The organism is Streptomyces sp. TSRI0281 (assembly GCF_001905125.1).
Classification (GTDB): Bacteria; Actinomycetota; Actinomycetes; order Streptomycetales; family Streptomycetaceae; genus Streptomyces.
This window is the reverse complement of record NZ_LWLE01000023.1, coordinates 403398-459204: the sequence shown is the minus strand read 5'-3', so window position 1 is coordinate 459204 and position 55807 is coordinate 403398. Positions and strand designations below refer to the sequence as shown.

At 69.8% G+C, this 55807-nt stretch carries 55 protein-coding genes, 1 tRNA gene and 1 riboswitch (1 of these 57 running past the window's edge); of the genes, 35 read left to right on the top strand and 21 right to left on the bottom strand.

Annotated elements, in window-relative coordinates:
* Window positions 1-888: the 5' portion of a PTS transporter subunit EIIC gene (locus A6A29_RS27100; protein WP_073723693.1), read on the bottom strand. It extends 372 nt beyond the left edge of the window; 888 of the gene's 1260 nt are visible here — the first part of the coding sequence; the start codon lies at window positions 886-888; its stop codon lies beyond the left edge, outside the window.
* 183 nt (window positions 889-1071) lie between these two features.
* Here A6A29_RS27100 and A6A29_RS27095 point away from each other — a divergent pair, with 183 nt between their 5' ends.
* From A6A29_RS27095 to rdgB, 4 genes are all read left to right on the top strand, one after another.
* Entirely contained in the window at window positions 1072-1344 is a 273-nt protein-coding gene (locus A6A29_RS27095) for a PTS glucose/sucrose transporter subunit IIB (protein ID WP_274535840.1), read from the top strand.
* Window positions 1345-1589: 245 nt separating this feature from the next.
* Complete coding sequence (rph, locus tag A6A29_RS27090; protein ID WP_073723689.1) at window positions 1590-2327, top strand: ribonuclease PH; 738 nt, start codon at window positions 1590-1592, stop codon at window positions 2325-2327.
* A 128-nt stretch (window positions 2328-2455) separates the two neighbouring features.
* Window positions 2456-2845, top strand: a complete 390-nt coding sequence (locus A6A29_RS27085; RefSeq protein ID WP_073723686.1) for a hypothetical protein — start codon at window positions 2456-2458, stop codon at window positions 2843-2845.
* A 50-nt stretch (window positions 2846-2895) separates the two neighbouring features.
* Window positions 2896-3498: an RdgB/HAM1 family non-canonical purine NTP pyrophosphatase gene (rdgB, locus tag A6A29_RS27080; protein WP_073723684.1), complete on the top strand. Its 603-nt coding sequence runs from the start codon at window positions 2896-2898 to the stop codon at window positions 3496-3498.
* Between the two features lie 60 nt (window positions 3499-3558).
* Here rdgB and A6A29_RS27075 read toward each other — a convergent pair.
* From A6A29_RS27075 to bcp, 3 genes are all read right to left on the bottom strand, one after another.
* Window positions 3559-3642 (bottom strand) — tRNA-Leu (locus A6A29_RS27075).
* Window positions 3643-3676: 34 nt separating this feature from the next.
* Window positions 3677-5173, bottom strand: coding sequence for a glycine betaine/L-proline transporter ProP (gene proP / locus A6A29_RS27070; RefSeq protein ID WP_073723682.1), 1497 nt, complete (start codon window positions 5171-5173; stop codon window positions 3677-3679).
* A 219-nt stretch (window positions 5174-5392) separates the two neighbouring features.
* Window positions 5393-5860 (bottom strand): thioredoxin-dependent thiol peroxidase, encoded by a 468-nt coding sequence (gene bcp, locus A6A29_RS27065; RefSeq protein ID WP_073723680.1) that lies wholly within the window; start codon window positions 5858-5860, stop codon window positions 5393-5395.
* A 128-nt stretch (window positions 5861-5988) separates the two neighbouring features.
* Here bcp and A6A29_RS27060 point away from each other — a divergent pair, with 128 nt between their 5' ends.
* The 3 genes from A6A29_RS27060 to A6A29_RS27050 all read left to right on the top strand — a co-directional run bounded on the left by A6A29_RS27060 (window position 5989) and on the right by A6A29_RS27050 (window position 7250).
* Entirely contained in the window at window positions 5989-6309 is a 321-nt protein-coding gene (locus A6A29_RS27060) for a DUF3618 domain-containing protein (RefSeq protein ID WP_073723678.1), read from the top strand.
* 54 nt (window positions 6310-6363) lie between these two features.
* On the top strand, window positions 6364-6705 hold the full coding sequence (locus tag A6A29_RS27055; protein ID WP_073723676.1) for a GroES family chaperonin: 342 nt from the start codon (window positions 6364-6366) through the stop codon (window positions 6703-6705).
* 120 nt (window positions 6706-6825) lie between these two features.
* Window positions 6826-6894: riboswitch (guanidine-III (ykkC-III) riboswitch) on the top strand.
* 35 nt (window positions 6895-6929) lie between these two features.
* Window positions 6930-7250, top strand: a complete 321-nt coding sequence (locus A6A29_RS27050) for a DMT family transporter (RefSeq protein ID WP_073723674.1) — start codon at window positions 6930-6932, stop codon at window positions 7248-7250.
* Between the two features lie 63 nt (window positions 7251-7313).
* Here A6A29_RS27050 and A6A29_RS27045 read toward each other — a convergent pair whose 3' ends face one another.
* Window positions 7314-9719, bottom strand: a complete 2406-nt coding sequence (locus A6A29_RS27045; RefSeq protein WP_073723672.1) for a transglycosylase domain-containing protein — start codon at window positions 9717-9719, stop codon at window positions 7314-7316.
* 188 nt (window positions 9720-9907) lie between these two features.
* On the opposite strand from A6A29_RS27045, the gene A6A29_RS27040 reads away from it, so the two are divergent.
* The 4 genes from A6A29_RS27040 to A6A29_RS27025 all read left to right on the top strand — a co-directional run bounded on the left by A6A29_RS27040 (window position 9908) and on the right by A6A29_RS27025 (window position 13578).
* Window positions 9908-10708, top strand: coding sequence for an ABC transporter permease (locus A6A29_RS27040; RefSeq protein ID WP_073723670.1), 801 nt, complete (start codon window positions 9908-9910; stop codon window positions 10706-10708).
* A gap of 100 nt (window positions 10709-10808) precedes the next feature.
* Window positions 10809-11657, top strand: coding sequence for an ABC transporter permease (locus A6A29_RS27035; protein WP_241838673.1), 849 nt, complete (start codon window positions 10809-10811; stop codon window positions 11655-11657).
* Between the two features lie 38 nt (window positions 11658-11695).
* Window positions 11696-12772: an ABC transporter ATP-binding protein gene (locus A6A29_RS27030; protein WP_241838664.1), complete on the top strand. Its 1077-nt coding sequence runs from the start codon at window positions 11696-11698 to the stop codon at window positions 12770-12772.
* A 107-nt stretch (window positions 12773-12879) separates the two neighbouring features.
* The gene (locus A6A29_RS27025; RefSeq protein ID WP_073723668.1) at window positions 12880-13578 is read left to right on the top strand and encodes a DUF1707 SHOCT-like domain-containing protein; all 699 of its coding nucleotides are present in this window, start codon (window positions 12880-12882) and stop codon (window positions 13576-13578) included.
* 109 nt (window positions 13579-13687) lie between these two features.
* Here the strand turns inward: A6A29_RS27025 and A6A29_RS27020 are convergent, their stop codons facing one another.
* Window positions 13688-14935 carry an SGNH/GDSL hydrolase family protein gene (locus tag A6A29_RS27020; protein WP_073723666.1) on the bottom strand — a complete coding sequence of 416 codons (1248 nt, stop codon included), beginning with the start codon at window positions 14933-14935 and terminating at the stop codon, window positions 13688-13690.
* A 97-nt stretch (window positions 14936-15032) separates the two neighbouring features.
* On the opposite strand from A6A29_RS27020, the gene A6A29_RS27015 reads away from it, so the two are divergent.
* The gene (locus tag A6A29_RS27015; RefSeq protein ID WP_107468328.1) at window positions 15033-16508 is read left to right on the top strand and encodes a DUF445 domain-containing protein; all 1476 of its coding nucleotides are present in this window, start codon (window positions 15033-15035) and stop codon (window positions 16506-16508) included.
* A 180-nt stretch (window positions 16509-16688) separates the two neighbouring features.
* Here A6A29_RS27015 and A6A29_RS27010 read toward each other — a convergent pair whose 3' ends face one another.
* The gene (locus tag A6A29_RS27010) at window positions 16689-16991 is read right to left on the bottom strand and encodes a hypothetical protein (protein WP_073723664.1); all 303 of its coding nucleotides are present in this window, start codon (window positions 16989-16991) and stop codon (window positions 16689-16691) included.
* A 261-nt stretch (window positions 16992-17252) separates the two neighbouring features.
* On the opposite strand from A6A29_RS27010, the gene A6A29_RS27005 reads away from it, so the two are divergent.
* From A6A29_RS27005 to A6A29_RS26985, 5 genes are all read left to right on the top strand, one after another.
* Window positions 17253-18734, top strand: a complete 1482-nt coding sequence (locus tag A6A29_RS27005; RefSeq protein ID WP_073723662.1) for an MFS transporter — start codon at window positions 17253-17255, stop codon at window positions 18732-18734.
* A complete protein-coding gene (locus A6A29_RS27000) occupies window positions 18731-19402 on the top strand; it encodes a TetR/AcrR family transcriptional regulator (protein ID WP_241838663.1) in 672 nt (223 codons plus the stop codon). The genes A6A29_RS27005 and A6A29_RS27000 overlap by 4 nt, the downstream gene beginning before the upstream one ends.
* Before the next feature lie 67 nt (window positions 19403-19469).
* Entirely contained in the window at window positions 19470-20483 is a 1014-nt protein-coding gene (locus tag A6A29_RS26995; RefSeq protein ID WP_073723660.1) for a phosphotransferase, read from the top strand.
* 233 nt (window positions 20484-20716) lie between these two features.
* Window positions 20717-21124 carry a hypothetical protein gene (locus tag A6A29_RS26990; protein ID WP_073723658.1) on the top strand — a complete coding sequence of 136 codons (408 nt, stop codon included), beginning with the start codon at window positions 20717-20719 and terminating at the stop codon, window positions 21122-21124.
* 369 nt (window positions 21125-21493) lie between these two features.
* On the top strand, window positions 21494-21856 hold the full coding sequence (locus A6A29_RS26985) for a hypothetical protein (protein WP_073723656.1): 363 nt from the start codon (window positions 21494-21496) through the stop codon (window positions 21854-21856).
* A 200-nt stretch (window positions 21857-22056) separates the two neighbouring features.
* Here A6A29_RS26985 and bla read toward each other — a convergent pair whose 3' ends face one another.
* On the bottom strand, window positions 22057-23013 hold the full coding sequence (bla, locus tag A6A29_RS26980; RefSeq protein WP_073723654.1) for a class A beta-lactamase: 957 nt from the start codon (window positions 23011-23013) through the stop codon (window positions 22057-22059).
* Window positions 23014-23250: 237 nt separating this feature from the next.
* On the opposite strand from bla, the gene A6A29_RS26975 reads away from it, so the two are divergent.
* Together A6A29_RS26975 and A6A29_RS26970 are read left to right on the top strand one after the other, a co-directional pair.
* On the top strand, window positions 23251-24207 hold the full coding sequence (locus tag A6A29_RS26975; protein WP_073723971.1) for a LysR family transcriptional regulator: 957 nt from the start codon (window positions 23251-23253) through the stop codon (window positions 24205-24207).
* Window positions 24204-25148, top strand: coding sequence for a serine hydrolase (locus A6A29_RS26970; protein ID WP_079183028.1), 945 nt, complete (start codon window positions 24204-24206; stop codon window positions 25146-25148). Before A6A29_RS26975 ends, A6A29_RS26970 begins: the two co-directional genes overlap by 4 nt.
* A gap of 103 nt (window positions 25149-25251) precedes the next feature.
* On the opposite strand, the gene A6A29_RS26965 is transcribed toward A6A29_RS26970, so the two are convergent.
* The 3 genes from A6A29_RS26965 to A6A29_RS26955 form a co-directional block, all read right to left on the bottom strand.
* The gene (locus tag A6A29_RS26965) at window positions 25252-25800 is read right to left on the bottom strand and encodes an NADPH-dependent FMN reductase (protein WP_073723652.1); all 549 of its coding nucleotides are present in this window, start codon (window positions 25798-25800) and stop codon (window positions 25252-25254) included.
* Window positions 25801-25866: 66 nt separating this feature from the next.
* Window positions 25867-27108: an MFS transporter gene (locus A6A29_RS26960; protein ID WP_073723650.1), complete on the bottom strand. Its 1242-nt coding sequence runs from the start codon at window positions 27106-27108 to the stop codon at window positions 25867-25869.
* A gap of 115 nt (window positions 27109-27223) precedes the next feature.
* Window positions 27224-27535 carry an ArsR/SmtB family transcription factor gene (locus A6A29_RS26955; protein WP_073723648.1) on the bottom strand — a complete coding sequence of 104 codons (312 nt, stop codon included), beginning with the start codon at window positions 27533-27535 and terminating at the stop codon, window positions 27224-27226.
* Window positions 27536-27779: 244 nt separating this feature from the next.
* On the opposite strand from A6A29_RS26955, the gene A6A29_RS26950 reads away from it, so the two are divergent.
* From A6A29_RS26950 to A6A29_RS26945, 3 genes are all read left to right on the top strand, one after another.
* Entirely contained in the window at window positions 27780-28403 is a 624-nt protein-coding gene (locus A6A29_RS26950; RefSeq protein WP_073723646.1) for an RraA family protein, read from the top strand.
* 75 nt (window positions 28404-28478) lie between these two features.
* A complete protein-coding gene (locus tag A6A29_RS45445) occupies window positions 28479-28655 on the top strand; it encodes a hypothetical protein (protein WP_158074472.1) in 177 nt (58 codons plus the stop codon).
* Window positions 28656-28807: 152 nt separating this feature from the next.
* Entirely contained in the window at window positions 28808-29908 is a 1101-nt protein-coding gene (locus tag A6A29_RS26945) for a hypothetical protein (protein WP_073723644.1), read from the top strand.
* 63 nt (window positions 29909-29971) lie between these two features.
* Here A6A29_RS26945 and A6A29_RS26940 read toward each other — a convergent pair whose 3' ends face one another.
* The 3 genes from A6A29_RS26940 to A6A29_RS47640 all read right to left on the bottom strand — a co-directional run bounded on the left by A6A29_RS26940 (window position 29972) and on the right by A6A29_RS47640 (window position 31444).
* Window positions 29972-30409, bottom strand: a complete 438-nt coding sequence (locus A6A29_RS26940; RefSeq protein WP_073723642.1) for a hypothetical protein — start codon at window positions 30407-30409, stop codon at window positions 29972-29974.
* Window positions 30409-31224 carry an aminoglycoside phosphotransferase gene (locus A6A29_RS26935; protein WP_241838672.1) on the bottom strand — a complete coding sequence of 272 codons (816 nt, stop codon included), beginning with the start codon at window positions 31222-31224 and terminating at the stop codon, window positions 30409-30411. The genes A6A29_RS26940 and A6A29_RS26935 overlap by 1 nt, the downstream gene beginning before the upstream one ends.
* 88 nt (window positions 31225-31312) lie before the next feature.
* Window positions 31313-31444 (bottom strand): hypothetical protein, encoded by a 132-nt coding sequence (locus A6A29_RS47640; protein WP_274535839.1) that lies wholly within the window; start codon window positions 31442-31444, stop codon window positions 31313-31315.
* 499 nt (window positions 31445-31943) lie between these two features.
* On the opposite strand from A6A29_RS47640, the gene A6A29_RS26925 reads away from it, so the two are divergent.
* Entirely contained in the window at window positions 31944-33284 is a 1341-nt protein-coding gene (locus A6A29_RS26925; protein ID WP_241838662.1) for a tetratricopeptide repeat protein, read from the top strand.
* 70 nt (window positions 33285-33354) lie between these two features.
* Here the strand turns inward: A6A29_RS26925 and A6A29_RS26920 are convergent, their stop codons facing one another.
* The 3 genes from A6A29_RS26920 to A6A29_RS26910 form a co-directional block, all read right to left on the bottom strand.
* A complete protein-coding gene (locus tag A6A29_RS26920; RefSeq protein WP_241838661.1) occupies window positions 33355-33903 on the bottom strand; it encodes a DUF6879 family protein in 549 nt (182 codons plus the stop codon).
* Window positions 33904-34600: 697 nt separating this feature from the next.
* On the bottom strand, window positions 34601-35245 hold the full coding sequence (locus A6A29_RS26915; protein ID WP_073723632.1) for a LuxR C-terminal-related transcriptional regulator: 645 nt from the start codon (window positions 35243-35245) through the stop codon (window positions 34601-34603).
* Window positions 35233-36387 carry a sensor histidine kinase gene (locus A6A29_RS26910; RefSeq protein ID WP_073723630.1) on the bottom strand — a complete coding sequence of 385 codons (1155 nt, stop codon included), beginning with the start codon at window positions 36385-36387 and terminating at the stop codon, window positions 35233-35235. The genes A6A29_RS26915 and A6A29_RS26910 overlap by 13 nt, the downstream gene beginning before the upstream one ends.
* Before the next feature lie 188 nt (window positions 36388-36575).
* Here A6A29_RS26910 and A6A29_RS26905 point away from each other — a divergent pair, with 188 nt between their 5' ends.
* On the top strand, window positions 36576-37733 hold the full coding sequence (locus A6A29_RS26905) for a serine hydrolase domain-containing protein (protein ID WP_241838660.1): 1158 nt from the start codon (window positions 36576-36578) through the stop codon (window positions 37731-37733).
* Between the two features lie 208 nt (window positions 37734-37941).
* Here the strand turns inward: A6A29_RS26905 and A6A29_RS26900 are convergent, their stop codons facing one another.
* Window positions 37942-38490 (bottom strand): AAA family ATPase, encoded by a 549-nt coding sequence (locus A6A29_RS26900; protein ID WP_073723628.1) that lies wholly within the window; start codon window positions 38488-38490, stop codon window positions 37942-37944.
* A 13-nt stretch (window positions 38491-38503) separates the two neighbouring features.
* Window positions 38504-38737, bottom strand: coding sequence for a DUF397 domain-containing protein (locus tag A6A29_RS26895; protein ID WP_073723626.1), 234 nt, complete (start codon window positions 38735-38737; stop codon window positions 38504-38506).
* Between the two features lie 311 nt (window positions 38738-39048).
* On the opposite strand from A6A29_RS26895, the gene A6A29_RS26885 reads away from it, so the two are divergent.
* The 3 genes from A6A29_RS26885 (at window position 39049) to A6A29_RS26875 (ending at window position 42382) form a co-directional block, all read left to right on the top strand.
* A complete protein-coding gene (locus A6A29_RS26885) occupies window positions 39049-40290 on the top strand; it encodes a helix-turn-helix domain-containing protein (protein WP_073723622.1) in 1242 nt (413 codons plus the stop codon).
* Between the two features lie 346 nt (window positions 40291-40636).
* The gene (locus A6A29_RS26880; protein ID WP_338012899.1) at window positions 40637-41242 is read left to right on the top strand and encodes an ATP-binding protein; all 606 of its coding nucleotides are present in this window, start codon (window positions 40637-40639) and stop codon (window positions 41240-41242) included.
* 165 nt (window positions 41243-41407) lie between these two features.
* Window positions 41408-42382 (top strand): YDG/SRA domain-containing protein, encoded by a 975-nt coding sequence (locus A6A29_RS26875; protein WP_073723620.1) that lies wholly within the window; start codon window positions 41408-41410, stop codon window positions 42380-42382.
* A gap of 8 nt (window positions 42383-42390) precedes the next feature.
* Here the strand turns inward: A6A29_RS26875 and A6A29_RS26870 are convergent, their stop codons facing one another.
* Entirely contained in the window at window positions 42391-45528 is a 3138-nt protein-coding gene (locus A6A29_RS26870; protein ID WP_073723963.1) for a DUF3427 domain-containing protein, read from the bottom strand.
* 197 nt (window positions 45529-45725) lie between these two features.
* Between A6A29_RS26870 and A6A29_RS26865 the strand changes: the two genes are divergently transcribed.
* From A6A29_RS26865 to A6A29_RS26855, 3 genes are read left to right on the top strand one after another with little or no spacing between them, the layout of a single operon-like run.
* Window positions 45726-46214: a hypothetical protein gene (locus A6A29_RS26865; protein WP_073723618.1), complete on the top strand. Its 489-nt coding sequence runs from the start codon at window positions 45726-45728 to the stop codon at window positions 46212-46214.
* Window positions 46215-46219: 5 nt separating this feature from the next.
* Complete coding sequence (locus A6A29_RS26860; RefSeq protein WP_073723616.1) at window positions 46220-49039, top strand: substrate-binding domain-containing protein; 2820 nt, start codon at window positions 46220-46222, stop codon at window positions 49037-49039.
* A complete protein-coding gene (locus A6A29_RS26855; RefSeq protein ID WP_241838659.1) occupies window positions 49036-50748 on the top strand; it encodes an extracellular solute-binding protein in 1713 nt (570 codons plus the stop codon). Before A6A29_RS26860 ends, A6A29_RS26855 begins: the two co-directional genes overlap by 4 nt.
* Before the next feature lie 209 nt (window positions 50749-50957).
* Here A6A29_RS26855 and A6A29_RS26850 read toward each other — a convergent pair whose 3' ends face one another.
* Window positions 50958-51965: an SEC-C domain-containing protein gene (locus A6A29_RS26850; protein ID WP_073723614.1), complete on the bottom strand. Its 1008-nt coding sequence runs from the start codon at window positions 51963-51965 to the stop codon at window positions 50958-50960.
* Between the two features lie 246 nt (window positions 51966-52211).
* On the opposite strand from A6A29_RS26850, the gene A6A29_RS26840 reads away from it, so the two are divergent.
* The 5 genes from A6A29_RS26840 to A6A29_RS46965 all read left to right on the top strand — a co-directional run.
* Window positions 52212-52946, top strand: coding sequence for a class E sortase (locus A6A29_RS26840; RefSeq protein ID WP_073723610.1), 735 nt, complete (start codon window positions 52212-52214; stop codon window positions 52944-52946).
* A 120-nt stretch (window positions 52947-53066) separates the two neighbouring features.
* Window positions 53067-53225: a DUF3311 domain-containing protein gene (locus A6A29_RS26835; protein WP_073723959.1), complete on the top strand. Its 159-nt coding sequence runs from the start codon at window positions 53067-53069 to the stop codon at window positions 53223-53225.
* Window positions 53222-54724 carry a sodium:solute symporter family protein gene (locus A6A29_RS26830; protein ID WP_073723608.1) on the top strand — a complete coding sequence of 501 codons (1503 nt, stop codon included), beginning with the start codon at window positions 53222-53224 and terminating at the stop codon, window positions 54722-54724. Before A6A29_RS26835 ends, A6A29_RS26830 begins: the two co-directional genes overlap by 4 nt.
* A 165-nt stretch (window positions 54725-54889) precedes the next feature.
* On the top strand, window positions 54890-55222 hold the full coding sequence (locus tag A6A29_RS26825) for a DUF6412 domain-containing protein (protein ID WP_073723606.1): 333 nt from the start codon (window positions 54890-54892) through the stop codon (window positions 55220-55222).
* 100 nt (window positions 55223-55322) lie between these two features.
* A partial coding sequence (locus A6A29_RS46965) for a YidC/Oxa1 family membrane protein insertase (protein ID WP_241838658.1) occupies window positions 55323-55807 on the top strand: 485 nt, incomplete at its 3' end.

Genomic DNA, 55807 nt, shown 5'->3' with positions numbered 1-55807 from the left:
CTTGCGCCGCTCCGGCCGCGCGGTGTGCGCGATGGCCAGTGCCGCCGCGGGGAGGCCGAACATCATGATCGGGAAGAAGCCGGAGGTGAACTGTCCGGCCGACGGGTCCCCGGCGAAGAAGCGGGAGATGTCGCCCTGCACCGTCGCGCCGTCCGGGCCGGTGTACTCGCCCGCCTGGAACCAGAAGAAGGTGTTCAGGAACTGGTGCATGCCGATCGGGATCAACAGGCGGTTCGCGAAGCCGAAGATGGCCGCGCCCCATGCGCCGAGGTTGATCAGCTGCTTGGAGAACGAGGTCAGCGCATCGCCGACCGGCTGCCACAACAGGCCGAACAGCACGCCCAGGATCACGCAGAGGAACGCCATCAGGATCGGCACCAGGCGGCGGCCGTTGAAGAAGCCCAGCCAGTCCACCAGCTTCGTGCGGTGGTACCGCTGCCAGACCACGGCGGTGAGCAGGCCGATGAGGATGCCGCCGAGTACGCCCGGGTTCTGCGGAGTGCCGTTGGGCAGCGCCTCGGTCACCGAGTTGTCGACGGGGAAGGCGCCGAGCACACCCCGGTAGACGAGGAAGCCGACCACGGCGGCCAGTGCCGTCGAGCCGTCCGCCTTCTTCGCGAAGCCGATGGCCACGCCGATGCAGAAGAGGAGGGGCAGGCCGGTGGTGCCGTCCAGGATGGCGTTGCCGCCGTTGAGCATGACCTTGGACGTCTTGTCCCAGAACGCGCCGTGCAGATACGAGCTGAACAGGTTACCGAGGCTGACCAGCAGACCCGCCGCCGGGAGAACGGCCACCGGCAGCTGCAGGCTCCGCCCCACCTTCTGGAGGCCCTGGATCGGTCCGTTCCACCACTTTCGCTGCGGTACCGCAGCCGCGCTCGCACTCATCGGCATCCTCCCGGAACAAGTCACGTTTGGCGGTCGTTGCAAACTGGTGTAGACCAGTTGCGTTACGGTGCGGAGCCTGCCTGGAGGGCAGGGCGCTGGTGATCGTCATCCTTTGGGATAGTTCGTTTACTCGCCCGCGAAGATGGGCCAACCGTGCGTTAACGTGACGAAGCGGACCTATTGGTGGGCGCCGCGAAGCACGCGAAAACCAGGGAGAAGGACATGGCCAGCAAGGCTGAGAAGATCGTCGCCGGGCTCGGCGGTATCGAGAACATCGACGAGATCGAAGGCTGCATCACTCGCCTTCGCACCGAGGTCCACGACCCCAGCAAGGTCGACGAGGCGGCTCTCAAGGCGGCCGGTGCGCACGGCGTCGTGAAGATGGGCACCGCGATCCAGGTCGTCATCGGGACCGACGCGGACCCGATCGCCGCCGACATCGAAGACATGATGTGACCCGCTGACCCGACGGTCGGCAGCTCGACGGCCCACGGCCCACGGCTCACGGCTCGACGGCCCACAGCACGACCGCGCGACGGCCCCACCCCTGACCACCCGGGTTCGCGGCCCGCAGGCCCCGCTCCTCCCGAGGAGCGGGGCCTGCGCCGCTCCCGCACCTGGCCCCGGCCCGGTCCGGCCCCGCCTGTGCGGGTCCTTCACACCCGAACGGAGCCCCGCCGCCAGCGGATAAAGTCGACGCCATGTCTCGCATCGACGGCCGCACCCCCGAACAGCTCCGCCCCGTCACCATCGAACGCGGCTGGAGCAAGCACGCCGAAGGCTCAGTCCTCATCTCCTTCGGCGACACCAAAGTCTTCTGCACCGCCTCCGTCACCGAAGGTGTCCCGCGCTGGCGCAAGGGCAGCGGCGAAGGCTGGGTCACCGCCGAGTACTCCATGCTGCCCCGCTCCACCAACACCCGCGGCGACCGCGAAGCGGTCCGCGGCAAGATCGGCGGACGCACCCACGAGATCAGCCGGCTCATCGGCCGCTCGCTGCGCGCCGTCATCGACTACAAGGCACTCGGCGAGAACACCATCGTCCTGGACTGCGACGTCCTCCAGGCCGACGGCGGCACCCGCACCGCCGCGATCACCGGCGCCTATGTCGCCCTCGCCGACGCCGTCGCCTGGGCCCAGGGTAAGAAGATCATCAAGCACGGCCGCAAGCCGCTCACCGACACCGTCGCCGCGGTCAGCGTCGGCATCGTCGACGGCATCCCGCTCCTCGACCTCTGTTACGAGGAGGACGTCCGCGCCGACACCGACATGAACGTCGTCTGCACCGGCGACGGCCGCTTCGTCGAGGTCCAGGGCACGGCGGAGGCCGCACCGTTCGACCGCAAGGAACTGGGCGCCCTCCTCGACCTCGCCACCGCGGGCTGCGTGGACCTCGCCGCACTCCAGAACCAGGCACTGGCCGGCACCCTCCCCGGGTAGGACCGGCCGGCACCCTCCCCGGGTAAAGAAGCAACCAAGTACGCACCACACGGCGTCGTTACGTACACGGGCGCACGGGTCGAACCGTGCGCCCGTCCACGTATCGACCCCCGGGGAGGGACCGCACCATGGCCTCGCGCCGCCACCACCGCACCGCACTAGCCGTCACCGCCGCCCTGCTGACCCTCACCACCGCGGTCGGCTGCGGCGCCGTCGACAAGGCCATCGACTGCGTCCGTACCGCCGACGCCATCGCCACCAGCGTGAACAACCTCCAGCAGGCGATCTCCAATGCCTCCGAGGACCCGACGCAGGCGTCCGAGGCGCTGGACGAGATCGACAAGGAACTGAAGAGCCTCGGCGACACCACCGACAACGCCGACCTCGGAAAGGCCGTCGACGACCTCCAGGACGGCGTCGGCAACGTCCGCGCCTCCATCGAGAAGGGCGACGCCACCCCGGACATCACCCCGGTCACCGACGCCGCCACCGAGATCGGCAAGGTCTGCACGTCGTAGCGTCCACGCCCCCGCCGGGACTCCCGGCCGCGCACGGCGATAATCGGGGCATGACCCGCCTGATCCTCGCCACCCGCAACGCCGGGAAAATCACCGAACTCCACGCGATCCTCGCCGACGCGGGCCTGGCCCACGACCTCGTCGGCGCGGACGCGTACCCCGACATCCCCGACGTCAAGGAAACCGGCGTCACCTTCGCCGAGAACGCCCTCCTGAAGGCCCACGCCCTGGCCAGGGCCACCGGCCACCCGGCCGTCGCCGACGACTCCGGCCTCTGCGTCGACGTCCTCGGCGGCGCCCCCGGCATCTTCTCGGCCCGCTGGTCCGGCACCCACGGCGACGACCGGGCCAACCTGGACCTGCTCCTGGCCCAACTCGCCGACATCGGCGGCGAACACCGCGCCGCCCACTTCGCCTGTGCCGCGGCCCTGGCCCTCCCCGACGGCACGGAACGCGTGGTCGAGGGCCGCCTCCCGGGCACCCTGCGCCACACCCCGTCGGGGACGAACGGCTTCGGCTACGACCCGATCCTCCAGCCCGAGGGCGAGACCCGTACCTGCGCGGAGCTCACCCCGGCGGAGAAGAACGCCCTCAGCCACCGGGGCAAGGCGTTCCGGGCGCTGGTGCCGGTGGTACGGGAGTTGGTGGGCTGAGCCCGCGGACACGGAAACGGCCCGCGCATCGATCCTTCGATGCGCGGGCCGTCCGTTCGGTGCGGCGGAAGGGATTCGAACCCTCAAGCCGTTTCACGGGCCACAGATCCTAAGTCTGCTGTGTCACCTCTGCACCACCGCCGCAGGCCGCCTGCCATGGTACTCGGCGCGGGGCCGATCAGAACTTGGGTTCCGGTGTCTGGGCCGCGCAGATTTCCGCGGCCTCCTCGTCCGTCTCCACCGAGGGCGGGGAGCCGGCCAGGGGCTTGTTGGCCGTTTCCTTCATGCAGGCCACGGCGATCACACCGACCAGGGCGGCCGCCATCGCGTAGTACGCGGGCATCAGGTTCGAGCCGGTCCAGCTGATCAGCGCGGTGATCACCAGGGGGGTGGTGCCGCCGAAGATCGACGCGGAGAGGTTGTAACCCACCGAGAGGGAGCCGTAGCGGACGTTGGTGGGGAAGAGCGCGGGCAGCGCGGCGGACATCGTGCCGAGCATGCAGACCAGGGACAGGCCCAGCATCAGCATGCCGATCGTGATGGCGGGGATGCCGCCCTGGCGGATCAGCAGGAACGCCGGCAGCGAGAGGAAGAGGAAGCCGAGCATGCCCGTCATCAGCAGCGGCTTGCGGCCGAAGCGGTCGGAGAGCTTGCCGACCTGGCTGATGATCAGCATCAGGAAGACCATCACGGCGAGCAGGATCAGCAGGCCGTGGGTCTCGCTGTAGCCGAGCTCGTCGGAGAGGTACGTCGGCATGTACGACAGCAGCATGTAGTCGGTGATGTTGTACGCGCCGACCAGGCAGATGCAGAGGATCAGCGTCGGCCAGTACTCCCGGAAGATCTTGGCGAGGTCGCCCTTGGCGGTGGACTCGACGCCGTCGGCGGCCTCGGTCGCGTGGGCGGTGCCGCCCTCCAGCTTCTGGAAGGCCGGGGTCTCGTCGAGGCGCAGCCGCAGGTAGAGGCCGACCAGGCCGAGGGGGCCCGCGACCAGGAACGGGATGCGCCAGCCCCAGGACTCCATCTGGCCGGTGTCCAGGACCGCGTACAGCGCGGTCACCAGACCCGCGGCGCCGACGTATCCGGCGAGGGTGCCGAACTCCAGGAAGCTGCCGAAGAAGCCGCGGCGCTTGTCGGGGGCGTACTCGGCGATGAAGGTGGACGCGCCGCCGTATTCACCGCCCGTGGAGAAGCCCTGGAGCATCCGGAAGAAGATCAGCAGGGCGGGGGCCCAGAGGCCGATCGTGCCGTGGGAGGGGATCAGGCCGATCGCGAAGGTGCCGATCGCCATCAGGATCATGGTGAGGGCGAGGACCTTTTTCCGGCCGACCTTGTCGCCCATGGGACCGAAGAACATTCCCCCGAGTGGCCGAACGAGGAAGGCCACGGCGAAGGTCGCGAACGAGGAAAGCAGCTGGGTGGTGTCGTTCCCGGACGGGAAGAAGACATGCCCGATGGTCACGGCCAGGTAGGAGTAGATACCGAAGTCGAACCACTCCATGGCGTTCCCGAGCGAGGCCGCCTTCACCGCACGCTTGACCGCGTGGTCGTCGGTGACGGTGATGTCGGTCCGGCGCAGCTTGGGATTCTGACGCTTTTTGATGGCCCGGAAGAGCGCGGGATGGCGTTTGACCGCTTCGGGATCGGCCGCCTGGTGGGGGTCGGAGGCCGCCATGGCCGGGTCCTTTCCTCGGAGAGTGTTCCAGGAAAGGCTTCTGCGCGGGCATGGCGGCTGCAAACCGAATCAGGGACCGATTGCGATGTCCCTCACATATTTTCGGCCACGGGGAGACCCGGAACGGCCACGGGGAGACCCGGAACGGCCACGGCTGCCGGTGGTCGGGCTGCCGGGGCCGTCGGTGTCCGGGCTGCCGGGCCGTCGGGGACGCGCGGTTCAGATACCGAGGTCCTTGATGATCTTGGCGACATGGCCGGTCGCCTTGACGTTGTAGAAGGCGTGCTCCACCTTGCCCTCTTCGTCGACGACGATGGTCGAACGGATGACGCCCGTCACCACTTTGCCGTAGAGCTTCTTCTCGCCGAAGGCGCCGTACGCCTCAAGCGTCTCCTTGGACGGGTCGCCGACCAGCGTGACCTTCAGGTTCTCCTTCTCACGGAACTTGGCGAGCTTCTCCGGCTTGTCGGGGGAGACGCCGATGACGTCGTATCCGGCAGTGGCCAGAAGGTCCAGGTTGTCGGTGAAGTCGCAGGCCTGCTTGGTGCAGCCGGGCGTGAGAGCGGCCGGGTAGAAGTACACGATGACCTTGCGGCCCTTGTGGTCCGCGAGCGAGACCTCGTTGCCGTCGGCGTCGGGGAGGGTGAAGGCGGGGGCGGTGTCGCCGGGCTGGAGTCGCTCGCTCATGGTTCTCCTCAGGTGGCACGTGGGGTGTATGGGACCGAGCGTAATAGGGGTGCCGCCGGGTGTGCGGGCGGTCGAGCTGACAGACTGTCGATGACGGTTTACCGGACGAGGACCACGGAGGCGGCGCAGTGTCGGATGCCAGGAGCCCTGCGCAGATCGAGGCGGACATCATCAGCAGGCGCGAGCAGCTCGCGGTGGTGCTCGATGAGATCGGGGTGCGGGTGCACCCGAAGACGATCATCGGCGACGCGAAGGCCAAGGTCGCCCAGACGGTGGACCGGACGGCCGGCCGTGCGTTCGTCGCGGTGAACCGTTCGGTGTCGGACGTGAAGGCCCAGTTCGTGTCGGAGGACGGTGCTCCGCGTCTGGAGCGGGTGATCCCGGCGGCGCTGCTGGTGGTCGGCGTGGTGGGCCTGCTCACCCTGGCGGCGCGGCGTGGGAAGAAGTGACCGGTCGCACCCCGGAGGCGTACGGATCAGGGCGGGGCAGGTAGGTTTCGGGTCGTGAGCGACGACACCCACGACGACAAGCTGCCCATCCGTATGCTGCACGATCGCGTGCTGGTACGGAGTGATACGCCCGAGGGCGAGCGGCGTTCCGGCGGCGGCATCCTGATTCCGGCCACGGCCGCGGTGGGCCGGCGGCTCGCCTGGGCCGTGGTGGTCGCCGTCGGTCAGAACGTGCGGACGGTCGAGCCGCGGGACCGGGTGCTGTACGACCCCGAGGACCGTGCCGAGGTCGAGGTGCGGGGCGTGGCGTACGTGCTGATGCGGGAGCGTGATCTGCACGCGGTGGCCGCGGACCGGTTCGAGGGCTCGGTGGATTCGACCGGGCTGTATCTGTAGCCGCGTTTCGTTCCGCGTTTCGTTTCGCGTTTTGTTCCGCCGTTTCGTTTCGCGTTTCGTCCCGCGCTCTGGTGTGAGCTGTGGGGAAGGGCCTGGTGACCGGTGTCACCGGGCCCTTTGCCCGTTCTTTGCTACGGTGGGGGGACCCCGACGAGACGCGCCGTACCGGGCTGGCAAAGACGACGCACCCGTGTTGTTCGCGAGTTTTCGTCGGAGGTGCCGTCATGGCCTGGGTTCTGTTGATCGTCGCCGGTCTGCTCGAAGTGGGCTGGGCGATCGGGATGAAGTACACCGAGGGGTTCACCCGGCTGTGGCCGAGTGTGTTCACCGGCCTCGGGATCGTGGCGAGCATGATGTTGCTGTCCCAGGCGGCGAAGACGCTCCCGATCGGTACGGCGTACGGCGTGTGGGTCGGTATCGGTGCGGCCGGAGCCGCGGTGGTCGGCATGCTGGTCCTGAACGAACCGGCGACCGCCGCACGGATCTTCTTCGTGTGTCTGCTGCTGATCGCCGTGGTGGGCCTGAAGGCGACCTCCGGACACTGATCCGGTCACCGCACTCCGACCGGTCGCCGGTCGCGCGACGCGGCCCCCGCCCACGCGATCCGGTCACCGGTCGCGTGGGCGGGAGCCGCGGGCGCCTTCGGTGAAGCCGCCGTTGCCGCCGCCGTCGCCGCCCGCGGTGTCGGTCCCCCCGTCCGTCGCGCCGCCGTTGCCCCCGTTGCCGCCGCCGGTGTCCGCGCCGCCGTCCGTCCCTCCGGTGGTGCCGCCGTCGGTGCCGCCCGTGTCCGTACCGCCGTTGGTCTGCCCGCCGGTGTCCGTCGCGCCCTCAGTGGGGCCGGGGGTGGTGGGGGCCGTGCTGGAGGGGCTGGGCGGGGGCGGACCGGAGGGGGTGTCGCTCGGTTCGGCCGGTGCGCTGGATTCGGGTTCCTCCGTGGTGGGCGGTGCGGATGCGTCCGCGCCGTCCTCCAGGTCGAGGTCGAAGTTCTGTACGTCGGAGGAGCGCAGGGCGGCGGCCGTGTAGGCGGCCCAGGTCTGGGCGGGAGCGCCGCCCCCGTTGACGCGGGGCAGACCGAGCGCTCCGTAGAGCGGTTTCTGTACGCCGGTGTCGGGGTCCTGGCCCATGACCGCGATGACGGTCGCGAGGTCGGGGGTGTACCCGGCGAACCAGGCGGCCTTGTCCTCCTCGGCGGTGCCGGTCTTGCCCGCGGCGGGGCGGCCCGCGGCCTGGGCGGCGGTGCCGGTGCCGCCGTCGACGACGCTGCGCAGGATCGAGGTGGTGGTGTCGGCTGCCTCGCGGGTGACGGTCTGCTGGGTGTTCCGGCCGGGGAGGGCGACGTCCGCGCCATCCTTGCTGACCTTCTCGACGAGGGTGTACGCGCCGTGCCGGCCGTGGTTGGCGAGGGTGGCGTACGCCTCGGTCATGTCGAGGACGCTGGCGGTGGCGGGGCCGAGCGCGATGGAGGGCGACGCGGTGAGGTCGGGGGTGTTCGCGGGGATGCCGAGGGCGACGGCGGTGTCCTTGACCTTGCCGGGGCCGACGTCCTGGGCCATCTGCGCGTAGACGGCGTTGATGGATTTGTCCGTGGCGGTCCGGACGGTGACGGGGCCGTAGCTGACGTCGTCCTCGTTGGCCGGGGCGTAGCCGGTGGAGCCGCCGGGGCCCTGGACGGTGCGCTTGTTGGTGCCGTCGTAGATCGTGTTGGGGGTGATCCGCCGGCCGTCCCGCGTGGTGGAGTCGTTGGCGACGGCGGAGGTGAAGACGAACGGCTTGAAGGTGGAGCCGACCTGGTAGTCGCGGCGGGTGGCGTTGTTGACGTACTGCTTCGTGTAGTCGATGCCGCCGTACATGGCGACGACCTCGCCGGTGCCGGGTGTGATGGAGGCGCCGCCGACGCGGACGTTGCGGTCGGCCTCCCGGTCGTCGCTCGTCCTGGACATCACCTGGGTGTCGACGGCCTTGACGAGGGCGTTCTGCTTCTTCTTCTCCAGCGTGGTGGTGATCCGGTAGCCGCCGGTGGCGAGGGTCGTCTCGTCGATGATCCCGTTGCCGGTGAGGTAGTCCTCGACGGCCTGGACGAGGTAGCCGCGCTGCCCGGAGAGCCCGGTGGCGGGCTTGGCCTTGCCGGGTACGGGGAACTTCGTCGCGGCGCGTTCCGCGGTGCCGAGCCACTGCTCCTTGACCATGCCGTCCAGGACGTAGTTCCAGCGGCCGAGGGCGGCGGCCTTGTTCTCGGGGTGGACGACGACGTCGTACGCGCTGGGCGCGTTCAGCAGCGAGGCGAGGTAGGCGCCCTCGCCGGTGCTGAGGTCCTCGACGTTCTTGCCGTAGTACGCCTGCGCGGCGGCCTGGATGCCGTAGGCGTTGCGGCCGAAGTAGCTGGTGTTGAGGTAGCCCTCGAAGATCTGGTCCTTGTTCTCCTCGCGATTGAGCTTGACCGCGATGAAGAACTCCTTGGCCTTGCGGACGACGGTCTGTTCCTGGCCGAGGTAGTAGTTCTTGACGTACTGCTGGGTGATGGTCGAGCCGCCCTGCTTGCCCTTGCCGGTCAGGGTGTTCCAGGCGGCGCGGACCATGGCCTTCACGTCCACGGCGCGCTCGGAGTAGAAGTCGCGGTCCTCGGCGGCGAGCACGGCGTGCTGGACGGTGAGGGGGACCTGGGAGAGCTGGACCTTCTCCCGGTTGACCTCGCCGTCCCGCGCGATGACGCTGCCGTCCTGGTAGAGGTAGACGTTGGACTGTGCGGTGGCGTTGGCGTTGGCGGCCGGGATGTCGACGAGCTGGTATCCGGCGATGAAGCCGCCGACGAGCAGCAGGGCGATGCCGAGTACGGTGCCGAGGACCATGCGCCACGTAGGGACGAGGCGGCGCCAGCCGGTCCTCTTGGGGCGCTTCTTGCGCCCCTTCTTTCCCTTCGCGCCCGGCGCACCACTTCCGTCGTCGGGTCCGTCGTCGGGGGTGGCCGCGGCGTCCGTGTGGTCCCGCGGGGCCCAGTTCTGTGGGTCGTCGCTCATATCGGTGGAGACTCCTCGGCCGCGGTCAGTTCCCCCATAGTGCCCGTTTCGCCGGGAAATCTTCGGATCATCCTTCAATGACGGTCCCGGATAACCGCTCGCGGTGGCCGCCCGGCGTGCACTAGGGTCGTGCGCTTTGGTGTCGGGGCCAGGTCGGGGCCCGGCCGGGGCGGGGGGAAGGGGGCGACGTGCGGCTCTACGCAGTGGTGGCGGCCGGTGGGTTCCGGCGCCATGCCACGTACCGGATGGCGACGGCGGCGGGCGTGTTCACCAACACCGTCTTCGGCTTCATCATGGCGTACACCTATACGGCGCTGTGGGACGAGCGCCCGCAGCTCGGCGGCTACGACACCGCGCAGGCGCTGACCTATGTGTGGCTGGGTCAGGCGCTGCTGATGACCTGCGCCATGATGGGCGGCGGCTTCGAGGACGAGCTGATGGAGCGGATCCGTACCGGCGACATCGCCGTGGATCTCTACCGGCCCGCCGACCTTCAGCTGTGGTGGCTGGCGGGGGATCTGGGCCGGGCGGCGTTCCACCTGCTGGGGCGCGGCATCATCCCGATGGCGCTCGGCGCGTTCGCCTTCGACCTGGCGCTGCCCGGCTCGGCGTGGACATGGCTGGCGTTCCTCGTCTCGGTGACGCTCGGTGTGGTGGTCAGTTTCGCGGTGCGTTACGTGGTCGCGCTGTCGGCTTTCTGGCTGATGGACGGGGCGGGCGCGATGCAGATCACCTGGCTGGCGGGGCTGTTCTTCTCCGGGATGCTGCTGCCGCTGACTCTGTTCCCCGGGGCATTGGGCGAGGTGGCGCGGGCGCTGCCGTGGTCGTCGCTGCTCCAGGTGCCGGCTGATGTGCTCCTCGGGAAGCACACGGGGTGGGGGCTGGTGCGGGCGTACGCCTTCCAGGCGGGCTGGGCGGTGGCGCTGTTGCTGGCGGGGCGGCTCCTGCAGGGCGTGGCGACCAGGAGGGTGGTGGTTCAGGGTGGTTGAGACGGCGGTGGCCGCGGACGCGGGGGGAGAGCCGGACAGGGGGCCGGGGGAGGTACCGGGGGAGGTACCGGGCAAGGGGCTGGACGAAGCGCCGGGGCAGGTGGAGCGGGAGTCGCCCCCGATCGCGTTCGGGGAGCGGTCCCGGGTGATCGAGGGGCTCCGGGCGTACGGGCTGATCGTGGCGATGTGGCTGCGCTCGACGATGGCGTACCGGGCCTCGTTCGTCATGACGACGATCGGGAACTTCGCGGCGACGGCCTTCGACTTCGTCGCGATCATGCTGATGTTCTCCCACGTCGACTCGCTGGGCGGCTATTCGCTGCCCGAGATCGCCCTGCTGTACGGGGTGTCGGGGACGGCGTTCGGGCTGTCCGATCTGGTGCTGGGGTCGATGGACCGGCTGGGCAGGCGGGTGCGGGACGGGACGCTGGACACCCTGCTGGTACGCCCGGTGCCGGTACTGGCGCAGGTGGCGGCGGACCGGTTCGCGCTGCGCAGGCTGGGGCGGGTCACCCAGGGGCTCGTGGTGCTCGGGTACGCGCTGGTGTCGCTGGACATCGCGTGGACGCCGCTGAAGGTGCTGATGCTGCCGCTGATGGTGCTGAGCGGGGCGGCGATCTTCGGGGCGGTGTTCGTGGCGGGGGCGGCGTTCCAGTTCTTCGCGCAGGACGCCTCAGAGGTGCAGAACTCCTTCACGTACGGCGGGACGACGCTGCTCCAGTACCCGCCGTCGATCTTCGCGAAGGATCTGGTGCGCGGGGTGACGTTCGTGGTGCCGCTGGCCTTCGTCAGCTGGCTGCCCGCGCTGTATGTGCTGGGCCGGGACTACCCGTTGGACCTGCCGCGGTGGGTGGCGTTCCTGCCCCCGGTGGTGGCGGCGCTGTGCTGGGTGCTGGCGGGTCTCGCGTGGCGGGCGGGGCTGCGCGCGTACCGGAGCACGGGAAATTGACCGGCGGACGTGAGGACAGGGAGAGGGTGACGCGGGACATGGGTACGGACACGGACACGGACACGGACACGGGTACCGGAATCGGTAAGGGCGGCACCGGCGCGGACGCGGACGCGGATTTCATCGTGCTCGACGGCATCGAGAAGGTCTTCGATGTACGCCGCAGAACGGGCTTCCTGCGCCGGGAGCGGCGCGAGGTGCGTGCGGTCGACGGCATCAGCTTCCGGGTGCCGCGCGGCGAGATGGTCGGGTACATCGGTCCGAACGGCGCCGGCAAGTCGACCACGATCAAGATGCTGACGGGGATTCTCACCCCGAGCGGCGGCAGCCTGCGGGTCGCGGGCATCGATCCGTCCCGGGAGCGTACGCGGCTGGCGCACCGGATCGGGGTGGTGTTCGGGCAGCGGACGACGCTGTGGTGGGACCTGCCGTTGCGGGACTCGTACCGGCTGATGCACCGGATGTACCGGATTCCCGACCGCCGCTTCCGGGAGAACCTGGACCGCTGTGTCGAACTCCTGGACCTGGGCGAGCTGTTGGAGGTTCCGGTACGTCAGCTCTCGCTGGGGCAGCGGATGCGCGGGGACATCGCGGCGGCGCTGCTGCACGATCCGGAGGTGCTGTATCTGGACGAGCCGACGATCGGGCTCGATGTGATCTCGAAGGCGAAGGTCCGGCAGTTCCTGCGGGACCTGAACGAGGAGCGGTCCACGACCGTTCTGCTCACCACGCACGATCTGACCGATATCGAGCAGCTGTGCAAGCGGGTCATGGTGATCGACCACGGGCGGCTGATGTATGACGGGGCGCTCGCCGGGCTCCACGAGGTGGGGGAGAGCGAGCGCACGCTGGTGGTCGATCTGGAGCGTGAACTCCCGCCGATCGACCTGGACTCGGGCACGGACACCGGAGCGGGTGCGGCGGCCGGGGGGCCGGGCTCGGGGGTCCGGGTGGTGAAGGTGGAGGGGCCCCGGCAGTGGCTGTCGTTCCCGGCGTCGGTGTCGGCAGCCCCGCTGGTGGCACGGATCGCGGCGGAGTATCCGCTGGTCGACCTGTCGGTGCGGGAGCCGGACATCGAGGCCGTGATCGCGAAGATGTACGCGTCGGCCCCGTAGCGGAGTGGGCGCGTTCCGGCCGCGGCGCGCGGGCGTGGGCGCGCTCGTCTGTGACGGGAGCCGGTGCGTTCAATAGGCTGCGCGGTATGACAAGTGAACTTCCCGAAATGCGTGCCTCCGACGCCGAGCGTGAGCGCATCGCCGAGCTGCTGCGTGAGGCGGTGGCCGAGGGCCGGCTGGACATGGACGAGTTCGAGCAGCGCCTCGACGCGACCTACAAGGCCCGTACGCATGGGGAGTTGGAGCCGATCGTCCGGGATCTCCCGGCACCGGGCACCGTGGTCGCGCCGCCCGGTGCGCCGACACCCTCGGTGCCGGGCAGGTCGGGGAGCTGGCCGTCACGGATCGGGGGCCCTGCCACCTCCACGGGGGCCTTCGCGTTCTGGAGCGGGTTCACCCGGAAGGGCCACTGGACGGTGGGCCGGAAGTTCACCGCGTTCGCGATGTGGGGCGGCGGTGAGATCGATCTGCGCGAGGCGAACTTCGAGGACCGCGAGGTGGTCATCCGCTGCTTCACGGTCATGGGCGGCATGCATGTGACGGCGCCGCCGGAGCTGAACGTCGAGGTCAAGGGCATCGGCATCATGGGCGGCTTCGGCGAGGGCTCGAACGAGGAGGGCGCACCCGCTCCGGACGCCCCGCGGGTGCGGATCACCGGCTTCGCGCTGATGGGCGGCGTCGGCGTGGACCGCAAGCGGACCAAGGCGGACCGGCAGCGGATCCGGGACGCGGAGCTGGCGCGGGACCGGGAGCGGAACGCGCTGGGGAAGCCGGACGAGGGCGACGGCCGCAAGGAACTGGGCTGAGCCCGGCCCCCGGTGCCGGACGGTCCCGCCGAGGCGGAGCCGTCCGGCACCGGGGATGGGCCCGCACGGGGGTCGCCCCGCACCGGGGATGCCCGGCACCGGGGCGGGGTCAGAACGTGTCGGACTTCGGGGCGCCGACCAGGGACCTGAGGTCGATGTGCCGGCCGAGGGTGCGGTAGCCGTCGTCGTTGAGGTGCAGATGGTCGCCGGAGTCGTACGACGGGAGGAGCCGGTTGGGCGCGTACGGGTCGCGTACCGCCCGGTCGAAGTCGACGTACGCGTCGAAGATCCCGCCCGCCCTGATCCGCTCGTTGACGGCCAGCCGTACGGCGTTGCGCGCGGGCGTCCAGGTGGCGTACCCCTCGTACGGGGTCAGCGTCGCCCCGACGACCCGCAGCCCGCGGGCGTGCGCCCGCTCGGTGAGGGCGCGGAAGCCGTCCAGGACGCGCTGCGGGTCCGTCTCCTGCGGGGCCTGCTGTACGTCGTTGATGCCGAGCGCGACGAACACGGTCTTCGCTCCGGCGACCGAGAGGACGTCGCGCTCGAAGCGGCCCGTTCCGCCCTGGCCGCTGATGCCGGTGACGCCGTCGCGCAGGAGCCGGTTCCCGGCTATGCCCTGGTTGGCGACGCCGTACGTGCCGCGCAGCCGGTCGGCGAGGACGTCGGGCCAGCGGGTGTTGGCGTCGGTGGTGGAGCCGCTGCCCGCGGTGATCGAGTCGCCGAGGACGACGACCGTGCCGGGTGCGCGCTCGTTGCGGACGTCCACGGCGGTGAGGTAGCGCCACCGGGTGGTGCTCCAGGTGCCGTGCTCGTCGGCCAGGTAGGACGTCTGGTGCGCGTTCGGGTGGAAGGTGACGGGCCCGCCCCCGTGCGGGGTGCGCAGCGTGACCAGCAGATCGGTGTCGGCGGCGACGGGCACCACGACGGGGTCGCTGACGACCTGTCCGCCCGCGGCGATGGTGACACGGGGCGCGCCCTCGAAGGTCACCGGACGGGTGTTGACGGTGGCCTGGTCGACCACCAGGGGGGCCGCGCCGAAGAGGTTGGAGAGGGTGATGCGGGCCGCGTCACCGCCGACGCTGGTGTGCACGGTGTTACGGACGGTGCGTCCCGGGAAACCGTGCGCGGTGCGCGGCTCGGCGCTGACGGGCGCGCTGGTCCAGGTGGCGACCCAGTTGCCGCCGGAGTGGGCCGGGGCGGCGGGACTGCGGGCCGCCGCGTGCGCCTCGGGGCCGGTGAACGGGGCCGGGGGCCGGGGGCCGGAGAGCAGCGTCGTACCGAAGGCCACGGCGGCGGCGAGTGCGGCGGTGCCCGCCACAAGGGCGATGAGCAGGGCATACCCCTGGCGCCTGGGCATGTGCGGTGTTTCTCCTCGTGCTGATCGGGCTGGTCCCATGATGCGACAGGCCGCGGGGAACTCGACGTGCGGCCCGGGAGTAGGTGAGGTAAGGACAATGCGTACGGCGCGGGGGCGATGCGTACGCGGACGGGTGGAGCGGATGGAACGGGCCGGAGCCGGAGAGCAGGACGCGGTGCAGAAGTCAGTGGAGGGCCCACAGGACCGGCAGGTCCCGGAGGGGCAGGGGCACGCGGAGGGCGGGTCCGGCACGCCGCCGGACCCGGAGGACGGGTCCGGTTCCGGGCGCCGGGCGGCCTCGCCGCTCGCCTCGTTCGCGTACACCGCCGCCGACGAGGAGAAGCGGCGCGGAGTACGCCGTATGAAGACCACCGCCACCGGTCTCCTTCTGCTCGTCGCGCTCGTGTACGTCCTCGCCACCTGGGCGAAGAACGCGGGTGTGGGCGGCTGGCCGGGCTACGTCGCGGCGGCTGCCGAAGCGGGAATGGTGGGTGCGCTGGCGGACTGGTTCGCCGTCACGGCGCTCTTCCGGCGCCCGCTCGGCCTGCCCATCCCGCACACCGCCATCATTCCCACCAAGAAGGATCAGCTCGGAGCGTCACTTGGTTCCTTCGTGGGGGAAAACTTTCTCTCCTCAGGGGTCGTTCGTGACCGAATTCACGCTCTGGGAGTCGGCCGGCGGGTGGGTGCCTGGCTCGCGGAGCCGGATCACGCCGACCGGGTCACCGCCGAGCTGGCGACCGCGCTGCGCGGTGCGCTGACCGTCCTGCGGGACTCGGACGTCCAGGCGGTGGTCGGCGAGGCGATCACCCGGCGGGCGGACGCGGTGGAGGTCGGCCCCGGACTCGGCAAGATGCTGGAGAAGGTCGTCGCGGACGGGGGGCACCGCAGGGTCGTGGACCTCGTCTGCGTACGGGCGCACGACTGGCTGGTGGAGCACGGCGACTCGGTGATGGACGCGGTGCAGGGCGGGGCGCCGGGGTGGACACCGCGCTTCGTGGACAAGCGGGTGGGGGAGCGGGTCTACAAGGAGCTGCTGCGCTTCATCACGGAGATGCGCGACATGCCGGAGCACCCGGCGCGCGGCTCGATCGACACGTTCCTGACGGATTTCGCGGCGGATCTCCAGACGGACTCCGACACCCGGGCCAGGGTGGAGCGGCTGAAGTCGGAGGTGCTGGGCCGCCGTGAGGTCCAGGACGTCATCGCGTCGGCCTGGTCCTCCGTACGCACGATGATCATGGCGGCGGCGGAGGACGAGCAGAGCGAACTGCGGCTGCGGGCCCGCGCCTCGCTGATGTCGCTGGGCGCCCGGCTGGCGACGGACGAGCGTCTGCAGGCCAAGCTGGACGGCTGGCTGGAGGACGCGGCGGCGTATGTCGTCACGACGTACCGCGCGGAGATCACCTCACTGATCAGCGACACGGTGGCGGGCTGGGACGCGGACCAGACCTCGAAGAAGATCGAGGCGCACATCGGCCGTGACCTCCAGTTCATCCGGATCAACGGCACGGTGGTGGGCGCGTTGGCGGGGCTGGTCATCTACACGGTGTCGCGGGGGTTGGGGGCGTAGGGGCCGGCCCCCGGAGCGGGACCTCTTGTCCGGGTCGGCCCCGGGTCGGGGCCTCTCGTCCGGGTCGAGGCCTCTCGTCCGGGTCGAGACCTCTCGTCCGGGTCAGGGACCGGAGCAGGGCCTCTCGTTCGGACGAGAGGCCCTGCGGGTGCCTGCGGGTGCCAGCCGGTGGTGCGTTCCTCAGGCGGCGCGGCGGGTGACCGCCCAGGACGCGGCGGCCACGCCGCCCGCGACGGCGAACACGGCGGGCCACGCGCCGACCTTCTTGGCGAGCGGGTGCGATCCGGCGAACGCGGCGACATAGGCGACGGTCAGTCCGGCCGCCGCGCGGGGGCCCGCCTGCCGGTTCCACCCGTACGCGGCGAGAGACCCGGCGGCGGCGAGCGCGACCCCGCCCAGTGGCCGCTTCTTGGTCCACCGGGCGACGCCGTAACCCCCGACAAGTCCGCTCGCAGCCACTGCCGCTGCCGGAACCTTCGCCATTGCCGCCACCTTCGCTCTCGTGTTCTCGACTCCCGGCCTCCGGCCCCCGGCTCTCGCCGTCGAGGCCGCCGAGCCGTCGTCAGGTCTCGCCACCGAGGCTAACGCGCTGTTCGGACGCCCGGTCGCCCACAGGGGTGCACAAGCGTTTACCCTCAAGGTGAACGCTTGTGCACCTCTGCTCCCGCTCCCTCCCGGCCGTGCGTCCTCTCTCGCGCCGACAGGACCCGACAGGACTCGACCGGACCCGACCACGGAGATCGCATGCCTGCGGACACAGCCGCAACGACCGCCCCTCACCCCCGCTTCGCCGTCGGCGTCCTGGCCTTCTGCGGCGTCGTCGTCGCGGTCATGCAGACGATCGTCGTCCCGCTCCTCCCGCACATACCGGAGCTCACCGGCGCCACCCCCGCCGCCGCGAGCTGGCTGGTCACCGTGACGCTGCTGACGGGTGCCGTGTTCACTCCGGTGCTCGGCCGGGTCGGTGACATGTACGGCAAGCGGCGCGTGCTGGTGGCCTCGCTCGGCGTGCTGGTCGTCGGCTCGGTGCTGTGTGCGGTCAGCTCCCACATCGGCGTACTGATCACCGGCCGGGCGTTGCAGGGCGCCGCGCTCGCCGTCGTACCGCTGGGCATCAGCATCCTGCGGGACGAACTGCCGCCGGAGCGCGTGCTGTCCGCCGTCGCGCTGATGAGCTCGACGCTCGGCATCGGCGCGGCCGTGGGCCTGCCGGTCGCGGCGCTCGTCATCGAGAACTTCGACTGGCACACCATGTTCTGGGTCTCGGGCGTCATCGGCGTGATCGACATCGTGTTGGTGCTCCGGCTCGTACCGGAGTCACCGCTCCGCTCCCGCGGACGGTTCGACGCCGTGGGAGCGCTCGGGCTGTCGGTCACCCTGGTCAGCCTGCTGCTCGCGGTCACCCAGGGGGCGGAGTGGGGCTGGACGTCGGTGCGTACGACCGGACTGCTGGCCGCCGCCGTGGTCGTCGGCCTGCTCTGGGGGGCGTACGAGCTCCGCGTCCGCAACCCGATGGTCGATCTGCGGGTCTCGGCCCGCCCGGCCGTCCTGCTCACCAACATCGCGGCGCTGCTCATCGGCTTCGCGTTCTACGCCAACTCCCTGGTCACCGCACAGATGGTGCAGGAGCCGAAGGCGACGGGCTATGGGCTCGGCGCCTCGCTCGTCGTCAGCGGCCTGTGCCTGCTGCCCGGGGGCCTGGCGATGGTGGCGCTGTCGCCCGTGTCGGCGCGGATCTCCACCATGTACGGACCGAAGGTCAGCCTGGGCCTGGCTGCCGGGATCATGGCCGTCGGGTACGGGGTGCGGTACTTCACGAGCCACAGCCTGTGGCTCATCATCGCGGGCGCGACGGTCGTCTCCTCGGGCACCGCCATCGCGTACTCGGCGCTGCCCGCGCTGGTGATGCGCGGGGTGCCGGTGGGCGAGACCGGGGCGGCCAACGGTCTGAACACGCTGATGAGGTCGATCGGGCAGGCGTTCTGCAGCGCGACGGTCGCCGCCGTCCTCGCCGGTCTCACCTTCGAGGTGGGCGGCGCCACGGCCCCGACGCTCCAGGCGTACGAGCTGGTCTTCGTGATCGCGGCGGGCGCCTCCCTGCTGGCCCTCGCCGTCACGCTCTGCCTGCCGGGTCCGGGCGGCCGGGGGAAGGCGGGTACGGTCGGAACGACTCGCGAGAACCGGAAGGCCGGTGCGCGGACCATCCCCATCCAGGAGGGCGCATGACCGGCCGGTCCATGACGGATCCACGGACGGGGGCGGCAGGCTCGGCCGCTTCCGCTCCCTCGGCGGTCCCGGCAGCCGGGACCCGGGCCGCGGTTTCCGGCTCCGGCTCTGATTCCGGCTCCGGCAAGGATGCGATCCTGCGGTCCGCGCGGCGGGCGTTCACGCAGCGCCCGTACGCCGAGGTGACCATCAGGGCCGTCGCGGCCGACGCCGGGGTGAGCCCGTCCCTGGTGGTCAAGCACTTCGGCCGGAAGGAAGACCTGTTCAACACGGTCGCCGACTTCGGGCCCGCCGCCGAGGAACTCTTCGACGCCCCGCTGGAGAGGCTCGGCCGCCACATGGTCCTCGCGCTCGTGCGGCACCGGCGGGAACAGCAGCGGGACCCGCTGCTCCGGGTCGTCTTCTCCCTCGGCAATACCGACGAGCGCTCCCTCCTGCGCGACCGCTTCCACGAGCAGATCACCCAGCACCTCGCGGCCCGCCTCCCCGGCCGCGAACGGACCCTGCGCGCCGAGCTGATCGCCGGTCACCTCCTCGGCCTGGGTGCCACGCTCAGCCTCCACCGGGAGGGCGCGGCCTCCACGGCCACCGCCGAACACGTGGCGGACCTGTACGCTCCGGCGCTCCAGACTCTGGTCACGGGCACGGGCACGGGCACGGCCCGATGACGGGCGCGGGCCGGTGACGGGCGCGGACGCGGGAGGGGCGCTCCGGCGGCTTCGTTAGGGTGCCGGCATGAAGGATCAGCCCATGGATCTCGACCTGTCCGCCCTCGCTGACACCCTCGCAGCCTGGGAAGTGACCCCCGCGTCACTGACGTACGCGCCCGTCGGCTTCGGCGATCACCACTGGACCGCGCGGACCGCCGACGGGCGGCGCTGGTTCGTGACGGTGGCCGACCTGGCGCACAAGCCGTACTGCGGCGCGGGTGTGGAAGCGGCCCGGGAGGGCCTGCGCCGGGCGATGGACACGGCCGCCTCACTGAACGCGGACGCCGGTCTGGACTTCGTCGTCGCACCTCTGCGGACGGCCTCCTCCGCTGCCTCCTCCACGGCCTCCTCCGGTGCCACCGTGCGCCGGCTCGGGGACCGGTACGCGGTGAGCGTCTTCCCGTACCTGGACGCGTCCGCGGGCCACTTCGGGCAGGAACTGCCGCCGGAGCACCGCCGCCTGCTCGTGGAACGGCTGGCCGTGCTGCACCGCACTCCCGCGCCCGCTGCGACGCCGGTGCACCGGCCGGGACTTCCGGACCGCGCCCCGCTGGAAGCGGCTCTGCGCGAGCCGTTGGACGCCTTCGCGCCGGACAGCGGCCCGTACGCCGAACGCTGCCGCGCGCTGCTGACGGACAGCGCCCGCGGTCTCCGCCACCGGCTCGGGGAGTTCGACGAGCGGACCGCGCGCCTGATCCGGCAGGCACCCACCCCGGTCGTGACGCACGGCGAACCGCATCCGGGCAACGTCCTGGACCCGGGCGGGCGGAACCTGCTGGTCGACTGGGACACGGTCGCCCTCGCGGTGCCCGAGCGTGACCTCTGGCTCTGCTCCCCGGACCCGGACGACCTCGCCCGCTACGAGGAGCTGACCGGCCACCGGCCCGACCGGGACCGGCTCACCTACTACGCGCTCCGCTGGGCCTTCGACGACGTGGCCGCCTGCCTCGATGTGTTCCGCGCCCCGCACGCCGCGACACCGGACACCGCACAGGCATGGGAGGGGCTGACGGGGGCCGTGGCACGGCTGAACGTCTGAGGGCCCATGGGGTTCACGGAGAATATGGCCGCGTTGGCACCAGCGGGAAAGCGCCACTGATCTGCGGTTTTCTTGGTCGGAGTCACATCATGGCGCCAGTTGTGCCACGCGTGGCGTCATGAATGACTCGTCATGGCGCCACGTGTGTGCCATGATGGTGTCACGAAGGCGGGGGTGGTCAACCACCACCGCGCAGACCAGGAATCGAAGCGGATTCAGAGGAGCACACCATCATGTCCATCACCCTGACCGACCAGGACAAGAACACCCTGCGCACCGCCGCGTACGGCGCCGTCACGCTGCTGGCCGCCGCCGACGCCGCCGGTTCGCCCCACAAGGCCGCCACCCGCGGCAGCATCGCCCTGCACTCCGCGACCGGCCCGGTCGGGCACGTGCTCGCGGAGAAGTCGAAGGGCGTGAAGCTGAACGGCACGTCCGTGGCCGCCATCGCCGACGAGGTGCTGCCGGCCCTGACGGCGGGGATGGGCCTGCTCAAGAAGCAGGACCCGGCGGAGGCCGACAACTTCCGCAGCACGGTCATCGTCGCTGTCGAGGCGGCCACCGCGGCCCACAAGGGCGCGCCCAGCCCCACCCTGGCCGAGATGACCCGCAAGATCACCGGGGCCCTCGACGCCGCCTGATGGGCGCGTTCCCGCGACAAGCGCCACCGCCGGCACCACCGGCAACGCGCGTGCTACCGGCACGACACGCACCACAAACGCCACCCTCGTTCAGCTCGATCGCGTCCGGCGCGCACGACCGCCGTCCTTCGAGCGGGGGCGCCTCCTCGGGTGGTGCGGCCGTGGTGCGGCCGTCCGGGCGGACCGGGAGCGTGTCCTGCCGGTCCGCCCGCCCGGTGGGTGGCTGTGGCCATGGACGGTGTTTTCGCGGATGGCACGGAGGCGCGCCGAAGGTTCACCCGCGCGAGTGATTGTGACGCTGCGCACATGGGCGGACACTCGACGTATGCGGGGGCTCTCGGGGGCTCCCGCGACGTGAGAGGAGTCGTCATGGCCGCAGCCGAATCTTCCGCCACCGAGGTGCCGAGGATCGCAAGCAGTTCACAGGCCGCCGACAGGGATCAGGGCATCGCGGCGATCGGCGGTAACGTCGGCGCCGTGTGGCGGGCGTGGTGGACGTGGACCCCGTCGAACGGGACGTTCAACCTTCAGCTTCCCTGGAATGTCATCGGGATCAACTCGACGGTCGTCATCACGGCCTCCGAGATCGACGGCAACGGGAACCGGTTCGTCGGCGCGGCGCCCTTCCAGGTGTCGAGCATCGCCCCCAGCAATGGACTGGTGACTTTCAAGATCAACATCGGCTGGAGCAGCCCGCTGCCGATGCGCACCGACGTCCTGGTCTTCAACTGAGCACCGCTCTCCGGCCGCCCCGGTCGCGCAGGCCGGGGATCACGCCGGTCCAGTGACGACCGGCACGGCCCGCCCCGTGGCGGCTCCGGGTTCGCCCGAGCCGCCACGGGGCACCCGTTTTCCCTGACCGGGGCGCCGGGGTGACCGGGGCACCGGGAGGCTGGAGGCACCGGGGCGCCCGGGGCGCGGCCCGGCCGGACTCAGGCCAGGGCGTTGAGGGCGACCTCGGCGGCTCCGGCGATGAGTGCGTCGTCGCGCTCGGCGTCGCGGGTGTCGCGGCGGGAGAGGACGGCGATGGCGATCGGCGCGGCGTCCGGGGGCCAGACGATCGCGATGTCGTTGCGCGTGCCGTACCCGCCGCTGCCGGTCTTGTCGCCGACCTGCCAGCCGGCCGGGGCACCGGCGCGGATGGTCGTGTCGCCGGTGGTGTTGCGCCTGAGCCAGTCGGTCAGCACGGCTCGTTTGCCGGCGGGGAGCGCGTCGTCCAGGACGTAGGTGCGCAGGTCGGTGGCGAGGGCGCGCGCCGTGCTGGTGTCACGGACATCGCCGGGGACGGCGTCGCTGAGGGCGACCTCGTAGCGGTCGCACCGGGTGACGCGGTCGCCGATGGCGACGAGGGCGCTCTGTAGGCCCCTGGGACCGCCGAGTTCACGGAAGAGGAGGTTGGCCGCGCCGTTGTCGCTGTAGCGGACGGCGGCGTCGCACAGTTCCCGCAGGGTGAGCTCGGAGCCGACGGCCCGTTCGGTGACGGGTGAGTGTCCGACGGGGACGTCGCGGCCGATCCGTACGCGCCGGCCGAGTTCCTTCAGGGAATTCCTGTCCAGTACGGCGGCGGCGAGCAGCGCCTTGCAGGTGGACGCGTAGGCGAAGCGTTCGTCGGGCCGGTGGGTGACGAACAGGCCGTTGCCGGTGTCGAGCGCGTAGACGCCCAGCCGGGCGTCGAACTTCCGCTCCAGTGCGGCGAACGCGCGGTCCGTCCGGCGCTTGTCGGGGGCGGGAGACGGGGCCGGGGAGCCGGAGCCGGAGCCGGACGGGGGTCGTGGCGTGGCATCCGGCGCGGCACCGGACGCCGTCGTTCCGCAGCCGATGAGGGGCAGGGTGGCGGCAAGGCCGGTCAGTCCGGTGAGTGCGGCGCGGCGGGAGATACGGGTACGCATGGGTGGGCGGCTCTCCGTTCGTTCGTCGTGTCGTTCGTCGTGTCGTTCGTCAGGCGTTCGTCGTCGGTCGGTTCGTCGTGTCGTTCGTGGAGCACATCGGCGGAAACGCACGACGGGCATGAACTACGACGGTCATGACCCACGACGGTCATGACCGGAGAAAAACAGCACCGTCGCCGCCAGGTCCAAGACCGATATCGCTCTCGGATCGATTGAACCGCGATATCGTTGCTGGTCGTGGACCTGATCCGGCACTTGCGGTGCTTCGTCGCTGTAGCGGAAGAGTTACATTTCGGCCGCGCCGCCCAGCGTCTCGGCATGGCCCAGCCGCCGCTGTCCCAGCGCATCCAGCGGCTGGAACGGGAACTGGGCGTACGCCTCTTCGAGCGCTCCAGCCGCCAGGTGACGATCACCAAGGGCGGCACGCTCCTGCTGGACGAGGCCCGTCGGCTGCTGGACCGGTCCGAGGCGTTGATGGCCACGGCCCGCCGCATCCAGGACGGCCACAGCGGGCTCCTGCGCGCCGCGCTGCCGCCCGACATCACCGGTGAGACCGTGGCGGGGGCCCTGGCCGGCTTCCAGGAGCGCCGGAGCGGTGTGGAGCTGGAGCTGCACGAACTGTCGACCGCCGAGCAGCTCGCCCGGCTGGCCTCGCACGACCTGGACGTCGGGCTCATCCGCCACCCCAGCGATGTGTCCGGGCTGGAACTGGGCCCCGTCCTGCGCCATGAACTGGGCGTCCTGCTGCCGCACGACGCCCCCTTGGCGCGCCGCGAGACGGTTCCCCTCTCCGCGCTCACCGGGTACGACCTGATCCTCTTTCCCCGTGCCCAGGCCCCGGCCGTGCACGACGACCTCCTGACCACCTGCGCCCGTCACGGCTACACCCCCACCGCCGTCCGGTACGGCCAGGGCCCCAGCTTCACGCGGGGCCTGCTCCTGTCCTGGCGTGCCATCACCTTCAGCACGCGCGACGCCCACCACGCCCGGGACCCCGACCTCACCTGGCGCCCGCTGAGCGGCGCCCCGCTGGCCCTGCGCCACTCCGCGGCCTGGTCCCGGGGGCGCGGCGACGCCGCCGTCCGCGCCTTCGCCGATACGGTCACCGAAGCCCTGGCCCTTACGGCCGCTCCCGGCCCCGACCTGACCTCCGGCCCGCTGCATCTGCGCCCGGCGGCGGAGTACTGGATATGACCGATCCCCGCACGCGACACCACCTCGGCCCCCACCCCGGCCCCCACGCCCACCCGCAGGCCCGCGACCGTATCCGCGCCGCTTTCGCCGAAGCCGGGGTCACCGGCTGGCTGCACGCCGTGGACATCGATTCCGGCGCCCAGATCGACGCGGGCGCGGACCGGCCGGTCGTCACGGCCAGCGTCCACAAGCTCTGCCTGCTCGTCGCGCTCCACCAGCAGGCGGAGGCCGGGCGGCTGGTTCTGACCGAGCAGACCGAGTGCCCGCGGGACGGCCGTACGGCGGGGCCCACCGGACTCGCCGCGATGCTCGACGCGGCCCGGGTCTCCCTGCGCGACGCGGCGTACCTGATGGTGGCCGTCAGCGACAACACGGCGGCCGACCTCCTGCTGGAACGCGTCGGCCTGGACGCCGTCAACGACACCACACGGCGGCTGGGCCTCACCCGTACCCACGCCACCCAGACCTTCCGGGAGTTCCTCGCGACCATCAGGGAGGACGCCGGAAACGGCGGCCCGCAGGCCCTGGCCGACCCCCAGGTCGTCGCCCGCCTGCGCGCCGTGGACCCCGCGCGCACCAACCGCAGCACCCCGCGCGACATGACCCGCCTGCTCGGCGCGATCTGGCGCGACGAGGCATGCACCCCCGAGCACGGCGCCGCCATCCGCCGTCTGCTCGGCCTCCAGGTGTGGCCCCACCGCCTGGCGTCGGGCTTCCCCTTCGACGACGTACTGGTCGCCGGAAAGACCGGCAGCGCGCCCACCGTCCGCAACGAGGTCGGCGTCGTCGAGTACCCCGACGGGGGCCGTTACGCCGTCGCGGTCTTCACCCGCGCCGCCAGCCCCGCCGCCACCCTCCCGGCGGCCGACGCCGTCATCGGCACAGCGGCCCGCATCGCCGTGGACGCCCTGCGCGCCCCCGGCCCCCACGCCACCGACTGAGGCCCCCACGCCACCGACGCCGACGACCGGGGCACCTGTATAGGGAGCCGACGCCTCGCCGGCCGGAGGGACCGGCCTACGACGCCGGACCACGACGCCGGACCTACGATGCCGTACCGGCCGCGTCCACCAGGGCGTCGAGCACCGCCGCCACCTGTCGGCGGAGCTCCGGATCGGTGCTGACCCCGTCCGCGCCGACGGTGTTCCGGTCGAGCGCGACCCGTACGCAGGCGGCGTCCACGACGGCCGCGCCGGTGTAGCCGAGTACGGTGCGGAGCGTCGCCGAGGCGCCCTCCCCGCGACCGGGCGCGGCGGCGTTCAGCCAGGCGGCGGGCTTGTCGCCGATTTCGGTGCCGCCGACGGTCCAGTCCAGCAGGTTCTTGAACGACCCGGGGAGCGTCCCCGCGTACTCCGGGGAGCAGATCAGCAGGGCGTCGGCGGCGTCGATCGCGGCCCGGAGCTCGGCCACCGGCTTCGGCAGCGGGTCGGTGTCGTCGTCGGGGTTGAAGTGGGGCAGATCCCCGAGTCCGTCGTAGAGGACGGTACGTACGGTGGCGGGCGCCACGTCCTGGGCGGTGCGCAGCACGGTCTCGTTGGAGGACCCGGCCCGCACGCTTCCGGACAGCAGGAGAATCACACGTGATGTTGGCATAACCGCTCAACCCCGAGCGGCACCGGACTGTTCCGCTCCGGCCCTGACCGTGACAGGTGCGTGCCGTCAGGGGGTCGCGCGAACGGCATCGCGAGAGGCGGCGCCGGAGGAGGCCACCGCCCCGGACTGCGGCGTCCGCCGTCCGGCACGGTCCAGGCTCAGCCGGACCAGCATGACGACCAGCGCGGCGACGGCGAACCCGGCTCCGACCCACGGCAGTCGGCGGGCTCCCGCGGCGGACAGGACCCACCCGCCGGCCGCCGTGCCGAGGGTGATGCCGAGATTGGAGAAGGAGATGAAGAGGCTGTTGCCGAACTCGGGTGCGTCCCGCGCGTCCCTTCCCAGCCAGCTCTGGGTGACGATGAGCCCGCCGGAGTGCACGGCTCCCCAGACCAGGACGCCCAGGACCATCGGGACGAACCGTGGCCCGACCGCGTACACGAGTACGTAGACCAGCAGGCAGAGGGCCGGATAGGCGAGGGCGGTGCGGACGAGGTTCCGCTGGAGCAGGCTGCCGAAGGCGAAGTTGCCGAGGATCATCACGATGCCGAACGCCATCAGCATGGCGCTGACCCAGGAGCCGTCCATGTGGGTGACCTGGCCCAGGTACTCGGCGAAGTAGCCGTAGACGGAGAACATCGCCGCGAAGATCAGGACGACGGACGAGATGGTCAGCCACATCCGGGGCTGCCTGAGCACGCTCAACTGGCTTCCGTACGAGACGCGTTGTCCGACCGGCAGGCTCGGGAGCAGGCGCAGGATGCCCAGGAACGCGATCAGGTTGACGAGCGCGCCGAACCAGAACGCCGCAGGGAGCGAGAGGTGTTCGGCGAGGTACGAGGTCAGCGGCACCCCGAAGGCGAACCCGACGGTGACACCGGCGAAGACGGTCGTCGTCGCCCGGGTGGCGGCCTTCGCGTCCGCGCCGTCCTTCGTCGCGACCATGCGCGCGGCCGTGGCCAGCGCGACCGAGAAGAACACCGGGTGGAAGACGGCCGGAATGATGCGGAAGGCGAGCATCACCTCGTACTGGGTGGTGAGCGCGTAGACGGCATTGGAGAGGGCGAACACCGCGATCGAGGCGGCGAGGACCTTCTTGCGGTCGATCCCGGAGGCGAGCAGCGTGGTGAAGGGCCCGGTCACGGCGATCACCAGGGCGAACGCCCCGACGAGCCAGCCGGCGGTGGAGGGCGGGACGCCGAGTTCGGCGGAGAGCTGGGGGAGTACCCCGACGATGCCCATCTCGGTGGTGATGATCCCGAACACGCCCAGGGCGAGCACCAGGACGGCGGCGGAGGTTTTTCTCATGGTGATCTTTCTTTAAATCTAGAAAAGTAGATACGTTGGGTCATGGGTGTGCCGTGCGGGGCGCAGGGCTCGGCTCTCCGCGGTCACGCTTGGAGGGCGGGGTGGGGCGGGGCGGCTACAGCTCGTCGCGCACATGGGCGGCGAACTCGGCGATCACCGGCTCGTTGCGGCGGTAGTACGTCCACTTGCCGACGCGCTCCGAGGTGAGGAGGCCCGCGTCCCTGAGGGTCTGGAGGTAGCCGGACACGACGGACTGCGCGAGCCCGGCCCGCTTCTGGATGTCACCCACGCATACGCCGATGTGGAAGCCCAGCCCCTGCTGCGTGTACGAGTCCTCGTCGAAGTACTTCTCGGGGTCGCGCAGCCACTGCATGAACTGCAGACGGGCGGGGTTGGCGAGGGCCTTGTGCACGGCCAGCGGGTCCATGGGGGCCTCTCTGTGAATCCTTGGGGGCTGCCTTCGGGTCTCTTGATCCCTCCCGGGATACGTATCTAGCTTTCTGGATATGTAGGAGCAAGTCAAATCGCCGGCTCCGGCGACGGTGGCGGGCGGGTGCGGGTATCGCTCTGTCGTCCCGCACGGTCCTGCAAGCACAATGAGCTAACGACGGGCTGACGGCTACAGGCCCCCGCCCCCGCACGGACGCGGAGGGCCCGGACGAGGGACGTACATGCACGAGGACTCCGGCTTCAAGGACATCCCCACGACCACCCTCGCCGACCTTTTGGGGCGCGAGCAGGTCATGGACGCCGACATACGCCCCCTCTGGTCGCCGGTGCCCCGCGTGGCGGGCCCGGCCTTCACGGTGCGCTGCCCTCCCGGCGACAACCTGATGCTGCACGCGGCGATCCACCGCGCGGAGCCGGGCACGGTCGTCGTCGTGGAGTCGGGCGACATGGACTATGCGCTGGCCGGCGGGAACGTGTGCGCGGTCGCGCACCGCCGGGGGATCGCGGCGTTCGTGCTCGACGGCGTGATCCGCGACCTGTCCGAGGTACGCGAACTGGGCTTCCCCGTCTTCGCGTTGGGTGTCATCCCCATCCCCGGTACGAAGAAGGCGGTGGAACCGCTCAACACCCCGGTGCGCTGCGGCGGCACGACCGTGAACCCCGGCGACATCGTGGTGGCCGACGAGGAGGGCGTCGTGGTGACCCCTCACGCCCGCCGGGACGAGGTGCTGCGCGACGCGCGGGCGAAGCTGGCGAAGGAGGCGGCCGAATCCCTGGACGAGTGGGAGGCGGCGCACCGCGCCCGTATCGACAAGATCCTGTCGGAGAACGGCTACCCGGCCTGACGGCAACCAGCACCCTGACAGCGCGGCGACGGCACCTCCTGCTACTGCTTCCCCCGGCACAACCGGGACGGCGGGGTGGCCCGGTGGTCGGCGCAGGAGGAGCGCCGGGCCAGGCAACGGCTCCGTACGCAGGTGGGGCGGCTCCGGGGCCTGATGAACGCGGACGTGGGCGGCGGCATCAGCGTCGAAGCGGCTGAGGGGGTGGAGATCCCACCGGCGAACCACCGGCACAGCTCGCTCTGGCTGGCGTAAGTCCCGTTCGTGTGGTGGGAGATGGAGCGGGTGCGGTACGGTGACGAGGCAATCACCCTCCGTTCGCACTCAGATGCACGGAGCGGCCCCCGACGGTGCGCCAACACCGACCGAGGGCCTACACCGACCAGTGGAAAAGGACCCACCGGGAAATGCTGTGCCATGTTATCCCGCCCTCTTCGGGCTATACGAAGGCATCGAACAACGTCGTGCGTGAGCGGCGGTTGAACAGTGATGCGAAGATCCTTCTGCTCTATGTCCAGGGTCTGCCGGAGTCGGCCACGGGCTGCCCGTTGGGCGAGTTGGCCCACGAGCTGGGGATGAAGGGCCATGCGTACCAGAAGGCGAAGAAGCAACTGGTCGCCCAGGGCTTTGTGCATGAGTGGAGCGGCCAGGGTGCCGGGGGCCGCTGGTACACGGAGCAGCTGTTCACGAACACCCCGCTGACGGAGGCCGAGGCCAGGACCGTACGCGCGACGCTGACCACCGCTCCCGCTTCGTCCACGCCCCCGCCGCCCTCCTCTCCGCCCCTGCCTCCGCCTCCGCCGCCGACTGTGCCGATTCCGATCGTCGGTGAGCCGACCCCCCGGACGGCCGGTGGTTATCAACCGGTAGAAGACAACAGAGAGAAGACCAATACCCACCCACCCTCCGAAGCGGAAGCGGCGCAAGCGGCGGTGGAGGTGGCAGAACCGCAGCCTCCCGCACCGTCCTCTGCGTCGCCGTCCTCCAACCCGGCTCAACTGGCCCGCGCGGAGCAGATCCTGCTCTCGCTGCGCCATACGCGCCGGGAACTGCACCTGGGGGTGCGTGAGGCCCGTGCGCTGGCGGTGGAGGCGGTGAAGTGGCTGGAACGGGGCCTGGGCGAGGCGGACCTGCGCCAGGCGTTACTGGCCGAGCGCCCGGAGGGCGGCGTACGTTGCGCGGTCGGCTTCCTCCGCTACCGCCTGGCCCAGAAGTGCCCGGTACTCCCACAGACACCGCCCACGCCGCCCACACCACCCGCACCGCCCATCACGGCGCCCCCGCCGGTCCGCGAGCTGATCGCCTGCGACGGCTACGGAGATGAACACCTCTTCCGGCCGCTGGGCGACGAGACGTCCTGCCCCGAATGCCGCCGCGCGACGGCGTACGAGAACTGGCTCCAGGACACGGACACCCACCACTTCCCCGAGGGCACCCCCTGGCGCGAACGCTTCGCCACGGTCAGAGCCGCCGAGGGCCTGCCGACGACGGCTACGCCGGGCGCGTAGGCACCCGCCGGGAGGCCCGACATCAGCGCCGCCGCTTCCAGTGGTCCGCAAACGGTGTTGGCGCTATCGCAGAGCGCCGACGAGCTCGGGAAGTTGGGCGCGGGGAAAGTGAAGGAAGGCGTTCGCGGTGAGACCGTCAGGTTCGAGAGGAACATTCACGCGCCACGAGCCGGGACGCCAGGGATGGCGTACGCGCTCACCGAAGGCGGCGGTGTCAGCGAGCAGCGCGATCAGACGCTGGGCATCACGGACCGGCATCTTCAGGAGGGCGTAGCCGCGGTGGTAGGCGATAAAGCCGTCGCCCCCGTAGCCGAGCGGGGTCTCGCGCTGGGCGCGGACTCCGGCCGTGGCTTCGCCGACGTCCTGGCAGCAGGTCGCGGTGGTGAAGCCGAGGCGCCAGAGTTCGCGGACAACGGGGACCATCTCCGCGTCGATGTCGACCTGTTCTCCCTCGGGGGTGGTGAGCGTCTTGTACGGGTGGATGGGCGGGTCCGTGGCCATCACCATTCCCTTTGTCCGCCCAACCGATGGGCGGCCCAGCGGGCGGCGGCGTCGGCGAGGTCGCGCTTCCAGGTGACGTCGGGGGCGTCCGCCGCGATGCCGTGCCACAGCCGCTGTTGGGCGGTGGCGAACACATCGAGGGCGCGAGCGGGCGCGATGCGCCAGCCCGGAGTCTTCGCGGCCCACTGTTCGGCGCCGCGGGGGGAGTGGCCGGAGGCGACGAGCCAGACGACCCAGCACGCGGCGTCGATCCATGCGGCCCCCCGAGTCGGCCAGGCCCAGTCGACCACGCGGGCGGCGCCATCGACGATCAGGACGTTGTCCGGGGTCCAGTCGGTGTGGAGCAGGGTGTCGCCGCAGAGGAGTTGGGCGTCGTCGGAGTTGTCGAGGTAGTCGGCGAAGCGCTGTTCGATCTGCTTGAGCTCGATGTCCACGGGGGCGCGGACGGCTGCGAGCGCCGTGATCGCGTCGGCGGTGAGAGCGAGATCGGCGGAGCCCGGGCTGTAGTCGGCGGGACGGCCGTCCAGGTACTCGAAGCCGAGGAGGTTCCATTCGCCGTCGTCGATCCGCCAGAGGAGGCGCGGCGCGAGCGGGGCGACGTACGGGTTGATGGCGACCTCGCGCTGCTGGGTCCAGACGCGCGGGTGATCGCAGCGCAGGCCTTTGACGAAGACGCGTCCGGCGCCGGTTTCCAGGGTTGCGGCGATCTCGCTGTTGAGGCCCTTGCCTGCGGTCGTTGCCGCGCGGATGGGTCCGGTGCGGGCGGCGACGGCGTCGCGGGTGGCGGTGGGAAGGTCGTTCCAGTGCAGTCTCATGGTCACCACAGTGAGAGTGTAGGAGTGGGAGCGGGAGCGAGTGGAGGGGCCGCCCGCACGCGGCGAGCGGCCCCGGTATGGACTCGGTCTAGTACGGATTGTCGTTTCCGCAGCCGAGCATGACCTCGGTGGCGGCGATGGCGTCGAGGTCGTCGACGAACTCGATCTCCTCCTCTTCGGCCTGGGGCCGAGGGGAGATCTCCACTGCGACGAGTGACATTGCGGGTGTCACCTCCCTTCCTTGTCCGTGTGCTGGCAGTAGCGGCTCAGGGAGGTGCCGTCCGGGACCGTCGGGTCAGGAGGGGACCTCAGTGACGCGGGCCGACCGGCGACTGCCTCACAACGGGTCGCCCTCACCCTGGTCGTTCGTGGAGCGGACGTCGGCGTTCGTCCGTGTCGCAGGATCGGCTTCGGCCGAGTCGTCACGGTGTCGGGGACATTGGCACGGCGGGTAGGCCATAGAACCCGGCGCAAGGTCGATGCCCTCCGCCGTATCCACTCGCAAGACGCCGTCGCCACCTTGCTCTGCGGTCAACTGGGCAAGCAGCGCCCGTGCTTCACTTCTCATCGCTCGACCCCTTGGAGACAGGCTCAGCGACCTGATTCGCCGGGCCTTCCTGTCTCTACGCAACCGTCTGACCACGCACAGCGGTAGCGTGGGAACTGGTGCGGGACTTGAAACCCTTGAAAGTTCTTCATGGAAAGGTGAGTTGTGGACCATGGTGAAAAAGGGGCCCAACTCCGGGCTTGCCCGACTGCTCGCAGAGACTCGATGGACGCACAGTCAGTTCGCACGTGCGGTGAACCGTGTCGGTACGGAGACAGGCACCCCATTGCGGTACGACGAATCAGGGGTGAGCCACTGGCTCGGAGGTACCGTCCCGCGTGAACCCGTCAGGGCCTGCATCCTCGAAGCGCTCTCGCGGAGGCTGGCCAGACCGGTGACCTCTTCGGAAGCAGGCATCCCCGCCCCTCGCTCGGTGTCACCGGGGCCCGCGGATACCGTGGAAGGGATGATCGACCTGGGCAGGCAGGACATGGACCCCTCACGCCGCCGAGTCCTGGGCGCTGGTCTCTTCTCCGTGGCCCTGACGATTCCCGGATGGCCCGATGTGATCGGGCGCGCGGAGGCGGTCCAGGCCGGGCGGATCTCCCGTATAGGGATGAACGAAGTCGACATGGTCATCGCGATGACCGAGCGGGTATCTGACCTCGACGACCAGTTCGGCGGTCGCCACGCGCGGCCCATGGCCGCATCGTTCATGGTCAACACGGTGGCGGCCTATCTACGCGCGGACGCGCCCGAGCCGGTTCGGCAAGCGATGCTCTCCGCCGCCTCGGACCTCCTCTATCTGACCGGCTACATGGCCGTTGACGAGGGGCTCCACGGCCTCGCGCAGCGCTACTACGTCAAGGCTCTCGAACTGGCGGGCGCGGCTGAGGACCACCTCACGTACTGCACCACCCTGCGCGGAATGAGCGTGCAAGCCGTCGACCTCGGCCACGGCGCCAAAGCCATGCAGCTGGCCGATGCGGCTGCCGCCGCGTCTCCCCAGGCCGGCCCGCGTATGCGTGCCTTTCTCGCCGGACAGCAGGCTCACACCGCTGCTCAGACCGGCGACCGCGTCGGCGCGATGCGGTACATCCGCGAAGCGGAGGCGGCCATGGACCGCGCCGAGTCCCGCAGCGCCCCCTTCGGCTCGTACGATCCGTCCTCGCTCAACTACCACATCAGCCAGGTACGTTACGAGCTCGGCGATGTCTCCGGCGCAGTCGAAGCCATGCAACAGTCCGACAGGCTCCGCTTCGGCGTATACCGCCGGGCGAGGGTTCGGCACAGGGCGACCCTCGCCGAGCGACAACTGGAGATCGGCCACCTGGAAGCGGCCTGCGCCACCTGGAGCCAGGCGCTGGACGACTACCCCATGGTTCAGTCCGGGCGTGCGGACGACCGCGTCAGGACCATGTTCGGTCTCCTGCGACCGCACCTGAAGAATCCGACAGCCCGAGACCTGTATGACCGGGCGCGCGGGATCGCACCGCCCTTTCTCGTCGGCTGATTGACCGCCGGTGAGGGGATGACGCTCCGGACCTCCGGCCTGAACCCGATGCGCGGGGGGCGCCCGGCGTTCAGACCGGAAAGTCGTGGAAGGGAACAGCGTGTTCCAGAGCAAGATCGCGCCAAGCCCGGTACGCGCTGATGTCCGGGTCGGAGATCAGCTCACGACCTGACTGGGTCCCGTCCACCCGATAGTTGAGGTGGACGACGATCGATTCGTCGAACAGCCAGAAGTCCTGATCCGGTAGGCCAAGGCCAAGGCCAAGGCCAGGACTGTCGGTGAGGTCCACCATGCGGTAGTCCTCACCTGCCGCGACATTGCCGGGGATGCACCACTCGAACAGGTAGCGGCTGTAGTCCGTCAACGGCCTCCGGACCACTTTCGCCCGCGTCATGGTGCGACCGGCAGCCGCGTGGCCCCGGACGGTCTCGTGCCACGACGCGTTGAACCCTGGAGGAACGGGCTCCCCGGAGAGGAAGCCGCGGACCGATTCGGCCTCGGCGGGCATGGTGTAAGTCTGCTGAACTTCGAGACGGAACGCGGAGTGCTGGAAATCGCGGAAGTACGCCTGCCACTCCTCGCCTTCGAGGAACACGGGACCAGAGCCATCCACGGACACGTGCGGCCTCCTGCACGGTCATCTTCGGGATCATTGCGTGTGATCCTCTCCCATCGCTGTGATCAGCAAGCTACGGAGGGTGTTGCCCGGCTGCAAGAGGGGACTGGAGTTCAGTCGCGTACTTCCGTGGATCGGGCGGGGTACGCGCAGTTCAAGGACGGGTGTCACGCGGTCTCGGCGCGCAGGGCCCGGACGTACCGGTCGAGCGTCGTGCCGTCCTTCGTGCGTACCTGTTTGTGGGGGACAAACCCCGCCCGCCGTGCGACCGCCGCAGGTCCAGGAAGGCGAGGGCGGTCGCCAAGGCCATCCTCAGCGGAAGGGCGACGAGGCGACGGGAGCGCGTGCGCGGCGCTGTCATGGTGGTCTCCAGTTGGTCCGCGGTACGGGTGTTATGAAGCGCTCAACATGTGGATCGGCGCAGCTACTTGACCCCCACAGGGCGTTGACGATGCCGAAGCGCAGAACCCGTTCACGCGCTTGCCGCCGGTGCAGTCGTAGGGGTCCTTCAGACAGCCCGGGTTGTCCGCCCGGGCCCTCAAGAGCCGCCTGGAGCTGCGCCGTCCCACGCTGCTCCTCAAACAGGTCGAGCGGCTCGCGCCCGGCGGCTTCGGCGGCCGTCTCGATCGCCTCCGGCCGGCCGCAATACCCCGACCGTGATCGCCAAGCAGTCCGGCGTGATCGGCTGGACACGTCCTGGTCAGTGGCGGCTGAGATAGGTGAGGACGGCGAGGACGCGGCGGTGGCCGCTGTCGGCCGGGGAGAGGCCGAGCTTGGCGAAGATGTTGCCGATGTGCTTGTGGACGGCGTTCTCGGTGATGACGAGCCGGGCCGCGATCGTGGCGTTGTCGTTTCCTTCGGCCATCAGGGCGAGAACTTCGCGTTCGCGTGGTGTGAGGGCGGCAATCGGGTCGCGGGCGTGACGGGTGAGGAGCTGCCCGATCACCTCGGGGTCCATGACGGTACCGCCGGCGGCGACCCGCCGCAGCGCGTCGATGAACTCGCTCACCCGGCTCACCCGGTCCTTGAGAAGGTAGCCGACGCCGCCGCGTCCATCGGAGATCAGCTCGCCGGCGTACTGCTGCTCGACGTATTGGGAGAGGACGAGCACGGGCAGGCCGGGGAGCCGGCGACGGGCGTGGATGGCGGCGTGGATGCCCTCGTCGCGGAAGGTCGGCGGTAGCCGTACGTCGACGATGGTGACGTCCGGTCGGTGTTCGGTGACGGCAGCGATGAAGCCGGGGGCGTCCTGGGCGATCGCGGCGACATGAAAGCCCTTGGCGGTCAGCAGGAGTTCCAGCCCATTGGCCAGCAGGACGTTGTCCTCGGCGATCACGACCCGCACGCCAGCCTCACAGTGATCGTGGTCGGGCCGCCGCTGGGGCTGTGGACGTGGACTGTGCCGTCGAGCGCCAGGACACGGTGGCGGATTCCGGCGATGCCGGTACCCAGCGTCTCGTCGGCGCCGCCGACTCCGTCGTCGGTGACCTCGATCGACAGCCGGTCACCTTCGCGCGCGACGCGGACGGTGGTCCGGGTGGCCTGGCTGTGCTTGGCAACGTTGGTGAGCGCCTCGGCGATCGTGAAGTAGGCCACGGCCTCGACCGCGGCGGGGATCGTGCCGAGGTCGCCGATATCGAGGGTGCTGTCGATCGCCGATCGGGTCCCCAACGCGGCCAGCGCCCCGGCGAGGCCGCGATCGGCGAGGATCGGCGGGTAGATCGTCCGGATCACCGCACGAAGCTCCACCATGGCCTCCTCGGCACTCTCATGCGCTTCCTCCAAGAGTCCGGCCACCATCCGGGGGTCCTCGCTCAGCGACTCACGGGCCATGCCCAGCCGCATCGCGATGGCCACCAGCCGGGCCTGGGTGCCGTCGTGCAGGTCACGTTCGATCCGGCGGAGTTCCGCGCCGTGCGTGTTCATGGCGTCGGCCCGCGTCTCGGTCAGCGCCTCCACACGCTGCGCCAACCTCTCGACGGCTGAGGGGGACAGCAACGCCACACAGATCCGGGCGTGCAGGCGCGCCAGCAGTGGAACCAGCCAGTAGGTCAGGGCCGCGAAGATGACGACTTGTGCGGTCCCCAAGGTCAACGCCGTGCCCCACCCGGTCAGTGGAACACCGGCCGCGAAGCCGCCCGCGCGGGTGCCGGCGGGCAACGCCCACCACAAGGGCACCGTGATGGCCGCGGCCAGCGCGTTGGCCGCGCACAGCACCACGACGAGCCCGAACGCCAGACTGGTCACGATGTAGGTGCTCAGCCACCCGAGAACACGCCACGTACCGACACGGACGGGACCGGAACGCGGAGAGAGCAGCAGCCGGTCGGCGCGGCGACGATGCCAGGACGCCCAGGTGCGAGCCATCATCGGGACGATGAGTACGGGCAGCGCGAACAGGGCGACCGCAGCGGTGAACAGGCTTCCCAGTAGATAACCCAGACCGCGCCACATCGCCGAAAGCCGACTGGCCCCATGGTGGTTCATTCGCGCAAGTCTGAGCCATGGCGACCGAACCTGGCACTACAGCCCACTACCCCTTTTTCTCACGGGTGAGCGGTACCGTCTGCCCACCTCAGCCAGACCTAGTGTCCATGCCCATGAAGAGTTCACCGATTCGTACACCGCGGCGGCGCGGCCGATCCATCCGACGGAACCTGACGCTGGCCGCCCTCGTGGCCGGAACCCTTTCCACCAGTGTGCCCGGCGCGATATCCACCCCACAGCGGGACGACCGAATCCAGCTCCAGATCCAGAACGACGCCGATGCGCTCACCGCACTCGGCGTGACAGGAGTGCAGGCCCGCCTGGTCACCTCCGACGGCCGGAACCTGACCGCCACGAGCGGCGTCGCCGACCTGACGGACCGTCTGCCGGTCGCTCGGGACGGGCACTTCCGGATAGCCAGCGTCACCAAGGCGTTCGTGGCGACCGTGATCCTGCAACTCAGCGGCGACCACCGTCTCTCCCTGGACGACTCGGTCGAACGATGGCTGCCCGGTGTGATTTCCGGAAAAGGCAACGACGGTCGCGCGATCACCATCCGCCAACTGCTCCAGCACACCAGCGGCATCCACGACGACTACCCGGACTACACCTCGGCGGAGGACTTCTACCAGCGCCGATACGACACCTACACACCCGAGCAGACCGTCGCCCGGGCGATGCGCCACCGCCCGGACTTCCGGCCCGGCAAGCGCTGGAGCTACGGCAACACCGCGTACGTCCTGCTCGGCATGATCATCGAGCGGGTCACCGGGCACCCTTGGCACGAGGAGGTAAGGGATCGGATCGTCCGGCCGCTCGGCCTCGATCACACCTTCTGGCCGGGTACTTCACCCACACTGCCCCAGCCACATGGCGAGACCTATCAGAGGTTCAAGGCCGACGAGCCGCTCGTGAACGTCACCGAGCAGGTCGGCTCGGGCACCAATGGAGAGGCCGGTCTCGTCTCCACCACCGCCGATCTCAACCGATTCTTCCGTGCCCTGCTCGGCGGCCGACTCCTGCCACCGGCGCAGCTGGCGCAGATGAAACGGACCATCCGGGTCAGCAAGGAGTTCAGGCACCTCATGCCGGGCGTACGTGACGGGCTGGGGCTCTTCTCACGCCCGCTCTCCTGCGGCGGGGTGTACTGGGGCCACGAGGGCGGCGATTCCGGCTGGATCAGCGCCACCGGCGTCACCGCCGATGGCCGGCGCAGCGTCGCGGTCTCGTTGTCGGGCGTCCTCGCCGATTCCCCGGACGACGTCCTGCGCGTGGTAAAGGCCGAGAGCAAGCTGGTCGACGACGCCCTGTGCACGACTCCGAACGCCGACCGTCAGCGGCGTTGAGGTCCTCCGCATGGAGCGGTACGGGACATCTGCGCGCGGCGCACGGTCCGGAATCAGGAAGGCGGGGCGGCGACGGCGGCGCACGCACTCCCGCAGCGGATCCGGCGCCATCTTGACTACATCGCCTGGCTGGTCGATAGATGCGACACCGGCTCCGGAGCCAACCCCCGAAGGACTTCCGGAGCCAACCACCAAGTACGAGAGCCCGTCAGACGGACTGGATGCGGGCGGCGGCCAAGTTGTCGAGGATCTCCGAGACCGTCTGATCCGGGGTCTGCTCCGACGTATCCAGCCAGAGACCGATGCGTGGTGTCTCCGCGCGGAGGATGCCGTCGAGGGCGTCGACCGTCCAGGGGCCGTATCCGGTCTTCGCGCGCCCGGTCTCCCTGCTCCGCACGGCCGTGGTGGAGGGGGCCAGCACGATGACGTACAGGGGACGCGTGCGCACCCGGGCGATGTAGTGGTCCAGGTCTTCCCCGAGGACGATGTCCTGGACGATCGCGGTCCACCCGTCGCGCGCGTACTCGTCGGCCACAAGAGCGGAAAGGCGATAGCGGAGCTCCAGTTGGGCCTTGGCCTCCGGAGTCTCTTCCGGCATCAGTTCCTCCCGACCGGAGGTGAGCATCCGGCGGAAGACGTCACCGCGCACATGCGCGGCCCGAGGCAGCCGCTCGGCCAGGAGGCCGGCCACGGTCGACTTCCCCGAAGCCATCACACCGGTGATCAGGACGACTGCGGAAGCCAAATCGGTGCCCATGCGGACCTTTCGCTCAGGGGCGGCGGACGGTTGCCGGTATGGCTGCGGTGCGGTCGTGAACAGCGTCGACGAACCGCTGCCATGCGGCAGAACCGAACCTCAGCCTAGGGCCGTCCACGTGCTTCGAATCACGGACCGCTGCGCCCCGCGCCAGGTACGCGGTCTCTACGCATTCGGTGGTGTTGCCGCCACTGTAGGAGGACTTGAACCAGGTCAGGGTCTCGTCGGACGGGATAGCGGGAACCATCAGATCTCCTTGCGTACGCGCTCGATCACGGCTGAGGAAGCAGCCATGTCCCACGCTTGTGCGCGGAGGCGGTCGAACGCAAGCCGGTACCGGTCAAGTTCTTCGTCAGTCTTCCTGGGGCGATCTCGGATCACCCTTTCGAGCCATACGCATGTCCGGTCGATCTGCGGCAACGACAGTCGGTCCTGGTAGGGGCTCACCTCTTGAGGCTCGCTCTCGCGGCAGCGGTGAGGCCGGGTGCCGTTCGGGGAGGGAAGCGACCGTTGCGTCCGGGCCCGAGTCGTACGCTGGTTGGCGAAGGGTGGTGTCGTATGTCGGACGAACTCGCGGACAACCTGAGGAAATACCGGCGGGCGAGCGGCCTCAGCCAGGAGCAGCTCGCGCATCGGTCGGGACTCTCGGTCGGTCCCATCCGACGGATCGAGCAGGGCGCCGACGGTGTGCGGATGGAGACGCTGCACCAGATCGCCAGAACCTTGGGGGTCAAGACGTCGGACCTAATGGCGGCCGGAACACCGGAGCCGGTCAGGCACGACGATCCGAACAGCTTGAATCTTCGGGAACTGCGCATCGCGCTCACACCCGCGATGGGTCTCCTTCCCCTGCGTGCGCCGACCGGTGAGGAACCGGATCTCCGTCGTCTGCGACGCATGACACACGACCATGCGGTGCTGTACTTCGGCGACAGCTACAGGAGCATCGCGGCCGATCTGCCCGCCCTGATTCGCGCGGTGAGCGATGCCGTCGCGTACTACGACTCGGGCCAGGACCGCATCGACGCCCTGGTGGCTCGATCGGAAGCGCTGCAACTGGTCGGCCGCTACCTGACGCAGATCCGCCAGTACGACCTTGCGCACAGTGCCATTCGGGAATCCATCGCGGACGCACGGGAGGCCGAGGCCCCACTGACGGCCGCGTCCGGGGTCGGCGGTATGTGCTGGATGCTCATGCGTACCGAGCGCTACGACGAGGCCGAGGACATCGCCGTCGCGACCATGGATCTTGTGGAGCCGAAGATCAAAGGAGCCTCGCCCGACGAGTACGCGACGTGGGGAGGTCTGGCGATGGAGGCCGCTGCGGCGGCCGCACGGAACAACCGTCCCGAAGAGGCCAGGACGCTTCGCCGGGCTGCCGGTACGGCGGCCAAGGCCGTGGGTGTGACGCACAGGAACCTGCTCCGTCACTGGTCGATGTTCGGTCCCGTCACGGCGTCGATGAAGGAACTTGAGGACTTCATGATCGCCGGGGACGCGCGATCGGTCGTCCGTAAGTCGGGCGAGGAGGAGAGCCTTCAGCCCAAGAGCTGGAAGCGGCTCGGGAAGCCGAGCAGCAACGACGGAAATCGGTACTACCTCGACCTGGCTCGTGCGCAGGTCCGCACCGGCGACCCGACAGGTGCCATGGAGGAGCTGGCCCGACTCGACGCCGTGGCGCCCGAGTGGTTCCGTCACCAGTCGTCGGCCGCGATCACCTTCGAGGAGATCACGAAGAAGCGCCGGACGCTCACGACGGAGATGCGGGAGGTAGGCGCTCACCTGGGCGTCTTCGCCTAACTGCACGACTGCGATGCACTTCTGACGCCACGTCGATGCAAGTGCATCGCTGCGTGCCTGGTCGATGACTCTCGGTGACCCTAGTGTTGTGTGCGTGGGGAGCGTCCAGGGGATTCACCTCCCGGAGCGTGAGGCTCTCCATCGGCCGGTACACATCCTCGCGACTCGGGGCCGCCGTGAAACCGGACCGGACGCTGTGTCCGGAGGCGATTCCGCCTTCTTCGGGACGTGTCGAAATCCCTCATTTGGGCGGGACACCTCAGGTGCCCGCGGTGTCATGGGAGTAGTGATCGGGATGGACGGCTGTCGCTTCGGTGTGGTTCGTAAGGCGTGGGACCTGCCCTTCTTGGCAGAACCCGCAGAGCTGGCCGGCCTGCGCCGAGTGATTCGCCTGCACTTGGGGCTGTGGGGCCTGGTCCCGGTGATCAGGGACGCCCAACTCTGCGTTTCGGAATTGGCGGCGAACGTCATCAAGCATGTGGGGGCGGGTACCCCGGCGCGCCTGACCGTCTCGATGAACGGCAGCCGCTTGCGTATCGAAGTGAGCGACCCCGATACGCGGGTGCTCCCCGTTCTCTGCTCGGCGGGGGACGGAGCGGTGCAGGGGCGGGGGTTGGCCCTGATCGACGCCGTCGCCGAGCGATGGGGAGTTCTCCTCCGCGACGACTCCAAGATCACCTGGTGCGAGCTGGCCACCGGCCTGCGTTCGTCGATCGACCATGCTGATGGGCCTCAGGTCGCCAAGGCCGAGGCGCTGCTCGGGCTGTTGGGCATGGCGGTGAGGCCGGACGGCCTGTCGTACGGGCGGCTCGGGGTGGCAGCTGCTCAGGAGTCCGCGATCGGTCTCATCGCGGACCTCCTCCACTGGCTGCGGGCCCACGGCTGCGACCCGGACAGCGCCCTGGACCGTGCGCAGACGCACTTCGAGGCCGAGCTGGGCGAGGCCGTGTGAGCGTGCGGTCAGGACCGCAGCGCCTCGCCGAAGAACCCCGCATCCCGAAGCCTTGCCTGCTGTTGACGCTGGAGGCGCCTAGCTTCTGCCTGGTGGGGCCATTTCCGGCCTGGCGGGGCGAGGGGCGGTTGTCAGCGCTGGATAGCCGTTCGGCAGCATGGGCGCATGTCTGCATACAAAGCCGTCTTCGGGCACGTGAACGATGTCCTCCCGGGAACTCATTTTGAATCTCGAAAGGCAGTCAAAGAGGCCAAGCTTCACAAAGAGCGCGAGGCGGGCATTTCGTGGGGGCTGGATGAAGAGGGTCATCGCGCAGCGGATGCGATCGTGCTTAGTAACGGCTACGAGGACGATGTGGACAACTGGGGGGAAATAACGTACACCGGCGCAGGTGGGAAAGCCCGTGATGCTAGTCGCCAGACGTCTGACCAGAACTGGGAAAATAAGGGAAATGCCAGTCTCCGGCGGAGCCGGATTCAAGGGAACCCTATCCGCGTAATTCGTGGCAGTGCGGGTGATCCTGATTACTCGCCGTCTGAAGGATATAGGTACGACGGTCTGTATAGGATCTTGAGGGAGTGGGTCGAAGTCGGGCAGTCGGGCTTTGATATATGCCGTTTCAAGATGCGCCGTCTTGCGAACGAAGAGCAAGAGCTCACTTCATTCGAGCGGCAAATTCAAGAAGTGCTCGATCAGGGCGGGCTCATCTCTGGGGGCGAAGGTGATATTGCCGTCCGTAGGAAGACTTCAACCATCGAGCGCATTGTTCGTGACACCGCAGTTGTCCGACGGGTGAAGCAGTTGCATGCCTACACATGCCAGGTGTGCGGCCTCGCCCTTCGGGTTGGGGCAGACGATAAGAGCTACGCGGAAGGTGCGCACATACATGCGCTCGGTGGTCCAGATGGTGGACCAGACGTCGACGGCAATGTCCTATGCCTGTGCCCCAACTGTCATATTCGGCTTGATCGAGGCGCCCTCTATTTGACCGATGAATTGCAGGTCATAGATCGGTATGCGGAGGGTTCTGAACCTCGCTGCGCACCCCTTCGGACTGTGAAGCAGCATCGCATAGAGAAACGATTCGTCCGTGCGCATCGCCGATTCTGGAGGATTGCAGATCAATTGGATGAGTCGTGATCGTCTAGTTAACCTGCGGCGATCGCTGAGTACGTCAATACGTCGGCAGGAATCTCGTGGCGAAGATTCCAGACGATGCCCATCGGCTTGCTGCCCTTGTGCTTGACGTACTCGGCGGGACCCAGCAGCATCCAAGGCTGTGGACCGCCGATGTCTGTCTTCTTGTAGCGGCGGACGAATAGCAGGACGTGGGTACCTTTGTGCTTGTGCGTCTGATATCGGATGCCTGTGGGAGAAGTCTCTGAGGTCTGATTCTGGGACTCCCAGTGGAACAGGGAGTCGTTGAGAGCGTAGTCCTTGTAACGGGTCTCCGGAGAGAAGTCCTTCTCGTCCTTCTCCAGCGTGATGAATAGGGCATCGGTCTGGATTCCCTCGCACCACTTCACGCCTTCGCGGAAGTTTCCTGGCAGGAAAGCATCCACGGTTGATACGCCCAGCGCTGGAAGGATTTCTTCACGGCTGTAAGAGGCGTGGACTGTCAGTGGCAGGCTGGCATGCGTGCCAAGCAGCGGGACGGGGACGTGGTCCGCTTGGTCTAGGACATGAGCGAGGACTTGACTAAGTTCGTCGCGAAACGCGGGTTGTGCCTGGAGTGTGTCGAAGCCTTCTTGGTAGCTCGTGAAGCTGCCACCCAGCGGCCACAGCGAGAAGAAGAACATGCGGGCGTATGCCTGTTCCTGCTCATCGAGCTCTTCGTAGGAGGGGGCATCAGCCATCAGAAGCTTGCTGTACGCAGTGACACGGAGCGGGTCATCCACGTGAAGGAACGCAGACATCCGCTTCAACAAGGCTGCCTCGCCTTCGGGGCCTGCTGATTCGAGGAGCTTGGCTCGCCGCAACAGGCCCGTCCAGGAGTTTCCATTACCGCGGTAGAGCTCTTTGAGCTCCCGACCGCTTTCCTTGAGGTAGCCAGCGAGTCGCGGTTCAGCGTAGGAGGCCACCTCGCGGGCGAGCTGGGTGACGTTGACACCGATCTGGTTACGGATGTTGTCAATGATCAGTTCCTTGGCCTTCGACTCAAGGATGATCTGGCAGCCGGAGGGTAGCTGGGGAAAGTCTTGCTCGATGTTGGTGAGCAGGCGGTTGCGTGTCAGGTTGGTGAGAGCCCTGAACTGTTCCTCGAAGCGGAACTCTTTACGGTGCTGTCCGATGAAGTCTAGGACAGTGAGAACGGCCTTGTTTTCCGTGCGGCGGAGTCCGCGACCAAGCTGCTGAAGAAAGACGGTGGCGCTGGAGGTGGGGCGTAGGAGGAGCAGGGTGTCCACGTCGGGAATGTCGAGACCTTCATTGAACAGGTCGACTGAGAAGATGATTTGGAGGTCGCCAGATCTCAGTTCATCGAGGGCTGTCTTGCGTTCATGGCGTGGGGTCTCGCCCGAGAGTGCGGCGGCTTTGACACCGGCCCGCCGGAAGAAGTCGGCCATGAAGTGGGCATGTGCGACGGAGACGCAGAAGCCCAAGGCTCGCATGGAGTTCGGGTCGGAAACCTTATCCTTTACCGCCTGCACGACAAGTCGAGCCCGTGCGTCGTTTCCCGTGAAGAGGTTGCTGAGTGCTGTGGAGTCATAAGCGCCACGCTTCCAGGTGATGGCGCTCATGTCTGTGTTGTCGGTGATTCCGAAGTAGTGGAACGGGCTCAGGAGGTCGTTCTCCAGGGCTTCCCACAGCCGCATTTCGGCGGCAATCCGACCCTCGAAGAACTCGTCCTGAATGTTCAGACCATCCATGCGCTCCGGAGTGGCCGTGAGGCCAAGCAGTTCCTGCGGCTTGAAGTGATCCAAGATCCTTCGATAGGTGGGCGAGGTGCCATGGTGGAACTCGTCGATCACGATGACATCGAAGTGATCGGGGGCAAATCGGTCCAATGCGCGGGAACTTAGGGACTGGACACTAGCGAACACATGAGTCCAGTGCGCCGGAAGCTCGTTTCCGTAGTACGGCTCCCCGAAGTTTGCGTCGGTAAGGACGTTTTGGTAGACGCGCAAGGACTGTTCGAGGATCTCCTTGCGGTGGGCTACGAAGAGCAGGCGTGGATCGCGCCCAAGCGTTTGGCGTAGACGCTTGAAGTCCAACGCGGCCATCACGGTCTTGCCTGTGCCCGTCGCGGCGACGAGGAGATTGCGGTGCCGGTCGTGCACCGTTCGTTCTACTTCGAGACGTTCGAGCATGTCGCGCTGGTGCGGGTAGGGCCGAACCTCCAGGCCGGAGAGCGTGATGCTCTGCTGGGCCTGGCGGCTGGAGCCACCAGCATGCGACAGGGCTTCATCGAGCCGTTCACCGTCGATGTCGGGGTCGTACGGTTCAAATGCCTGCTCGCTCCAGTACGCGTCGAACGTAGCCTCGAACTTGCGTAGGACGGAAGGTGTCGCGACGGAAGAAAGCCGTACATTCCATTCGAGTCCGTCCAAGAGTGCCGCCTTGGAGAGGTTCGAGCTCCCTACGTACGCCGTGTCGAATCCACTGTCACGGCGGAAGAGCCACGCCTTGGCGTGCAGACGGGTCGAGCGGAGCTCGTAATTGACCTTCACCTCAGCGCCGAAGTCCCTCACCAGACGGTCCAACGCGCGGCGTTCTGTAGCTCCGATGTAGGTCGTGGTGAGAACGCGGATGGGGATTCCGCGATCATGCGCAGAGGACAATGACTGTTCGAGGACGCGGAGACCATGCCACTTCACGAATGCGCAGAGCAGGTCTACTCGGTCGGCCGTAGCCAACTCGGCGCGAAGCTCAAAGCCGAGGCTGGGGTCCTCCGGCGAGTTGGTGATCAGCGCCGTCTCGGACAGTGGAGTCGCTGGGCGGATCGCATAGACCCCTGGCGCCTCCTGTTCGGCAACGGCGAGCAGCTGCCGCGGCCCTTCCATGACGAGATCAACCCACTCGGTCGCACCCTCGATCGTATTCAGCGACTCCAGGATGTGGTTGGCGGCGATTACCTGCTCCGTGGGGGCGAGGCCCTGAAGGACCTGCCGCACTGTGGCGCCGATGTGGCGGGACAGTACGTGAGGTGCCGATTCCTCGCTGACTGATGCATCGATGGAGCGCCAGCCCGTCGCGTCAAGTTGCTTGATGCGCTTCGTTAGGCGGTGAGTGATGAGCGTCTCGTACAGCCCAGCAACTGGCGCGTCGTCTGAAAAGTCGTTGGGCATGGCCGAGTCCCCTTTTCTCGTCACGTACTGCACGTGCAGTTGTATCAAGGAGGACTGACACGCCCGCTCGAACGCCCGCCACCCGGGAGGGGAGGAGTGCGGGACAAACGAGTGCCTTGTGTCAACTGCCGTGAAATAATGGCTTGTTCGATGGGCTCGGAACTGCGGACGGCAATGGGGCCGATGGGGGCGGGCGAATGGCGGACAGTGGGCGGGTCGGCGGGCAGGTCACGGGGGACGGGGACGCGACCGTGGCGTTACGGATCACCGTCAGCGGTACGCACAGGCGCAAGGAGGATCTTGCCGCGCTGTGCGCCTGGCTGAAGAGCGCGCCCGCGCTGAACGAGGCGCGGGGGCGGGACGAGCTTCGGGTGGAGCGGGGGGTCTCGCTCACCCAGAGCGAGTCGATGGGCGGGGCCCCGGTCCACGACATCCTGCTGGTTGTGGCAGCCGAGGCCGCCAGGCCGCTCGCCGACATCGCCTGGAACTCTGTCAGGACCTGGCACCGCAACCGGCGCAGGCTCGCCAACCCCGAGGAGGAGCCGCGCGTCAGACTCGACGCGGAGGGCTTCGAGGGCGACCCCGCGCTGCACCGGGACACGGACACACCACCGGCGTCCGGCGGCGGTCCGGCCCCCGGCGGGAGGCAACCCGGGCACGGCGACGACCGGCCCGAGGGGGTATAGGCGTCGTGCCGCCGTACAACACCCGCAGTGCGGAGAACCGCGACAAACGACATCGCGCCGTGCTCATCGGCGTGGACTCGTACGAGCACGAGATCGACCTGCCCGCGGTGGCGCAGAGCCTCCGGCTCATGGCCGAGGCGCTCACCGACCCCTCCTCCGGGGTGTTCGACAGGGCCGATGTCTTCACCCTTCCCACCTCCGATGAGGAGGAGGGGCGTTCGGGGGCGGCGCGGCCGGTGACTCCGCTTGAGGCGCATGCCGCGCTGCAGTCTGCCCGGGAGGAGGTGACCGGGCTGCTCGTCGTGTACTTCGCCGGGCACGGCATCGTCCGTACCAACGGCAGCGATCTGCATCTGCTGTTCAGCCCCTCGCGCGTCACCCAGGACCAGGGCCATCCCTTCGTGGACGCCCTGTCCTGGCACGCGGTCGTGATGGCCGAGCTGTGCCACGCGAAGGCCGACCGGGTCGTCGTGATCCTCGACTGCTGCTTCGCGGGCAACGCGTCGCACGACTTCACACCGGAGGCCCATCAGAACTTCGCCGTTCTCATGGCGGCGGAACCGGGGGTGGAGATCCCGCCCGGTGGCGCGAGCCACGGCACCGACTTCACCATCGCCCTCCACAAGCTGCTGACCCGTTGGGCCGTGGCCGACGAACCGGCGAGCTTCACCCGGATCGTTCCCGCGATACGGAAGGAGATGGCGCCGTTCAAAGCCGTCGACGGTCACCGGTGGGTTCCCACGGAATGTCTGCGGGGCGGTGACGTCCTGCTCGCCCTCACGTCGGCGAGCGAGCGCGCGAAGTCTGAACCGGCGCAGCCGCAGCCCCGGCCACCGTCCCCCGTGGTGCCCGAGGACGACGGGCCGGGGGCGTCGGACGAACCGGGTGAGCCGGGGGCGCCGGATGAACCGGGTGGGCCCGGGTCCGTCGTCGGGCCGGACGAGCCCGTGGTGCCGGATGAACCCGGTGAGCCCGCGGTACCCGAGCCGGCCGGGGGCCTCGGCCGGGTACGTCAGCGGCTGCGCGCCCTCGGGCCGAGTCGCGTCGCCGCCGTCGCCCTCGCCCTGGTGCTCGGTGCCGGAACGGTCCTCTGTGTCGCCCTGTACGGACCGCCGGGAGGCGAATCCGGCGGCTGCGCCCCGCCCATGGAGCTGCGCGTCCTCGTCGATCCCGACCTCCGGCCGACCGTGCAGAAGGCCGCCGACGCCTATGTGAACCGTGACGCGGAGGGCTGTCGCACCGTCGGGATCGGCGTCTACGCGGGTAAGTCCACCGACGCCGTGGCCGCGTTCCAGTCCGCCGCCCTGTGGCAGTCGCCGCTCCCGTCGTGCCCCGCGTCCGGCGACTGCCCGCGGCCCCAGCGCGACCTCGGCGCACAGCCCGACATCTGGATCCCGGCGGCCGGGAGCACCCCGGTGCGGGCCGAGGCCGGGCAGACCGGGTCCGCACGCGCGACGGTGTCGCTCGATCCGATGGGACCGCTGGCCTTCACACCGATGGTGCTCGCCGTCCCCGACGGCGGGCCCGCGACGGCCGATGCGCAGACTCCCGCCCCGCTCGGCTCGCTCATCGCCGGGCTACGGGCCGGCCGGCCGGACGGGGAGAAGCCGATCCAGGTGCTGCGGCCCGATCCGGAGGGGGCGGACGGGGCCCTGTTGTCCACGGCCGCTCTCTACGCCTCGCCCTCCGCCGAGCAGCGCTCCGTCATCGAGGCGGGGATGGCCGGCGAACTCCGGCCGATGCCCACCACGGCGCAGGAACTGATGTGCGCGCTGTCCGACGGGACCCGCAACGAGCTGGAGGACCGGGCCGCCGTGCTGGTGCCCGAGCAGACCATGGCGCTGTTCAACCTGCCGCCCAAGGTCTCGGGGCAGGGGACCCGCCCCTCCTGCGCGAGCGACACCCTTCAGCGCCGTACCGCCCGCTACCCCACCGACGTACCGGTGCTGGATCTGCCGTTCGTCCGGGTCACCTGGGCGGATGCCGACCGGGACGAGAAGGCGCGCGAGCGGGCGGTGCGGGACTTCCACGACTGGCTGGTGGAGGACGACGCCGCCCAGGCGATCTTCGTGCAGGACGGTTTCCGCGGGGTCGAGGACGGCAAGCCGGTGCCGCCCGGTACGGCCTCGCCGCTTCGCGCGCCCGCCAACGAGGGGGCGGTGAGCATCGACGTCCCGGACTCGGCCCCTGCCGCGTCCGCGGCTTCGGTCGCCGACGCCCTGCGCGACTACCGGCAGGCGCTCGGACCCGGCCGGGTGCTCTATCTGCTGGACAACTCGACGTCCATGGCCGACAACCGGGTCTGGTCCGGGCCGGGCCGTGCCAAGGAGCTGGTCACCCGGTCGATGCGCTCGCTCGGCATACGGGACCACTACGGGGTGTGGACGCTCGCCCCGGTGAAGAAGGACGACCATCCGGACGTGGTGTCGTTCGGGCAGCACGGACTGACCGAGGCGCAGCAGGCCGTGGGAGCCGCGAGCGCCGTGGACGCGAACGCGGACATCGTCGCTGGGCTGACCGACGCGCTGGCCGAGCTCCGTGAGGGCGCTTCGGGCCCCGATCCGCGGCTCCTCGTCCTCGTCACCGATGACGAGGACTCAGCCGGGCTGCCCCGGAAGGACATCGACGCGGTGGTGAAGGCCGCGGGGAAGGGCACGCCCGTCCGTGTGGTCGCGGTTTCCCTGCGCGACGGGGGCTGTGCGCCGGGGCAGCTGAATCAGCGGCTCGCCGAGGCGACCGGGGGGCGCTGCCTGGACCCGTCGGACGGAATCGCCACGGAGCTGACGGCCGAGGTCGCCAAGACCGGTACGGGGGACGCGGAATGAGCGCGATGGAGCAGGGGACGGGGAACGCAGCGGACAAGGGGACGGAGAGTGTGGCGCGGACCGGGACGGAGCGCGCGGCACGGGCTGCGGGCGCGTTCGGCCTGCCCATCACTGCACGCCCGGCCGCCGTTGTGCGCCTGCCCGCCACTGTGCGCCTGCCCGCCGTCGTGCGCCTGGCTGCCACCGTGCGCCTGCCTGCCGTCGCGCGCCTGCGCGCCACCGCACGCCCGGCTGCCGTTGTGCGCCCGCCCGCTGCCGTGCGTCCGCGCGCCCGTCACTCCCGCCACCGGCGCCGCCTGCGCGCCCTCGCCATCGGTGCTCTGCTCGCGCTCGTCGCGCCGGCCTGCTCCGGGCAATCCGGTGACGCGGGCCCCGGCCCGGACGCGAGCGGGAAGACGGACGGTACGACGGCCGTCGGGCCCATCGTGGTGGCCAGCGGGCTCGATGTGACCGGTTCCGGCGGCGTACGGCAACAGCTCATCGAGGAGTGGAACCGGCAGCACCGGGACGAGCCGAACCTCCGGGCCAAGCTCGTCGAGCTGCCGGGCGGCGCCGACCAGCAGCGCAGCCAGTTGCTCGGCGCCCTCCAGTCCGGCAGCGCCGTGTACGACGTGGTCAACCTCGACATCACCTGGATTCCCGAGTTCGCCGATGCGGGCCTGATCCAGGCGCTGCCCGACAACGAATCCGCCGACCCCGACTTCCTCTCCCGGGTACGGGGCACCACCGTGTGGGAGGGCCGTACCTATGCCCGGCCCTTCAACAGCGATGTCGGGCTGCTCTACTACCGCCGCGACCTGCTCAAGAGAGGCGGGATCACCGAGGACCGGATGCCCAACGGCGACTGGACCTGGGACAGCCTCTACTCCTCCATCACCACCCTCGACAACGGCATCCTCGACCGGGAGCGCGGCCAGGCGGGCTGGACCACCCAGCTGCGGCAGTACGAGGGGCTGACCGTCAACACCATCGAGGCGTTCGCCGCCGTCGGCGTCGAACTCGTGAAGGAGGACGGCACCTACCGGTCCGACCCGAAGGAACTGAAGAAGGGGCTCAACGAACTGCTCCGGCACACCGACAGCGACCGTCTGCTGCCCGCCGCGCTCTCCTCGGACGAGAACGCCACGCTGGCCGACTTCGCCGCCGGTCACGTCGCGTACCTGCGCCACTGGCCGTACGCCTACGGGTCGTTGCAGAGCCGGCTGAAGCCCGACCAGTACTCCGTCACGGCCCTGCCCGGCCATGCCGTGCTCGGCGGCCAGAATCTCGCCGTCTCCGCCGACTCGCCCCGGGCGCACAACGCCCGCGCGCTGATCAAGTTCCTGACCTCGCCGGAGAGCGAACGCTGCCTGCTCGACGCGGGGTTCGCCGCGACCCGCACCTCGGCCTATGAGCCCACCGCGGTGTCCCGGCCCTGCTGGCCGGGTGTCGCCGCCGCCCTGCGGCCCGCCGGGAGCGCTCCGGGGGCGCCCGCGACGGGGGAGGGCAGCGCGCAGATCCCTTCGGAGTCCGACCGCGCGGCGTTCACCCGGACCCTGAGCGAGGCGCTGGAGACGGCGGTGCAGCGGCCTCGTACTCCGTACTACGGGGCGTTCACGCAGGTGCTCCAGTCGGCGGTGCACGAACTGCTGGCCGACGGTTCGCCCGACATCGACGCGATGGCCGAGAAACTCGACGCGGCCCTCGAAGTCGCCTTCGAGGGCCGGTAGAGGCCGCGCGATCCGTCGTACGGGCCGCGTGATGCGTGGTGTGTCATGCGAGCCACGTGATGCGAGCCACGTGATGCGCGGTGCGTGATGCGTGATGCGCGCCGCGCGGTGCGTGATCCGTCATGCGCGCCGCGCGATGCGAGCCCCTTATCCCGCGCCCCGCGCAGTGACGTCCCGTGCCGAGGTGCCAGGGGGCGGGCGCCCGTGGGTCAGGCGCGCCCGTGGCACTCCCGGTACGGGTTCCCCGAGCCGCACCAGCACGCCGCGCTGCGGGCCGGCGGCCAGGGCACGGCACGGCCGCGGGCCGCGAGGATCGTGGCGTACTGGGGGAGCAGATCCGGATCGGCGGGGGACGCGGCCTCCGACGCGGCGAACGCCTCGTACGAGGGGACCGTGCCCGTGACGATGCCCAGATTCGGGGTGCCCGTCGCGTGCAGATCCCGCAACGCGGCTTCCAACCGGTCCAGATGATCGGCGTGGGTGACGTACTCGATCGTCAACACCGGGTACGCGGTGAGCAGTTCGCGCAGCTCGGCCTCGGTCCAGTGCAGGACGGCGACCGGGAAGGGGCGGGACAACGCGGTCCGGTAGGTGCCCAGTTCGGAGCGGAGCCGGGTGATCTCGGCCCGCAGCTCACCGGGGTCGGAGGAGCCGAGAGCCCACAGACGCTTGGGGTCGTGGAGTTCGTCGAGCGGCACGGTGGCCGTGTGCAGGGCGTCGGCCAGCTCGTCCCACGGGTCGTGCTCGACCCCCATCAGCCTGCGCACACGATGGCGTCCGGTCAGCAGGGACTGGGTGGCGTACGGGACTTCCTCGCCCGGCGACAGCAGCAGCTTCAGTGCGGTCGAGAAGAGGTCGTGGGCCGATTCCAGCTCGTCGTGGGCTTCCAGGGTCTGGGCGGCGATGTCCCACGGGGCCGCATCCGGGGGGCTCGCGGCGCGGATGCCGTCGATGATCGCGCGGGCCTCGGCCTCGTGCCCGTACTCCCAGAGGTTGGCCGCCTTGAGGGCCTTGACCAGGTGCGGGTTGTCGACCGCGGCGTCGGGGGAGGCGAGCAGTTCGTCGTAGAGGGTGCTGGCGCGGGCGCGGTCACCGGCGAGCTCCAGGTGGGCGGCGGCCTGGAGGATCAACGGTTCGTGGTCCTCGGGGTACTGCGCCGCGGTGCGCAGCAGGCGCTCGGCTTCGGTGGTGTGGTCGGCAGGCGTGTCGGGGCGCATGAACCACACGGTACTGCTGTACGGCAACGGGAGGGAGGACGGGGAGAACCCTGGTGGGTTACGGGGATTGCCCTTATCGTGCGGCCCGTGCGGGAGCGGATACCGGTCGTGGTGCAGGGGAACGCGCGGGGACGGCCACGGGCCGCCGCGTGGCGGAACGCGCGGTGGCACGGGCGGTGGAGCCCGCGGAAGAACGGGCGCCGGAACGGGCGGCGGAACGGGCGCCGGAGCGCACGGCGGGCGGCTGTGCGCGGCCTGTGGACCGGCGCCGAGCTGGTGATCACCGTCGGCGTCGTGCTGCTGCTCCTCGTCTCCCATCAGCTGTGGTGGACCAACCGGCAGGCCCGCGAGAGCGCCGAGAGCGAGGTGCGGGCCCTCCAGCGGGGCTGGGGCGGGACATCGGACCCGGCCGGTACGGACCCCGGAACCCCGCCCGCGCCGGACACGTCGACGGGCACCTCACCCGACACCTCCCCGGGCGCACGGCGCGAGGGCGCCCCGCGCGACTCCGCGTCCTCCGCCCCGCGCTGGGACCAGGCGTACGCCGTCCTGCGCATCCCGCGCATCGGCCTCACCGCACCCGTCGCCCAGGGCATCAGCAAGTACGGCGTCCTCGACAAGGGATACGTCGGGCACTACCCGCGCACCGCGCAGCCCGGACAGGCCGGCAACTTCGCGCTCGCCGGGCACCGCAACACCCACGGCGAACCCTTCCGCCGCATCGACCGGCTGCGCCGCGGCGACCCGATCACCGTCGAGACCCGCGAAGCCGTCTACATGTACGCCGTCGACAAGAGTCTCGCGCGGACGACGCCGTCGGACAGCGGGGTCATCGCCACCGTGCCGCGCAGCAACGTGCGCACCTCGGCCGGGTACAGCGCGCCGGGGCACTACCTGACGCTGACGACATGCACGCCCGAGTTCACCTCCCGCTACCGGCTCATCGTGTGGGGCAAGCTCACCGCGACGCGCCCGAAGTAGCGGCGGGGCCCGGGGGCGGCGGCAGGGCGGGGGTAGCGGCAGGGCGGGGGTAGCGGCGGGGGCCGCGGGTAGGGTCCCTGCGTGCTCAGAGTGCTCAAGACACGTCCCCAGTTGTTGTGGCTGCTGGTCCCCTATGTGCTGTACCTGGGGGCGCTGCCCTTCGTGAACCGGGTCAGCCCCGTGGTGTTCGGGCTGCCGTTCCTCTTCGTGTGGCTGCTCGGGGCGACCCTGCTGACTCCCGTCGCGGTGTGGCTGACCAGGCGGGGGGACCGCCGGTGAACGCCGCCGTGGCGACCTCCGTCTTCGCCGTCTTCATGGTCGCGACCGTCGCCCTCGGACTGCTCGCCATGCGCGGGCGTGGCGGCGGCACGGGTGGTCTCGCCGAGTGGTCGGTCGGCGGCCGCAGCCTCGGCCCCGTCTTCATCTGGGTGCTGATGGCGGGCGAGGGCTACACCAGCTTCAGCTACCTGGGCGCCGCGGGCTGGGGATACAACTACGGGGCGCCCGTCCTGTACGTCGTCGCGTACATGTCCTGCGGATATGCCATCGGCTATGTCGTCGGCCCGATGCTCTGGGCGTACGCGCGCAAGCACGGTCTCGTCGGGATCACCGACATGGTGGCGCACCGCTTCGGGCGGCCCTGGCTCGGCGCGGTGGTCGCGGTGCTGGCCACCGCCTTCCTGCTGCCGTACATCCAGCTCCAGATCACCGGCATGGGGATCGTCGTCTCGACCATCTCGTACGGGGCGATCAGCCTGAACTGGGCCTACTTCGTCGCCTTCGCCGTCACCACCGGCTTCGTCGTGGTGAGCGGGCTGCGCGGCAGCGCGTGGGTGTCCGTGCTGAAGGACATCCTCGTCATCGCCACGCTGGGGTTCCTCGCCCTCTACGTACCGATGCACTACTTCGACGGCTACGGGCCCTTCCTCGACCGGCTCGTCACCGAGAAGAGCGAGTGGCTGACCTTCCCCGGCCACGGTGACAGCGGACTGGGACAGGCCTGGTTCATCAGCACGTCGTTCCTGAACTCGCTGACCGTGGTCATCTTCCCGACCACCGTCGCCGGGTACCTGGGCGCCCGGAACGCGGACGCCCTGCGCCGCAACGCGATGTATCTGCCCGCCTACAACATCCTCCTGTTCGTCCCGATGCTGCTCGGCATGGCCGCCCTGTTCGTGGTGCCGGGGCTCGTCGGCGCGGAATCGAACCTCGCGCTCTTCAAGCTGGTCGTGGACTCCCTGCCCGCCTGGGCGGTCGGGATCATCGGCGTCGCGGCAGCACTGTCCTCGATCGTGCCCATGGCCGTCTTCATGCTGGTCATCGGCACGATGTGGGGGCGCAGCGTGCTCTCGCTCGTGCCCCGCTGGGAGCAACGGCAGAAGGGCGCCGCACAGGTCGTCGTCGTGGTGGCGGGCAGCCTGGCGCTGCTGCTCACGTACACCGCGCCGAACACGCTCGTACGGCTCTCGCTCATCTCGTACGAGGGGATGGCGCAGCTCCTGCCCATGGTGCTGCTGGCGCTGGTGTGGCGGAGGCTGACCTTCCGGGGGGCGTTCAGCGGGCTGGTCGTCGGCGTGGCCGTGGTCTGCGTGCTCGTCTTCAGCGGGAACGATCCGGTGTGGGGGGTGAACGCCGGGCTGGTCGCGCTCGCCGCGAACCTCGTCGTCGCGCTGGCCGTGACGTTCGCGGGGGCGCGCGACGAGGACGAGCGGCCCGATGACGAGGTGCTGGCGAAGGACGAGATCGAGGAGCCGGTCCCCCGTACGGTGCGGGCGTGAACACCCGCACGGCTCCGGTGTGACGGGGGCCATCGTGTATAACGAACGGAGGGACGGATGCGCGCACGCGCGTCCGAACCGATGAGACCGTTGAGACCGATGAGCGGAACGACAGGACGGACACCGGCCGGACACCCGGCCGGCGGAGCCGAGCGAGGAGGGGCCATGCGTGACGCGAACCGTCTGAGCGGCGCCTTCGCCCGGCTGCTCCGGCCCGTCGGGCTCGTGGTCCTCTTCCTCACCGAGGTCCTCCTCGCCGAGGGCGGCAGCCTCTCCGCCGCCGTCGCGCTCGCCGCCACCGCCGCGGCGGGCTCCGCGCTCCTCGCCTGCTCCGTCATCAGCGCCCGATGTGCCGCCCCGGTGCCCCGCACCCGGGTCCGGACCGCCATCAGGGACCGCGAGAAACGCACCGCGTTCCTGCCCCAACGGGACCCCGACGCAAGGGGCCGCACCCGGCCCCGAGCTCCCGGCCGCGCCCTCCTGACGGCCGCCGCGTAGGGCTTGCTCTCCTCTCTTCCGTAAAGCACGCACCCCGCGCGGGTCGTCATGCCGAGTTCGTTCTCTTCCCGGCACGACGAGACCCCCGGAGGGCTCACCCATGTCCGCCTTCATGTCCGCCTTCGCGAGCCTGGTCGGCTCGCTGGCCGATCTGCTCCAGCCGTTCTTCCAGGGCGCGGCCACCGCCGCCGCGATCGTCCTGTTCACCGCCCTCGTACGGCTCGCCGTGCACCCCCTGTCGCGGGCCGCGGCGCGCGGGCAGAAGGCGCGGACCAAGCTCCAGCCGCAGATCGCGGCCCTGCGCAAGAAGCACGGCAAGAACCCCGAGCGGATGCAGAAGGCCCTGATGGAGCTGCACGCCGAGGAGAAGGTCTCACCGCTCTCCGGCTGCCTGCCGAGCCTGCTCCAGATGCCCGCGTTCTTCCTGCTGTACCACCTGTTCTCCAGCCGGAGCATCGGCGGCGACCCCAACGCGCTCCTCGGTCACAACCTCCTCGGGGCGCCCCTGAACGACCGCTGGCACGACGCGCTCGCGGACGGCGGGGTGTTCGGCGGGCGGGGCCTGGTCTACCTGGGGCTCTTCGC

Coding starts and splice junctions, on each gene's coding strand:
- rph (WP_073723689.1), top strand. CDS start 1,590: ATGTCTCGCATCGACGGCCGCACCCCCGAACAGCTCCGCCCCGTCACC.
- A6A29_RS27085 (WP_073723686.1), top strand. CDS start 2,456: ATGGCCTCGCGCCGCCACCACCGCACCGCACTAGCCGTCACCGCCGCC.
- rdgB (WP_073723684.1), top strand. CDS start 2,896: ATGACCCGCCTGATCCTCGCCACCCGCAACGCCGGGAAAATCACCGAA.
- proP (WP_073723682.1), bottom strand. CDS start 5,173: ATGGCGGCCTCCGACCCCCACCAGGCGGCCGATCCCGAAGCGGTCAAA.
- bcp (WP_073723680.1), bottom strand. CDS start 5,860: ATGAGCGAGCGACTCCAGCCCGGCGACACCGCCCCCGCCTTCACCCTC.
- A6A29_RS27050 (WP_073723674.1), top strand. CDS start 6,930: ATGGCCTGGGTTCTGTTGATCGTCGCCGGTCTGCTCGAAGTGGGCTGG.
- A6A29_RS27045 (WP_073723672.1), bottom strand. CDS start 9,719: ATGAGCGACGACCCACAGAACTGGGCCCCGCGGGACCACACGGACGCC.
- A6A29_RS27030 (WP_241838664.1), top strand. CDS start 11,696: ATGGGTACGGACACGGACACGGACACGGACACGGGTACCGGAATCGGT.
- A6A29_RS27025 (WP_073723668.1), top strand. CDS start 12,880: ATGCGTGCCTCCGACGCCGAGCGTGAGCGCATCGCCGAGCTGCTGCGT.
- A6A29_RS27020 (WP_073723666.1), bottom strand. CDS start 14,935: ATGCCCAGGCGCCAGGGGTATGCCCTGCTCATCGCCCTTGTGGCGGGC.
- A6A29_RS27015 (WP_107468328.1), top strand. CDS start 15,033: ATGCGTACGGCGCGGGGGCGATGCGTACGCGGACGGGTGGAGCGGATG.
- A6A29_RS27010 (WP_073723664.1), bottom strand. CDS start 16,991: ATGGCGAAGGTTCCGGCAGCGGCAGTGGCTGCGAGCGGACTTGTCGGG.
- A6A29_RS27005 (WP_073723662.1), top strand. CDS start 17,253: ATGCCTGCGGACACAGCCGCAACGACCGCCCCTCACCCCCGCTTCGCC.
- A6A29_RS27000 (WP_241838663.1), top strand. CDS start 18,731: ATGACCGGCCGGTCCATGACGGATCCACGGACGGGGGCGGCAGGCTCG.
- A6A29_RS26995 (WP_073723660.1), top strand. CDS start 19,470: ATGAAGGATCAGCCCATGGATCTCGACCTGTCCGCCCTCGCTGACACC.
- A6A29_RS26990 (WP_073723658.1), top strand. CDS start 20,717: ATGTCCATCACCCTGACCGACCAGGACAAGAACACCCTGCGCACCGCC.
- A6A29_RS26985 (WP_073723656.1), top strand. CDS start 21,494: ATGGCCGCAGCCGAATCTTCCGCCACCGAGGTGCCGAGGATCGCAAGC.
- bla (WP_073723654.1), bottom strand. CDS start 23,013: ATGCGTACCCGTATCTCCCGCCGCGCCGCACTCACCGGACTGACCGGC.
- A6A29_RS26970 (WP_079183028.1), top strand. CDS start 24,204: ATGACCGATCCCCGCACGCGACACCACCTCGGCCCCCACCCCGGCCCC.
- A6A29_RS26965 (WP_073723652.1), bottom strand. CDS start 25,800: ATGCCAACATCACGTGTGATTCTCCTGCTGTCCGGAAGCGTGCGGGCC.
- A6A29_RS26960 (WP_073723650.1), bottom strand. CDS start 27,108: ATGAGAAAAACCTCCGCCGCCGTCCTGGTGCTCGCCCTGGGCGTGTTC.
- A6A29_RS26955 (WP_073723648.1), bottom strand. CDS start 27,535: ATGGACCCGCTGGCCGTGCACAAGGCCCTCGCCAACCCCGCCCGTCTG.
- A6A29_RS26950 (WP_073723646.1), top strand. CDS start 27,780: ATGCACGAGGACTCCGGCTTCAAGGACATCCCCACGACCACCCTCGCC.
- A6A29_RS26945 (WP_073723644.1), top strand. CDS start 28,808: ATGCTGTGCCATGTTATCCCGCCCTCTTCGGGCTATACGAAGGCATCG.
- A6A29_RS26940 (WP_073723642.1), bottom strand. CDS start 30,409: ATGGCCACGGACCCGCCCATCCACCCGTACAAGACGCTCACCACCCCC.
- A6A29_RS26935 (WP_241838672.1), bottom strand. CDS start 31,224: ATGAGACTGCACTGGAACGACCTTCCCACCGCCACCCGCGACGCCGTC.
- A6A29_RS47640 (WP_274535839.1), bottom strand. CDS start 31,444: ATGTCACTCGTCGCAGTGGAGATCTCCCCTCGGCCCCAGGCCGAAGAG.
- A6A29_RS26925 (WP_241838662.1), top strand. CDS start 31,944: ATGGTGAAAAAGGGGCCCAACTCCGGGCTTGCCCGACTGCTCGCAGAG.
- A6A29_RS26910 (WP_073723630.1), bottom strand. CDS start 36,387: ATGAACCACCATGGGGCCAGTCGGCTTTCGGCGATGTGGCGCGGTCTG.
- A6A29_RS26900 (WP_073723628.1), bottom strand. CDS start 38,490: ATGGGCACCGATTTGGCTTCCGCAGTCGTCCTGATCACCGGTGTGATG.
- A6A29_RS26895 (WP_073723626.1), bottom strand. CDS start 38,737: ATGGTTCCCGCTATCCCGTCCGACGAGACCCTGACCTGGTTCAAGTCC.
- A6A29_RS26885 (WP_073723622.1), top strand. CDS start 39,049: ATGTCGGACGAACTCGCGGACAACCTGAGGAAATACCGGCGGGCGAGC.
- A6A29_RS26875 (WP_073723620.1), top strand. CDS start 41,408: ATGTCTGCATACAAAGCCGTCTTCGGGCACGTGAACGATGTCCTCCCG.
- A6A29_RS26870 (WP_073723963.1), bottom strand. CDS start 45,528: ATGCCCAACGACTTTTCAGACGACGCGCCAGTTGCTGGGCTGTACGAG.
- A6A29_RS26865 (WP_073723618.1), top strand. CDS start 45,726: ATGGCGGACAGTGGGCGGGTCGGCGGGCAGGTCACGGGGGACGGGGAC.
- A6A29_RS26855 (WP_241838659.1), top strand. CDS start 49,036: ATGAGCGCGATGGAGCAGGGGACGGGGAACGCAGCGGACAAGGGGACG.
- A6A29_RS26850 (WP_073723614.1), bottom strand. CDS start 51,965: ATGCGCCCCGACACGCCTGCCGACCACACCACCGAAGCCGAGCGCCTG.
- A6A29_RS26825 (WP_073723606.1), top strand. CDS start 54,890: ATGCGTGACGCGAACCGTCTGAGCGGCGCCTTCGCCCGGCTGCTCCGG.